Genomic DNA, 57,671 nt, shown 5'->3' on the forward strand with positions numbered 1-57,671 from the left:
AGACAAGTTCTTAAGGATATTAATATCGAAGTTAAGGCAGGAGAGGTTGTTGGCTTAGCCGGACTGATGGGTGCAGGTCGTACAGAATTTGCAATGAGTGTATTTGGTCACAGCTATGGACAGAAAATCTCAGGTACTGTAAAAATAAACGGCAAGGAAGTTCATCTTAATACAGTAAAGGATGCCATAAATAATAAGCTTGCATATGTTACAGAAGATAGAAAGACAAACGGACTTATCTTAATCGGTGACATTAAAGAAAACATGGCTTTGGCAGCGCGACCTAAGTTCTTCTCAAAGCATGGCATTATCAACGGCAATGATGAGATAGTAGCTGCTGAAGAATACAAAAAGAGAATTAACGTAAAAGCGAATTCCATTAACCAGGTTGTTGGATCACTTTCAGGTGGTAATCAGCAAAAGGTTGTACTTGCAAAATGGATGCTTACCCAGCCAGACGTACTTATTTTGGATGAGCCAACAAGAGGTATCGACGTTGGTGCAAAATACGAAATATATTGCGTCATAAATGATCTTGCGAGAGCAGGAAAGGCTGTAATTGTAATTTCTTCAGAAATGCCTGAAATCATTGGTACATGTGACCGTATATACGTTATCAATGAAGGTGAAATTGCTGGTGAGCTTTCAAGTGAGGAAGTATCACAGGAAAGAATTATGCAGTGCGTAATGGCACACAACAGAAAGGATGATGGAAATGAATAATAAAAGAGCTAATTTAGACATGAAACAATACGGCATGTTTATTGCCCTTATTGTAATTTATTTAATCTTTGCAATACTTACAGGTGGTAAAAACCTTACACCTATGAACATTAACAACCTTGTAATGCAGAACGGTTACGTAGTAATCCTTGCAATAGGTATGTTACTTTGCGTACTTACTGGTAACGTCGACCTGGGCGTTGGTTCAGTAGTAGCTTTATGTGGTGCCACAGCTGGTATCATGATGATGGACTACAAGATGAATATGTGGGTTGCTATTTTTGCAGCACTTGCAATTGGTCTCTTAGTAGGTATGTTTGCAGGCTTCTTCATCGCCTACTTAAGCATTCCTCCATTCGTTGTTACACTGGCTACAATGCTTATGGGTCGAGGCCTTACATACACACTTTTACAGGCACAGACAAAAGGTCCTCTTCCTACAAACTACAACTTCATTGGAGCAGGCTTCCTTCCTACATACAAAATATTCTTTGGCGATGGAATCTTAGACTTAGTATCAATCGCAGTTGCAATTATTGCATCAGCTGCATTAATCTGGTCAGAGCTTAAGAGCATCAAGACAAAGAAGAAATACAACTTTGCATTAGCTCCAACATGGCAGACAATTCTCAAGCTTGGAATTATGCTTTTCATCATTTGGTTCTTCTTCTATAAATTAGCACGTTACAATGGACTTCCATTTGTATTACTTATCATGGTAATCCTCATTGGAATCTATGCATTTATCACAACAAAGACAGTTGCAGGACGTCAAATCTACGCATTAGGTGGAAACAGAAAAGCAGCTAACCTTTCAGGTATCGATACAAACAAAGTATTCTTCTGGGTATACACAAACATGGGTGTACTTGCAGCAATCGCAGGTATCGTACTTTCAGCTCGTAACGGATCATCTACACCAAAAGCTGGTGATGGTTTCGAAATGGATGCCATCGCATCTTGCTACATCGGTGGTGCAGCCGTTGCCGGTGGTTCAGGTACAATCCTTGGAGCAGTTGTCGGAGCCTTCGTAATGGGTATCCTCAACAACGGTATGTCCCTATTTGGATGGTCAACAGATATCCAAAAAATCGTAAAGGGTGCCGTACTCCTTGGTGCCGTTACAGTAGACGTACTTTCAAAGCGCAAGAAAAACTAAAACTCATCCCTGGGGCCACAGGCACCCAGGGATTTTTTATGCCCGCCGCCCCGTGTTTGCCCGCTTCCCGCTATGCCAAGGCTTTTTGCGCCCACCGATTTATATTTGCTGCCGGCCTCTTGCCCTAGTGCTTGCCGCGCCCACGCTATAGCTACACAATCACAAAATTTTGATTTTCTAAATACTGCATGTCGCGTTCTTTATTAGCAGGTGTTCTTTCGATTCTTTGCAATTCGTGGGTAAGTGTTTGTGCTGTGCTGACACGCACAGCTTTTATTAATTACTACCAAAGCAGATTTGCAGTATAATTGCATGATTTTGAAATGAACTTAGTAAAATAAGAAACAGGTTTTATAAAGTTTATATACGGGGTGCCATGGACGGCACCCCGAGCCTGATAGTGAAACGGACTGAACTTGAAGGCGGTATATAAACTTATAAAACCTGTTTCTTTAATTTTACTTAGTGAATGGAGTATGAATGCAATTATACTGCGAATCTGTTTGGTAGTAATGTTTGTACTTCATAGTGTCAGCACCGCAACAAACACTTACCCACGAATGGCAAAACCAACGAAAGTACACCTGCAGAAAGCTCCATTTGCAGTATTAAGAAAATCTAAAATTTTGCTCAAATGATGTAGCTATAGCGTTGGCGCGGCAAGCCACAGGGCAAGAGGCCGGCAGCCTCCAGGTTATGGTGGGCGCAAAAAAGTCTTGGGGTAGCGGGAAGAAGCGGGCATGAAGCTATGGGCGGTGGATTGGGAAACAAGGGGCGGGTGCCTGTGGCACATTGAGGGGTCTTGTGCTAAGATATTCGTAACGGTTTTTTTAGGGAGAGGTTTTTATGTATAATGTTATGCTTGTAGACGACGAGGAGGAAGTACGCGTCGCCATTGAAAAGAAGATTAATTGGCAGGAGCTGGGATTTCAGGTTATTGCTACGGCTGAGAATGGTCAGGATGCACTGGAGGTTGCGCTGGAGAAGCAGCCGGATGTTGTGATGACGGATATTAATATGCCGTTTATGAATGGGCTGGAGTTTTGTAAGCAGCTTAAGGCACAGCAGCCTGCTACAAAGGTGGTTATATTTTCTGGCTATGATGAGTTTGAGTATGCTAAGGAGGCCATAGAGCTTTCTGCTGAAGAATATATTTTAAAGCCAATCGATGCTGATGAGCTTTATAAGGTTTTTGCTCGTATCAAAGTGAGTTTGGATGATGAGCTGGATAAGATGAGGAATATTCAGAATCTGGAGAAGTATTACCAGGAGAGTTTTCCTTTTTTTAGAGAGCAGTTCCTTATTGGTTTGATAGAGGGCCATATAGAGCTTGATCGTATTTCTGAGATTACGTCTGATTATGGTGAAGGCATCGAGGGGAATTTCTATGCTGTCGGCATTATAAAATTATCCTTTGATAAGAGTGAAAAAGTTAATAACGTGGATAGAAAGCTGCTTTCAGTTTCTTTGAATCAGCTAGCGAAGAAGAGCTTGGAAGGCTTTAATAATTATCATTGCATAAATTATCTGGGCAATGTTATTGTCCTTGGATGCTTTGAGAAGGAAGAGGAGTATCAGGGTTTTGTGGGTGAGCTCGATAAGATTTGTAAGATGTCGGCAAAGCTTATTGAGGTGCCAACAACTGCTGGTGCAGGTAATGTAGTTACAAGTCTAAAGGATTTGTTTAGTTCCTTTAAGTCGGCGAGAGATGCAGTGTCTTATCGTATTTTGTTTGATGAGAACCAGGCTATCTCTATTAATGATGTAGAGCCTCATCAGGCATCGGTGAATCTTTTCGAAAACGATAATGTTAATAATATTTTAAAGCAGATTAAGATTGGCTCTGAGGAAGATTTGAATCAGGCGATTCATGAGTTTTTTGAGGGGCTTTCACATAAGGGCATTGCAATTTATCAGTTGAAGCTTTCTATACTGGAAGCTTATTTTGAGGTGATAAAGCTTGCAAAATCCTATGATATTTCAGATATTGATATGTCTAATAAGGATGGGGATGTGCTTGTTATTTTAGATGAGTTCGATTCCTTTGATACCATTGAAAAATGGTTCATTGATAAATGCTTCGCTATTCGCAAAGAGATTAATAAAACACGTTTGGATTCTACCAGTTTGCTGATAGATAAAGCTAAAGAGTTTATAGGGGAGCATTTTAGTGAGTCGGATTTGTCTGTTGATAGGCTTTGTTCACACTTAAATGTTAGTGCTAATTATTTTTCGGCGCTGTTTAAAAAGAGCACAGGGGATAGCTTTGTAACATATCTTACAAATATACGTATGAAAAAGGCGGTAGAGCTATTGGAGACTACAGATGAAAAGGCTTATATCATAGCGGGAATGATTGGATATGATGAGCCAAATTACTTTAGCTATGTATTTAAGAAGGCATATGGAATTTCACCTTCTAAATATCGTCAGCAAAGGGAGAGTTAATGAAAAAATCCATTTTAAAGACGCAGATTTTAAGGGTCAAGAGGGCGTCAAAAAGGAGAAGTATACAGCTTATTATTTCTTTTTCTTTTACTATTGTCGCAATCATAAGCATGACTTTTATGGCCCTTGCTTTTTATAAAAACTTTATAAATGCTACCAGGCAAAATGCTATAGATAATAATAAGCAGATTGTTGCGCAGATGGGGTTAAATGTTAATTCGTATTTACGTAATATGATGGGCATATCTAACAGTATGTACTATAGCGTAATTAAGAATATGGATTTGACTAGCGATACCATGACAAAAGAGATGGATATTTTGTATGAGGCTAATAAGGATGATTTGATTAGTATCGCCTGCGTATCTCAAGATGGTGCGCTTATTTCAGCTGCACCCATTGCCACTAGAAAAGCTGGAGTAGATTTTACAGATCAGGACTGGTTTACAAGCAGTGAAGAGAAGTTTGAAAACTTCCATTTTTCTAAGCCACATGTCCAAAACATGTTTGAAAGTAGTAATTATAGATACTACTGGGTTGTATCTCTGAGTCGAAGTGTTGACCTTAATTTTATGGGGTACACCCGTCGCGGTACACTTCTTGTTGATATGAATTATTCTGCAATTGAGCAGATGTTTTCAAGAGTAAATGAAACAGGTACAGGTTATGTATATCTCATAGATTCTGATGGAGAGATTATTTATCATCCAGCACAGAAAGCAATTTATGCAGGGCTTGTTAACGAGAATAATCTTGTGGCTGCCACATATGATGATGGCGATTACATAGAAGAGTTCGAGGGAGAAGAAAGAGCTGTTGTTGTAAAGACTGTGGGCTACACCGGATGGAAGATAGTTTCAGTTGTTCCTATAAATCAGCTGGGAGAACGATTCAATCAGCTTCGTGCATTCATGCTCATTATTATCACTGTTACAATCTTTTTGATTTTATTCGGTAATATTTTTATTTCAAAAATTGTGACAGACCCAATTCGAAAGCTTGAAGATTCCCTTAATACAATCGATGCTGGTGAATTGAATGAAGAGAGAATCTTTATTGGTGGATCTCATGAAATTAGGCATCTTGGAAGGACTATAAAATCTTTGGTTGTTCAGATGCGTACCATGATGGACGAGAGAGTTGCTGAGCAAAAGGAAAAACGTAAATCCGAATTGAATGCACTGCAGGCTCAAATTAATCCGCACTTTTTGTACAACACTTTGGATTCGATTGTATGGATGATAGAGGCTGAAAAATACCCAGAGGCGATTTCCATGATTACAAGCCTTGCGTCACTATTTAGAATCAGTCTGAGTAAGGGAAATAACATCATCACTATTAAGGATGAAGTTACCCACGCCAAGAACTATTTGGCTATTCAAAAGGTGCGTTACAAGAATAAGTTTGATGCCACAATAGATATTGATCCAGCAATTGAAAACTGCATCACAATCAAGCTCATTATCCAGCCGTTAATTGAAAATGCCATTTATCATGCCGTTGGAGATTTGTATGATGAGGGCTTGATAGAGATTAAAGGCTATGAAAAAGACGGTGATATCTATATTGAGGTTAAGGATAATGGTATGGGTATTCCAGAAGATAAGCTCAAAGATTTGCTGGTGGAAAAGACTCATTCCAGCAAGAAAGGTTCAGGTATAGGACTATGGAATATCAATCAGCGAATCAATCTTTATTTCAAGGAGGACTACGGTCTTAAACTGGAGAGCGAATTAGATGAAGGTACCACTGCAATTATTCATCTTCCTAAAATCACATACGAGGAATACATAGGAGGTGAAGAGAATGCGAAATAACAAATTGTTGACAGCTTCATTCATAGCTCTTTTGGTTCTCATTATTATTGAATTATTCGTATATGCGAATTACAACAAGCTGACAGAGGATGAGGTATCAATATCATTCGTGGTTACCGGTGATAATCTGGATGCCTGGGAGAATATGAAATCTGGTGCTCAAACAGCAGCGTTAGATAGAAACTGTCAGGTCACATTTTTGAATAGCCCTATTGCTGCTGGAGCAGATGGAGAAATAGAGATGATTGAAAGACAGCTGGCAGATGGAGCTGATTATGTGGTAATAGCATCAGGCTTTTACGATGAAGTTAAGGAATATGTGGAAGATGAAAAGCTTCAGTCTAAAGTATATTTCGCTAAGAATGGCCCTTATGGCTTGAAGAATGGTGTAATAGCTGATGATTATAGCCTGGGCAAGGATTATGCAGCATTCATTATGGATAATTCTAATGATAAAAATCTTTTGGTGCTATACACAGCAGAAAATATCAACAACGACAAGATAATCGAGGGATTAAGCGATGGATTTGAGAATACTGATGTGACAATTGAGGTTCAAAAGCTTACGGCTGATGATTCTACAATCACGTTTTTTATCACCAAAGCCATAGCAGAAAAGAGATATGATGGAGCGATTATTCTCGACTCCGCAGTCCTAGATGATGCTGTTAATGTTGAGGGGCTTATCGACAGTTCATTTAATATATACGGCGTGGATGACAGACAGGCTGCCGTATATTACTTAGACAGCGATTTGATAAAAGCCCTTGCCTGCAAGGATGATTACACCATAGGCTTTATGGCAATAAATCAGGTGCTGTCAAAAGGTAAGAAGGAGCTGCCAAAGGTTCATTTATATTACATTGTTGAAAGAGAGGATATATATTCAGAGCAATATGAAAAGGTTTTGTTCCCATTTGCTAAATAAATATTTAACTGTCGTTAAGAATCCGATTCTTAGAATAATACCTTTAATCCTTATAGCTTTTATAATTGCCGGATGTGCCATTTATCAGCAGGAAGAGTTAGAGCAGACAAAAGTTATAAGGATTGGAATTACCATGTACAATGAGTTCGATCCATTCACAGAGGAGATAAGGCACAACATCGAGGACAATCTTATAAAATATGGGGAAGAGCAAGGGGTTGAAGTGAATTGCACTGTTGTATACGCAAGTAAGAATCAGCTTGTTCAAAATGATCAGGTAGAGGATTTCATCTCAAACGATTACGATGTAATCTGCGTAAACCTTGTGGATCGAACTGATCCAAATGTAATCATAGAAATGGCAAAGTCGGCAGACATACCAATTGTCTTTTTCAATCGCGAGCTTGTACAGGACGACCTTAATCGATTTGACAAGCTTTACTATGTTGGTGCAAAGCCAGAAGCCAGTGGTGAGATTCAAGGACAGATTGTCTTAAATGCTTTGGCAACTCGATTTGAAGACATAGACATAAACCAGGATGGGGTTATCCAATATGTGTTGCTGGAAGGCGAAGCGGGGCATCAGGATGCCATTATAAGAAGCCGTGTTTCCGTAGAAACCATACTAAAAAACGGATACGAAATGGAAATGCTGGGAGATGAAATAGCAAACTGGGACAGAAATCAGGCTCAGACAAAAATGCTTTCGCTTTTGGCTGGCTACCCTAGACAAATAGAACTTGTACTTGCCAATGACGACAATATGGCTTTAGGAGCACTTGATGCCCTTAAAAGCTTTGGCGTTCAAAAAATGCCAATGATTGTTGGCGTCAACGGACAGGACGAAGCCCTGGAATGCATAGACAAGGGCCTAATAGAAGGCACAGCCCTGAACAATGCTCAAGAAAAAGGGCGCATAATTGCAAAGCTTGCACTTGGCCTCGGCAAAGACGGTCAAGTTCCGTCTGACATATACCTGGAGGACAACAAATACTACTACGTTCCCTACGAACTCATCGACCAAAGCAACGTAGACACGTATCTTAAATAATTGCCCTCTCTAGGGTTTTGGCCACCATTCACAGTTTGTTTTGTGCGTCCGCCCTCACCCCCCTAGCCGTGGCCTCCACTATACACCTTGCGCATTGCATGAATATTGCGTTTTTCTAATAGGCCATTTATGCATCTTTTATTTACATGTGTCTTTTGCAGGCCTGTACAATTTTGAAAAAGGTTTTTGGGTGGCGGACACACAACATAGAATAATATGTGCTTCTTAGACTGAGGGGAACTTGGTTGATTTTGGAGCGAGCTTAGTAACATAAAAGCAGGTTTTGCAATATATAAGCATGCGCTGCCACGGACGGCAGCGCAAGTGGTCACTTAAAACACGATGTTGAATGTGCCACGGTGATTATATATGCAAAACCTGCTTTGTCATGTTACTTAGCGAGCGGAATATGAAACCAAGTCCCCTCAGCCTGAGAAGTACATATAAAACATCAGTGTCCGCCACCTGAAAAACATTTTTCAAAATAGTTCATTCCGCAACAAGACACATGTGCGATGCATAAATTTGGCCCATAAGAAAAACAGCAATATTCGCAAAATCACGCAAGGTGTATAGTGGAGGCCACTGACAGGGGGTGAGGGCGTCATAAACTTATGGTGGCTGTGAATGGTGAGGAGAGGGGCAATTATTTAAGAAAATATGTTGCGAATCGGTGCTTTATAGGTTTATAATCTTTAAAGTCTATGACTTTGTCTTGGAGGTAATGCTTTGATAGATAAATTAGAAAAGAAATTTGGCAGATATGCTATTCATAATTTGATTATTTATATTTTGGGGGCCTATGCTATTGGGTACCTTTTGTATTTTGGACAGACTTTTACTGGTGTGCCTTTTTTATCTTATTTGACACTTGAGCCTTACTATATTTTACATGGTCAGGTTTGGCGTTTGTTTACTTGGGTTGTTATGCCGCCGCAGGGTAGCATAATCTGGGCAGCGTTTATGTTCCTTCTATATTATTCGTTGGGAACAACACTTGAGAATGCCTGGGGCGCATTTAGGTTTAATCTGTATATGTTTGGCGGTATGCTGTTTACAATTATCGGTGCTTTTATTGTGTATGCTATTTATGGGCCTACACTTTATATTGGTTCGGTGATTAGTACATATTATATAAACTTGTCTATCTTTTTGGCATTTTCTGTATGCTTTCCAGATATGCAGGTGCTTTTGTATTTCATCATTCCTATTAAGATGAAGTGGATGTCAATTTTCTATATGGTGATTATTGGCTATCAGATTATTAGTTATTTGAGAGTAGGTGCGTTGTATGCGGCGGTTCCTATTATTGCGTCCCTTCTCAATTTCTTGATATTCTTCTTGATGACAAGAAATATGTCAAGATTCAATCCTAAGGAAGTTCATCGAAGAGCGGAGTTTAGACGTGCAGCTACACCACCTAGAGCACAGTATCGTGATGGTTCACCTATAGCCAGACATAAGTGTGCAGTTTGTGGTCGCACCGAGCTTTCAAATCCAGAGCTGGAGTTCAGATTTTGTAGCAAGTGTAATGGCAATTATGAGTATTGCTCAGACCATTTGTTTACGCATACACATATACACTAGATTTAAGATTTTAAGAGGGGACACCCTCATCAGTCAGCTATGCTGACAGCTTCTCCCAGAGGGAGAAGCCTATAGAAACAGAAGGGACAGTATAAGAAATGAGTGAAGAAGCAGTTAGCAAAAATTTCATCGAGCTTGAAATTGACAAGGATTTAAAGGAGGGCGTTTACGACCATGTTTGCACACGTTTTCCTCCAGAGCCAAATGGTTACTTACATATTGGCCATGCAAAGTCAATCATCTTAAACTATGGTCTTGCAAAGAAATATAACGGCGAGTTCCACATGAGATTTGATGATACAAACCCTACAAAGGAAAAGGTAGAGTTCGTAGATTCAATCAAGGCCGATATTCAGTGGCTTGGTGCTGATTGGGGCGAGCATCTTTATTTCGCATCAAACTACTTCGATAGAATGTACGAGGTTGCAGTTGATCTTATCAAGAAGGGGCTTGCTTATGTATCAGATCTTACAGCTGAGGAAATGAGAGAGTACCGTGGCGATTTCGAAAAGCCAGGTAAGGAAGATCCAAACAGAAATCGTTCAGTGGAAGAAAATCTTCAGATGTTTGAAGATATGAAAAACGGTAAGTATGAGGATGGAAGTCATACACTTAGAGCTAAGATTGATATGGCATCGCCTAATATCAACATGCGTGATCCAATCCTTTACAGAGTTGCACACATGACACATCACAACACAGGTGATAAGTGGTGCATCTATCCAATGTATGATTTTGCTCATCCACTTGAGGATGCTTTCGAAGGTATTACACATTCAATCTGTACACTTGAGTTTGAGGATCATAGACCTCTTTATGATTGGGTTGTTAAGTCTGCAGGATTTGCAAATCCACCACGTCAGATTGAGTTTGCAAAGATGTATCTTACAAATGTAGTTACAGGTAAGAGATATATTAAAAAGCTTGTTGAGGATGGAATTGTTGACGGCTGGGATGATCCACGTCTTGTTTCTATCGCAGCACTTCGTCGTCGTGGCTTTACACCAGAGTCACTTAGAAAGTTTGTTGAGCTTTCAGGTGTTTCAAAGGCTAATTCATCTTCTGATTATGCAATGCTTGAATATTGCATCAGAGAGGATCTTAAGACTAGCCGTAGCCGTGTGATGGCAGTACTTGATCCAGTTAAGCTTGTTATTGATAATTACGAGAGCGATGATGTTGAGTGGCTTGATGCACCTAACAATCTCGAAAATCCAGAGCTTGGAAGCCGTAAGGTTCCATTTGGTAAGGAGCTTTACATCGATAGAGAGGATTTCATGATTGAGCCTCCTAAGAAATACTTTAGATTGTATCCAGGCAATGAAGTTCGTCTTATGAATGCTTATTTCGTAACATGTACTTCATACGAAACAGATGAAGATGGAAAGGTAACATGCATCCATTGTACATACGACCCAGCAACAAAGGGTGGAGATTCTCCAGATGGCCGTAAGGTAAAGGGTACAATTCACTGGGTTGCTGCAAAGACTGCTCTTAATGCAGAGGTACGTCTCTATGAAAATATTGTAGACGAGGAAAAAGGAGTGTATAATGAAGATGGTAGCTTAAATCTTAATCCAAATTCACTTACAGTTCTTAAGAATTGCCTTGTAGAGCCATCTTTAAAGGATGCTAAGGCATATGATAGTTTCCAGTTTGTAAGACAAGGATTTTTCTGTGTAGATGCTAAGGATTCTAAGGAAGATGCCTTAGTATTTAATAGAATTGTTTCACTTAAGAGCTCATTTAAGTTGCCTACTAATAATTAATAATGTTGCCTAGAAAAGGATTTTAGCATGAATTTATTATCAGGAATGGAGAAATTTGGCTTTTCCATGGATGAAGAGCTAAATATCTTGGCTGACGATAAGCCAAAGAAGGAGGTTGCTCCTAAGAAGGCGGCAGCGCCTGTTGTTAAGCAGGAAAAGGATTTTGTTATTGATAAAAAAGCTCGCTGTCCAGTTTGTGATAAGGAATTTCTTATTAAGGCAGTTCTTACCACAAAGCTTAAGAGATTAGAGCCAGATTTTGATTTACGTCCTAATTATGAGCATGTTGATAAGTGTAAATACGATTTCATTTCTTGCCCAAGATGTGGCTATTCAGCACTTGATACCACTTTTTCCAAGATAGATACAGCTCGTGTTAAGCTTATCAAAGCAGAGTTTTGTCCAAGCTTTAAGCCACAGGCTAATGAAAAAATCGGTGATACATACACTTATGAATATTCCATCGAAAAGTTTAAGCTTGCACTTATCTGTACAATGAAAAAGCGTGCTAAAATGTCTGAAAAGGCTTATGTATGTTTAAAGATTGCATGGCTTAGAAGAGCTCAGCTTAAAGAATTCGAAAACGATGAAAAGGCTAATCCAAAGGTGGTTGAGATGGTCAAGAAAGAGTATGAAGGATTTTATGCTCAGGCTTATGAAGGCTTTATGAAAGCTGTCTCACAGGAGACGCCACCTTATTGTGGAATGGCAGCTGAGGCTGTTGAGTTCATGCTTGCCAACATGTCTGTACACTATAAAAAGTATGATGCGGCTATGAAGATTTTAGCTAGGTTGATTCAATCAGCCAGCACTTCCAGAAAGCTCAAAGATAAATGTATTGAGCTTAAGGATCAAATCGTAGCAGAGCAAGGTAAGTAGATTTTATGAACTGCCAATTGGTGGATTTTCCAATGTGGCAGTTCTTTTTTGAGGTTATTATGAATTGGATAAAATATTCTATTAATACAACTACAAATGCTGAAGATTTTGTTAGTGCAGCTCTTATTGAGCTTGGCATTATGTCTGTAGAAATTGAAAATAATGTGCCGGTAGATGCTGAAAAGCAGGGCGGAGTTTTCGAAGAACTTCAGCCTGATTTACCAGAGGATGATGGTCATTCTATCGTAAGCTTTTATCTTGGCGAGGAAGAGGATCATGAGAGTCTTTTGGCACAGGTAAAGGCTTCACTTGAAGAGCTCAAAGAAACTATGGATATTGGCGAAGGCACAATAGACACTAGTATCACAAAGCAGGAGGATTGGATTAATAACTGGAAGCAGTTTTTCAAATCCTTCTATATTGATGATATCCTTATCAAGCCTACCTGGGAGGATGTTTCAGCAGAAGATAAAGATAGAATTGTCATTGAAATTGATCCTGGAGTATCTTTTGGTACAGGAAAGCATGAGACAACACAGCTTTGCATAAGACAGCTTAAAAAGTATGCTAAGGCTGGAGATGAAATCTTAGACATTGGATGTGGTAGTGGTATTCTTTCTATTATCTCTAATAAGCTTTTAAATGGAGATTGCCATCTTGTTGGTACAGATATAGATGAGGATTGTATCGCATCTACTTACGAGAATTTTGAAGTTAACAACATTCCAAAAGAAGCAGGAGATTTCTATGTGGGAAATCTTACTACTGACAAAGATTTGCAGGATAAAGTAGGATATGGTAAATACGATATCGTTGTTGCAAATATCCTTGCAGATATTATTATTGGAATGGCTCCTGCTATTTATCCAACACTGAAAGACGGAGCATATTTCATCTCATCTGGAATTATTAATTTCAAAGAGGATGAAGTTAAGGATGCTCTTGAAAAAGCAGGACTTACTATTGTAGAGATTAATCATCAGGGAGAGTGGGTAAACATTACCGCTCGTAAATAATATTATGCAACAGATTTTTGTTAATGAAACTCCGGTTGATAACAAGTTCATAATTACAGGTGAGGACATGCACCATTTAGTAAGGGTGGTTCGCCTTAAGAGAGGTGAGGTGATTCGTGTTTCTGTTTCATCTACAGGTGACAATTACCTTTGCTCTGTTTCTGACATCACCGATAAGGAGCTTACAGTTGATGTTAATGAACAGGTGCCATCCACAGAATTGCCAAACCGCATTTATCTATTTCAGGCTATCCCAAAGGGGGATAGAATGGAAACTATTATTGAAAAATGCGTGGAGCTTGGTGTATATGAAATCATCCCTGTTCAGATGAAAAACTGTATTGTTAAGCTGGATGATAAAAAGAAAAAATCAAAGCTTGCTCGCTATAATACAGTTGCAGCTACAGCTGCCAAGCAGTCCAAGCGTTCAATTATTCCTGAGGTTCACGATTTTATGACCTTCAAGGAAGCATACAATTATGCCCTTGATTTGGATGTGCTTTTACTTCCATTTGAGAGTAAAAATGGAATGAAAGATACATTCGACGTTCTTGATTCTCTTGAGAAAGGCCAATCAATCGGCATTTTCATTGGACCTGAGGGCGGCTTTGATTCGTCTGAAATAGATTTAGTACAGGATACATGCAAGCTTATCTCTTTGGGTAAGCGAATACTTAGAACAGATACAGCAGCTATTTGTACACTTAGCATGCTGATGATTAAATGTGAGGAATTCATATAATGATATACTTAGATAATTCTGCTACCACCAGATGTTCCGATGGTGCTTTTGAGCTTATGAAGGAAGCTTTACTGGAAAACTACGGCAATCCTTCATCTCTTCATAAAATGGGATACAAAGGCAAGGACTATATAAAGGAGTCCAGAGAAATAATAGCAGGCATTTTAAAATGTCAGCCTAAGGAAATATATTTTACTTCAGGTGGAACAGAAGGAAATAATTTAGCGATAAAGGGTGGTGTTCAGGCTAAAAAGCGCCTGGGCAATCATATTATTACCACTAAGATAGAGCACGCCAGTGTTTTAAATCCTATTAAAGCTCTTGAAAAAGAAGGCTTCGAGGTTACATATCTTGGAACTGATGAATATGGCGTAATAGATTTGGAAGAGCTTAAGGCTGCAATTAAGCCAGAGACTATTTTCGTTTCTATAATGATGGTAAACAATGAAATTGGAGCCCTTCAGCCTATTGAGGAAGCATGTAAAATTGTTAAGAAGGCAAATCCTGATATCATTTTCCACACAGATTGTATTCAGGCTTTTGGTAAGATGTCACTTGTGCCAAAAAAGCTTGGAATAGATATTCTTACAGTTAGCGGTCATAAAATTCATGGACCAAAGGGGTCTGGATTTATTTATATAAAAGACAAAGTTAGAGTGGTTCCACAGATACTTGGTGGAGGCCACGAAAATGGAATGCGTTCAGGAACAGAAAATGTTCCAGCAATAGCCGGTTTGGGTGTTGCTGCACAGGAAGCATACAGTAAGCTTGACGAAAACAGAAAGCATATGTATGCTATGAGGGCAAGATTGATAGAAGGAGTTTCTGCAATCGATGGTGTTTCAGTTAATGGTCACCTTGATGAAAACAGCGCTCCACATATCGTCAGCGTTTCAATAAAGGGCAATCGTACAAGAGCGCAGGTTATGCTTAATGCGCTTCAGGATAATTACGGTGTGCTTGTTTCGGCAGGTTCGGCATGTTCTTCTAACAAGCCAGCTATTAGCGAGACACTTAAATCCATTGGACTTGAAAAGGATTTGCTAGAACGAACAATTCGTTTTAGCTTCTGTCCAGAGAATACAATGGAAGAAATAGAAGAGGCGATTTCGGCCCTTACAGATTTAGTTCCTAAAATGGTTTTGTAAAAGGAAGGTAGAAATGACATATCAAGCATTTTTGATTAAGTATTCAGAGATAGGTGTTAAGGGAAAGAACCGTTACGTGTTCGAGGATGCCCTTGTTCGCCAGATTAAAAGAGCTTTAGACACAGTTGAAGGCAAGTTTATTGTTAAAAAGCAGAGCGGTCGTATTTTTATTTCTGTAGAAGGAGAATACGATTACGATGAGGCTGTAGATGCATTACAGCATGTTTTTGGCATTAGTGCCATCTGCCCAACAGTTGTTGTGGAAGATGAAGGCTTCGACAAAATGGCAGAAGCTGTTGTTAAATACGTAGACGAGGAATTCGAAGATAAGAATTTCTCATTCAAGGTAATGGGAAGACGTGCAAATAAGCAATATCCAATGACATCTATGGAAGTGGCTGCTGAAATTGGTGCAAGACTTCTTGATGCATTCCCTGAGATGCATGTTGATGTACATAATCCAGATAGAATTATCAACGTTGAGGTTAGAGAGAACATAGCTATTTACTCAACTGAAATCCCTGGACCTCACGGTATGCCAGTAGGCACTGCAGGAAAAGCTATGCTTCTTCTTTCAGGCGGTATTGATTCACCTGTTGCAGGTTATATGATTTCAAAGCGTGGTGTTACACTTTCTGCAACATATTTCCATGCGCCACCATACACATCTGAGCAGGCAAAACAAAAGGTTGTTGATCTTGCTAAGCTTGTTGCAAAGTATTCAGGTCCAATCGATTTACATATTGTAAACTTTACAGATATTCAGCTTTACATCTATCAGCAGTGTTCTCATGAAGAGCTTACAATCATCATGAGAAGATACATGATGAGAATAGCAGAGCATTTTGCAAAGGAGAACGATTGCTTAGGCCTTGTTACTGGAGAGTCTATCGGACAGGTTGCCAGCCAGACAATGCAGTCATTAAACTGCACTAATGCTGTATGTTCACTTCCTGTATATCGTCCACTTATTGCATTCGACAAGCAGGATATTGTTGATATATCTGAAAAGATTGATACTTACGAAACATCGATTCTGCCATACGAGGATTGCTGTACTATTTTCGTTGCAAAGCATCCTGTTACAAAGCCAAAGCTTGAGGCAATCGAAAAGCACGAGCATCTTTTAGATGAGAAGATTGATGAACTTGTTAAAGAGGCTATTGATAGCGTAGAGATAGTTAAAGTAAGGTAAAAAATATGAGCTTTGCTTAATAGCAAAGCTCATAATATTTACTACATAAGGAAGGATTAAACAATATAATCCTTTAATGTTGCCATTACATCCTCAGCATCACCCTCAGCGTGAACAGTAAGGTCGATAGGCTTAGAAAGATCAAGGGAGAAAATACCCATGATAGACTTAGCATCGATAACGTAACGTCCGCTAACAAGATCGAAATCATAGTCAAACTGGCTAATAGTATTAACAAATGACTTAACCTTGTCAATTGAGTTAAGAGAAATTTGAACTGTTTTCATTCTGCTTGCCTCCTCTATAGATTTTATATAGACTTATACTAAATCAATGGGGTATAAAAGTCAATAAACACTGTGGGGATGTTATGAATTTTTCAACATTTTAGAAAGGTAGTTTTATTAATGAAAAAAGCTGCATTACACAACCTTGGTTGCAAGGTAAACGCATACGAAACAGAAGCTATGGAAGAGCTTTTGAAAAAAGATGGATTTGAAATAGTTGGCTTTGATGAAAAAGCTGATGTTTATGTTATAAATACTTGTTCAGTTACGAATATTGCTGATAGAAAATCTCGTCAGATGATTCATAGATGTAAGAAACTTAACCCGGAAGCATGTGTTGTTGCTGCCGGCTGTTATGTTCAAAATTTTGGTAAGGATATTGCTGATGAACTAGGAGCAGATATTATTCTTGGTAACAATAAAAAGAATGATTTGGTGGAAAAGGTTCACGAGTATTACCAAAACTTAGATTCAAGCGATGGACCACTGCTTGACTGCGTGGATATTAATGATGGCAATGTATCATACGAAAACATGCGTATCGAAAAGGATTCTGAGCACACAAGAGCATTTGTAAAAGTGCAGGATGGATGTAATCAGTTTTGTACATATTGCATCATTCCATTTGCCAGAGGCCGTATCAGAAGTAGAGATATAGATGATGTGGTTGAAGAGGTGACAGGTCTTGCAAAAGCTGGTTATAAAGAGGTGGTAATCACAGGTATTCACCTGAGCTCTTATGGCAGTGGCACTGACTATGATTTAGCTGATTTGCTTGAGGCTATTCAAAAGATTGATGGTGTAGAGCGAATCAGAATGGGCTCCCTTGAGCCTCAAATTGTAACAGAGGAATTTGGCAAGAGAGTATCTGCACTTTCGAAAATGTGCCCTCATTTTCATTTATCCCTTCAATCAGGCTGTGATACAGTCTTAGAGAGAATGAATAGAAAATACAACTCTGAGGAATACTATAAAGGCGTAGAAATACTTAGAAAATACTTTGATAACCCGGCTATTACAACAGATATAATTGTTGGTTTCCCTGGAGAGACAGAAGAAGAATACGAAACTACTCTTGATTTTGTAAAAAAGGTCAAGTTTGCAGAGCTTCATGTATTCGCTTATTCAAAACGTGCTGGTACAAGGGCTGCGAAGATGCCGGGCCAGATTACTAATGCAGTAAAGAAGGAGCGAAGCAGTAAGCTTATTGCCCTTGGAAATGAAAAGACATTAGAGTATAAGCATTCTCACATAGGAAGAACTCTTGATATTCTTTTTGAAGAGAAAACTACTATCAATAACGAAGAATACTTTATTGGTTTTTCAAAAGAGTACATTAAATGTGCAATAAAAGCGGGTGACAAAGATTATGCAAATACAATTCTAAAAGTGAAAGCCACAGAATTTACACCAGATAATGAGTACTTGCTTGTTGAAATTTAGCAATTTGTATATTAATATTATGGTATTAGAAGCGTAGTGTGGGATTATTATATAAGGACGAGGTAGATATGGCAGATTTAAGTAACACACAATATTTCAAAGTTCAGAAGGAAAACCCTGTTGGAGTAAAGCAGGTTATCGAACAGGTTTATAGTGCTCTTTCTGAGAAAGGCTATAATCCAGTTAATCAAATTGTTGGGTACATTATGTCTGGTGATCCAACATACATTACCAGCCATAATAATGCCAGAAGTCTTATTATGAAAGTCGAAAGAGACGAGCTCGTAGAAGAGTTACTCAAGGAATACATTGAGAGCGAGAGCTGGAATAAATAATGAGTGGCAGAATTTTAGGACTTGATTATGGTACAAAAACAGTAGGGGTCGCAATTAGTGACCCTTTACTTTTGACTGCACAAGAACTTGAAACTATTACCAGAGAGCGTGCCAGCGCCCTTAGGCACACTTTGGTCAGAATTAAAGAAATCTGTGAAGAATATCAGGTGACTCAAATTGTCCTTGGCTATCCCCGCAATATGGATGATAGCGAAGGCTTTCGTTGCGAGGACACAATTAAGTTTAAAGAGCTTTTAGAAAAAAGAGTAGATATTCCCATTACATTAATTGACGAGCGACTTACTACCGTATATGCGGATGAGATTTTGGAAGAATCGGGTGTTGCAAAAAAGGATCGAAAGAAATATATCGATCAGATTGCTGCAGCCATTATTTTACAGGAGTTTTTAGATAATAGGAGTTAGAATGGAACCAATTTATTTACCAGATGAAGATGGCAATCAAATAAAGCTTTTTGTATTAGAGGAGACACAGCTTTCCGGTATCAAATATTTGCTTGTTTGCGATAGTGAAGATGAAAACGAAGATGCGAATGCTTCTATTTTAAAAGAAATAACCACAGAAGGAGACGATGTTGTCTACGAGTTTGTCGAAGATGATGTTGAATTCGATGCAGTGGCAAAATTATTTGAAGAGTTAGTTGGCGACGATGCCGACATTGATTACGAAAATTAGAATTAGGAGGTTTATTTTTGAAAAAGAAAACTGAAAATACAGCTGAAAAGCTGAAGATTATTCCACTTGGAGGTCTTGAGCAAATCGGCATGAATATTACTGCTTTCGAATATGGAAACAGTATTATTGTGGTGGATTGCGGACTTTCATTTCCTGAGGACGATATGTTGGGCGTAGATCTGGTAATTCCAGATGTATCATATCTGAAGGATAACCAGGACAAGCTTAAAGGCTTTTTTATCACCCATGGTCACGAGGATCATATCGGTGCTATTCCTTATATTTTTAAGGATCTTAATGTTTGTCCTATCTATTCAACCAAGCTTACAAACGGTTTGATTGAGCATAAGCTTGAAGAGCATAAGATGCTCACCAAGGTTAAGCGTAAGGTTGTAAAATACGGAACTAATATTAATGCTGGAGATTTCAGAGTTGAGTTTATCCGTACTAATCACAGTATTCAGGATGCTGCAGCTCTTGCTATCTATTCGCCAGCAGGTATCGTAGTTCATACAGGAGATTTCAAGGTTGATTACACACCAGTTTATGGTGATCCAATCGATTTACAGAGATTAGGTGAAATCGGTAAGAAGGGTGTTCTTGCACTAATGTGCGACTCTACTAATGCAGAGCGTCCTGGCTTTACTGCATCTGAAAAGACAGTTGGTAAGACTATCGATTCAATTTTTGCAGACAATGATAGAAGCCGTATTATTATTGCGACATTCGCATCTAACGTTGATCGTGTTCAGCAGATTATTAACTCCGCTGATAAATATGGACGTAAGGTTTGTGTGGAAGGCCGTTCAATGGTTAACACTATTGAGACAGCATCAAAGCTTGGCTACTTACAGATTCCAGACAACACACTTATCGAAATCGAAAACTTAAAGGCTTATCCAGATGAGAAGATTGTACTTGTTACAACTGGTTCTCAGGGTGAGTCAATGGCAGCTTTATCTCGTATGGCAAATGGTACTCACAAAAAGGTACAGATTAAGCCAGGTGATATGATTGTATTTTCTTCTCACCCAATTCCAGGAAATGAGAAGGCTGTCTCAAATGTAATTAACGATTTAACAATGCGTGGTGCAGAAATCGTTATGCAGGATGTTCACGTTTCAGGACATGCCTGTGCTGAGGAAATCAAGCTTATTTATTCACTTGTTCGTCCTCAGTTTGCTATTCCAGTTCATGGAGAGTACAAGCACCTTATGGCTCAGGCCAGAATTGCAGAGTCTCTTGGATGGGATCATGATCATATTAAGATAATCCGCTCAGGTGATATTCTTGAGCTTGGAGATAATTACTCAAAGATTTCAGGACATGTACATACTGGTGCAATCATGGTAGATGGTATCGGTGTTGGTGATGTTGGTAACATCGTTCTTCGCGACAGACAAAAGCTTGCCGAAGATGGAATCATTATCGTAGTTCTTACACTTGATAGTGCATCCGGTACAGTTTTAGCTGGTCCAGATATCGTGTCTCGTGGATTTGTTTACGTTCGCGATTCTGAGGATTTAATGGAAAGTGCAAGAGCAGTCCTTTCTGATACTGTTGCAGCACTTGAGGAGAAGAGTATCACAGATTGGAATAAGATTAAATCAGACATAAGAGATAATCTTTCTGATTTTGTATGGCGTGAGACTGGCCGTCGCCCAATGATTATTCCAATTATCATGGAAGTATAAAATGATTGTAGACGAGAGATATACCACATATTTAAACAGTCTTTATCCAGAGCTTAGTCCGGTGCTATGCGATATCCGAAAGGAAGCCCTTGAAACATACGTGCCAATCATTAGAACTGAAACAGTCAACCTTCTACAGACGCTTATCAGGATGAATAATCCTAAAAGGATTTTGGAGGTTGGAGCTGCAGTAGGCTTTTCGGCATGTTTGATGGCTGAGACAGCTGGATGCGATGTGAAAATTACCACTATCGAAAATTACCCTCCAAGAATACCTATCGCAAATGCGAATATTCTAAGAGCAGGTAAAGAAGACCAAATCACTCTTATTGAAGGTGATGCAATTGAAATTCTACCTACACTTGAGGGTGAATTTGATTTTGTATTTATGGATGCGGCAAAGGGCCAGTACATCAATTTCTGGCCACAGATAAAGCGCCTTACAAGAGATGGTGGTGTGGTTGTTACAGATAATGTTTTGCAGGATGGAGACATAATCGAATCCCGCTATGCAATCACAAGACGTAACCGTACAATTCACAAGCGAATGCGTGATTATTTGTACGAGTTAACTCATGATGAAGATTTTTCTACTACGATATTGCCATTGGGGGATGGAGTTAGTATTAGTGTGAAAGGAAAGAAATGAGAGAAACAGAGTTACTAGTTCCAGCCAGCAGCCTGGAAGTGCTTAAGGTTGCAGTTATTTTTGGAGCAGATGCAGTTTATATTGGTGGAGAGGTTTACGGCCTTAGAGCAAAGGCTAAGAACTTTTCTAAAGAAGACATGATTGAAGGCATTGCCTTCGCTCATGAGCATGGTGTAAAAGTTTATGTTACAGCTAATATCCTTGCTCACAACGGTGATTTGGAAGGTGTAAGAGAGTACTTTGAAGAGCTTAAGGAGATTAAGCCAGATGCTCTCATTATTGCAGATCCAGCTGTATTTATGCTAGCTAAGGAAATCTGTCCTGAAATCGAGCGTCATGTCAGCACACAGGCTAATAATACCAACTATGGCACATATAAGTTTTGGTATGATTTAGGAGCTACACGAGTAGTTTCAGCTCGTGAGCTTTCACTTAAAGAAATCAAAGAAATCAGAGAAAACATTCCAGATGATCTTGAAATCGAGACATTCATTCATGGTGCAATGTGTATTTCATATTCTGGTAGATGTTTGCTTTCAAATTATTTCACTGGTAGAGATGCTAACCAGGGAGCATGTACTCATCCATGCAGATGGAAATATGCAGTGGTTGAGGAACAGCGTCCAGGTGAGTATTTGCCAGTATATGAAAATGAGAGAGGCACTTACATTTTCAATTCAAAAGATTTGTGCATGATTGAGCATATTCCAGATTTACTTGAATCAGGCATCGACAGCTTTAAGATTGAGGGCCGTATGAAGACAGCTCTTTATGTTGCTACAGTTGCTCGTACTTATCGCAAAGCTATTGATGATTGCAAGGAATCAGAAGAAAAGTATAATGCAAATCTCGACTGGTACAAGGAGCAGATAGCTGCATGTACATATCGTCAGTTTACAACTGGATTCTTCTACGGAAAGCCTTCTGAAGAATCTCAGATATACGATAACAACACATACAACATTGGCTATACTTACCTTGGCATTGTTGGTTCAATCGATGATAATGGCTATTTTGAGATTGAGCAGCGTAATAAATTTTCAGTAGGTGAAACTATTGAAATTATGAAGCCAAACGGTGATAATATAGAAGTAAAAGTTCTTGGAATTAAGAACGAAGCTGGTGAGGATATGGAATCATGCCCACATCCAAAACAGAAGCTTTTCATCAAGCTTGATGTTACACCAGATGAGTTTGATATTTTAAGACGCAAGGAAGCTTAAGATTAATTACGAGGAGAATAAGATGGCAGATAGTAAATATGTGGCTTATGTTGGTACTTATACTCACGAGACCAGCGTTGGAATTTATGTCTATGATGTAGACCCTGATACAGGTGTCCTCAAGGAGCAGAGTGTAGCACCAATCAATAACCCTTCTGATATTATTAATTCTAAGGACAACAAGTTCCTTTATTCTATTGCTGATGAAGGTGTTGCTTCATTCAAGATTCTTGAAAATGGTGATCTTGAGAAGATTAATCAGGAATGGATTGGTGGTATGAGAGGATGTAACCTTTGTGTAGACTCTCAGAATAGATACCTTTTCGTTGCTGGATATCATGATGGCCGAGTTACAATGATGAAACTTAACGAGGATGGAAGCATCGGTGGTATTGCTGATGGTATTTTCCATCAGGGTATTGGTAAGTCAGTAGCTGAAAGACCTTTATATCCACATTGTACTTGTGTAACTCTTACTCCTGATGAAAAATATCTTTGTGCAGTAGAGAATGGTTTACATCAGATTAAGATTTATGAGATCGATTACGAGAATGGTAAGCTTCGTCAGGTAGATATCGTTAGATGTACAATGGGTTCAGCACCACTTAAGATGAAGTTCTCTAACGATGGTAAATATGCATATGTAATCACTGAAATGTCTAACGAGATTTTAGTTTATGATTATCATATTATCGGTGACACTCCTGATTTCGAGAACATCCAGACAGTATCACTTTTGGTTGGTGAGGATGAGGAAATCAGTACTGGTACTAATATTAAATTTGGTGAAGATGATAAGTTCATTTACGCCAGTGTAGATGGTTTAAATGCTGTCTGCATGTATGAAAGAGATCCTAAGTCTGGAAAGATTAAGTATTTCTCTCATAGCTTTATTAGTGGAGATTATCCAAAGAGCTTTGCAGTATTACCAAAGGATAAGTACTTCGTTTCTCTTAACCATGATACAAACGAGATTCGTAGTTTTATCATTGACAAGAAGACAGGACATTCTCTTATGCAGAATCCACCTATTGCAATTGCTAAACCAAATAGCATTATTGTAGTAAAGTTAAAATAGCACGTTACAAGGGCTGTTGAAACAGCCCTTGTTTACATTTTATAAGGAATTGGAGGTTATTATGGCAGGCTCAACATTTGGAAATTCCATTTCAATTACTACGTGGGGTGAATCACACGGCGCAGCTTTAGGTGTTGTTATTGACGGTTTCCCAGCTGGACTCAAGCTTTCAGAGGAAGATATTCAGTTATACCTCGACAGAAGAAAACCAGGTCAATCTAAGTTTACAACAGCTCGAGCAGAGGGCGATAAAGTCAGGATTCTATCCGGAGTATTTGAGGGTGTTACTACAGGCACTCCAATTTCCCTTATGGTTGAAAATACTGATCAGCATTCAAAAGACTATGGCAATATAGCTACTGCTTTTAGACCAGGTCATGCTGATTATGGATTTATAGAAAAATATGGTCTCAGAGATTACAGAGGTGGCGGACGTTCATCAGGTCGTGAGACTATCGGCAGAGTTGCTGCAGGCGCTATCTGTGCAAAGCTTTTACAGGAGCTTGGTGTCACTGTCTGTGCCTACACTAAATCAATCGGCGATGTTAAAATCTATGATTTTGATTTATCAGAGCGTGATAATAATCCTCTTTGCATGCCAGACCCGACAGCAGCCAAAAAGGCTGAAGAATATCTTGAGGCATGCATGTTAAATAATGACAGCGCAGGTGGTGTGGTTGAGTGCCTTATTACAGGTGTTCCTGCCGGCGTTGGAGAGCCTGTTTTTGACAAGCTTGATGCAAAGCTTGCCCAAGCACTTGTATCTATTGGCGCAGTTAAAGGCGTTGAAATCGGTGATGGTTTTGCTGTTTCAAAGACAGTAGGAAGCATCAATAACGATAAGTTTAGGATGGAAGATGGTAAGGTTACAAAACTTACCAATCATAGCGGTGGTATTTTAGGAGGTATATCTGACGGAGATGATATCATTGTCAGATGTGCTATCAAGCCTACTCCATCTATTGCACAGCCACAGCAGACAGTTAATGAAAAGCACGAAGATATCGATATCGAAATACGTGGTCGCCATGATCCTGTTATCGTACCTCGTGCTGTTGTCGTAGTGGAAGCGATGTGCGCTATTGCAATTTGCGATGCAATGCTTAGTCATATGACTGACAGAGTTGATTATATTAAGGAGTTTTATAAAAAGTGAAATACGAATTGTTAAAAACAGAGGGGAGAGCAAAACGCGGACGTTTTCATACAGTTCATGGTGTCATTGAAACACCTGTATTTATGAATGTTGGAACTGTAGCCGCTATCAAGGGAGCTGTTTCCACTGATGATTTGCGTCAGATTAAGACACAGGTTGAGCTTTCAAACACTTATCATCTTCATGTACGTACTGGGGATAAGCTAATCAAAGAACTTGGCGGTCTTCATAAATTTATGGCTTGGGATAAGCCAATCCTCACTGATTCAGGCGGATTTCAGGTGTTCTCATTAGCTGGCATCAGAAAGATTAAAGAAGAAGGTGTAACCTTTAACTCTCACATAGATGGTAGAAAAATCTTTATGGGTCCAGAGGAATCAATGCAGATTCAGTCAAATCTCGGTTCTACAATTGCTATGGCATTTGATGAGTGCCCACCAGCTCTTGCAGAAAGAAAATATGTAGAGGATTCTGTGGCTCGTACTACAAGATGGCTACATAGATGTAAGGCAGAGATGGCTCGCCTTAATTCATTAGATGATACAATCAACAAAGAACAGCTTTTATTTGGTATCAATCAGGGTGCGATATTTAACGATATAAGAATCGAGCATGCCAATATTATTTCAGAGCTTGATTTACCAGGCTATGCTGTTGGCGGTCTTGCTGTAGGTGAGAGCCACGAGCAGATGTATGACGTGCTTGATCACGTTGTTCCATATCTTCCACAGAACAAGCCTACTTACCTTATGGGTGTTGGAACACCTGCCAATATTTTAGAGGCTGTAGATAGAGGTATAGATTTCTTTGATTGCGTTTATCCTAGTAGAAATGGTCGTCATGGTCATGTATATACCAACCATGGAAAGCTTAATCTATTCAATCAGAAGTTTGAGAAGGATATGCGTCCTATCGAGGAAGGCTGTGGCTGCCCAACTTGTCGTACATATTCAAGAGCTTATGTACGTCATTTGCTTAAGGCTAAGGAAATGCTTGGCATGAGACTTTGTGTTCTTCACAATCTGTATTTCTACAATACAATGATGGAAGAAATTAGAGATGCCCTTGACGAAGGACGTTTTGCCCAGTACAAGAAAGATAAGCTGGCGTCAATGGAAGCAGGAGAATAGCAGAATAAGTAATTATTAAAAAAATATAAATTTAACTATTTTCCTTGCGTGTATCTATTTCTTTAGGTAAAATGATTTTCAGTGACTGGTCTATTGGCCAAGTGTTAGGAGGAATAATTTAATGAATAGTTCAATTAGCTTAGTAATTTGGGTTGTGGTTCTTTTCGCATTCATGTATTTCTTCATGATTCGTCCACAGCAGAAAGAGCAGAGAGAAAAGACAGCAATGATGTCAGCACTTGCAATTGGTGACACAATTCTTACTACATCAGGATTTTACGGTGTAATTATAGCAATTCAGGATGACACAGTTATCGTTGAGTTTGGTAGCAATAAGAACTGCCGTATCCCTATGGACAAGGCTGCAATCGCTCGTGTAGAAAAGCCAGAAGATGCTGTTAAGGCAGAAGAAAAGAGCAAGTAATTAAATTAACTATTAAAAATGCCTAGTTGGTTAAATCCAACTAGGCGCTTTTTTTATGTAGTCTTATGCACTTTTATTTTTCCTATCTCGAAGATATTGAGAACCCTTATTTAGTAGAGCCTTTGTGGAAGCAACAGGGTGTGTAAACTTACGTATATGCTTGAATTGCCAACGTTCTGGCCATGATGCATTTTTGAACCATTCCTTAATAGCTTCCGTAGAAATCTGATCTTTGAAGCCTTCAAGATTTTCAACTCGCTCAGCCATCTGAGCATTTATTCTTTCGTTTATACGTTCAAAATCCTTGGCAAAGCTTGTAATAGCTGAAACGGTAAGGGCCATATCCATGCCGAATAAAAACATAAAAATTAAAGAAAGCAACTCAATGACAAGCTGAGGAATCATCATTACAGCTGTCATTATTGGAGGAGCTACAAATCTAGAAACCAAAATACCAGCGAATCCAAAGCAAAAGGTAAACATTATGCAAACACGTCCATTAATATTTAATGGAAATTCTGAATAATCCCACCAACGCGCATTGAATCTTTTCTCTAGAACATAAGATGTCCCGTACTCTAAAATGAAAGAACCGATGGCGCACACAATAAAAATAATTGGATAAGATGCATTATGCAAAGGAGCATAGGGAATCTCAATAAACAATATTTGAGTTATCGTAGCTCCAACACCATAAAGCGGTATACACGGACCATACAAAAATCCTCTATTCTGCCAGGTCTTATCATGTATTGTGCAGTAGCAAGTCTCGTAAATCCACCCAATAAAACTATAAATTATAAAATACACAAAGTATCTACTAATCATAAATTTTCTCCCAAACAATAATACAATAAGTATAAACTTCTTTCCCCCAGATTAAAAGACTGACATCGTTACCATTCACAGTTGTCAAATTTTACCTACGCCCTCACCCTTGCTGGGGCCTCCACTTATACTCAGGGCGCATTGCAAGAATATTGCTTTTTTCTAATGGGCCATTTATGCATCTTTATTTACATGTGTCTTTTGCAGGCCTGTACAATTTTGAAAAAGGTTTTTGGTTGGCGGACACAAAACATAGAATAAGTTGTACTTCTTAGACTGAGGGGAACTTGGTTGATTTTGGAGCGAGCTTAGTAACATAAAAGCAGGTTTTGCAATATATAAGCATGCGCTGCCACGGACGGCAGCGCAAGTGGTCACTTAAAACACGATGTTGAATGTGCCACGGTGATTAGATATGCAAAACCTGCTTTGTCATGTTACTTAGCAAGCGTAATATGAAACCAAGTCCCCTCAGCCTGAGAAGTACATATAAAACATCAGTGTCCGCCACCTAAAAAACATTTTTCAAAATGGTTCATTCCGCAACAAGACACATGCGCGATGCATAAATTTGGCCCATAAGAAAAACTGCAATATTCGCAAAATCACGCCCTGAGTATAGTGGAGGCCTCAGCAATGGTGAGGGCGTCCATCCAAAACAAACTGTGAATGGTAACGATAGAAACGGAGGCGGTCACAGTTTATACGTATTATGGTGGTATTATAGACTTAGTGTAGTGTACGGATTATGAGGTAGTGGTATGCTAGGTGTAAATTCTATTGGGGCAGGGTATGCTGCCTATGGTAATTTGAATAGTGTTTATACTAATCCGGGAACTGAGAAGGTGGCTGAGGCGATAAAGGCTGAGGGCGGAAATGAGACTAAGGCCGCGGGATTTACCTCGGAGAAGGCGGCAAAAAGAGCTGGGGTTATTGAGTGTGAGACTTGTGCGAGCCGTAAGTATCAGGATGGCAGTGACGAAGAGGTTTCGTTTAAGTCGGCACAGCATGTGTCTCCGCAGGCGGCGGCAGCACGAGTGCGAGGTCATGAGCAGGAGCATGTTTCTAATGCATATGATAAGGCTAAAGAGGCAGGTGGTAAGGTATTAAATGCTTCGGTGGCTATTCATACATCGATTTGTCCTGAATGTGGTAGGACATATGTGTCTGGAGGAACAACCACTACACAGATAAAGTATCCTAATGAGGATAATCCTTATCAGAAAAATAGAAAGGCAGCGGATGCCGGAGCTCTTGCAGGAATGAATTTTAATGTAGGTGTCTAATAGCTATTTTGGGGTTGCAATAGTTTGCTATGTATGTTACACTTCAAATGTTGCGAAACCCGTAACTAAAAACTAATTTAGCCTAAATATGGGAGGCATTATGCAAGCATTAAAAATAGTTCTTATTGTGTTATTAATAGTTATTTGTGTGGCACTTACAGTTATTATTCTTTTCCAGGAAGGAAAGCAGAACGGTTTAGGTTCTTTATCAGGTCAGCAGTTTGATTCATACTGGAGCCGTAATAAGGGACGTTCAAAGGAAGGATTACTTGTTAAGCTTACTAGCGTGTGTGTAATCTTATTCTTTATTCTTTCTGCAGTTCTTAATATCGGAAGATTTAATTAAAGGTCATTTGTGCCACCCTTATGGGTGGCATTATTTACTTTAACTGGAGTTTTGCGACGCAAAACTCTATTTTTTTAGGAGGTTTATGAAAGAGTTCGAAAAACAAAAACACTTCTTAATGGATGTGTTTAAAAGCCAAGCCTACATTCCTATGAAGAAAAAGGATTTGGAGATTCTGCTTGATGTAGAAAAGGATAAAAAGGCAGAATTTGCGGAGGTTCTTCAGGAGCTTGTAGACGAAGGGCAGATAGAAATTACAAAGAGGGGCAAGTACCAAATTGCTGAGAATCGTCCTAAGTTTGTTAAGCTTAAAGATCATCGATCTAAAAAGCCTACAAAGGCTGAGGCTGCACTTAAAAAGCAGTCGCTGAATGAAGTGGCAAAAAAGGCGAATAAGCCAAAGAATGATAATGTGGAGCCAGATATAATCGGTCGATTTATTTCCCACAAGGATGGATATGGATTTATCGAGGTAGAGGGAAGCGACGAGGATTATTTCGTTGGGCGTGATAATACTGGTTTTGCTATGCAGGATGATACTGTAGCTGCTGTGCTTACTTTTGGTGCGCCTGGCAAGAGACAGGAAGCAAGGGTTATCAGAATAATCGCTCATGGTTTTTCTGATGTTGTTGGTACTTACGAAAAGAGTTCAGGCTTTGGATTTGTCGTTGCTGATAGTAATAAGTTAGAAAGAGATATATTTATACCTGCAGGCAAGGATATGGGTGCTGTTACTGGCCATAAAGTTGTTTGCCATATTGAGGATTATGGAGATGAAAGCCATAAGCCAGAGGGTGTTATCACTGAAATTATTGGTCATAAAAATGATCCTGGCGTAGATATTTTATCTATCGTTAAGGGATTTGGCATCGATACAGAATTCCCTGATAAGGTGTTAAAGCAGGCTACTAATGTAGCAAAGCCTGTATCTGAAGCTGATATGGCGGGAAGAAATGATTTGCGAAGCCTTCCTATCATCACTATAGATGGTGAAGATACAAAGGATATCGATGATGGTGTATCTCTTGTTAAAGATGGAGATAACTTTGTGCTTGGGGTGCATATTGCAGATGTTACCAATTATGTCCAGGAGTCTTCGGCACTTGATGTAGAAGCACTTAAGCGTGGCACATCTGTATATCTTGCAGATAGAGTTATTCCGATGCTTCCTCACACATTGTCCAATGGCATGTGTTCATTAAACGAGGGAGAAGATAGATTGGCACTTTCTTGTATCATGACATTCTCACCTAAGGGCGAGCTTGTTGATCATGAGATATGCGAATCAGTTATTCATAGTAGGCATCGCATGACATACACTAACGTATATGCGATAATGACAGGTGATGAGACAATCAGAAATGAATATTCTGATGTTTCGGATATGATAGATGAAATGTATAAGCTTTCTCAGATTCTTCGTGCAAAGCGTAAGAAGAGAGGTGCGATTGATTTCGATTTCCCTGAAACTCATATTTTGATTGATGAGAGTGGAAAGGTAGTTGGCCTTGCTCCATATGAGCGCAATGATGCTCATAAGCTTATTGAGGATTTTATGCTGGCTGCTAATGAAACTGTTGCGGAACATTTCTCACTAATGGAATCGCCTTTTGTATATCGTGTTCACGGTGCGCCTGATCCTGAGAAGATGCAGACATTATCAAGATTCTTAGGAGCATGTGGCTACACACTTAAGGGCAATAAAGAAAGCATTCATCCTAAGGAAATCCAAAAGATGTTAGAAAGCCTTAAAGGGCATGAGGATGAGGCTGTCATTACCAAGATGACACTTCGCAGTATGCAACAGGCTAGATATGATGTTGAATGTAAGGGACACTTTGGACTTGCGGCTCAATACTATTGCCATTTTACATCGCCTATACGTAGATACCCTGATTTGCAGATTCATAGAATCATAAAGGACCATTTGCGTGGTCGTATGAACGAGAGAAAAATCACTCATTATGAATCTATCTTGCCTCAAGTAGCTCTTGAAACCAGCAAGCTAGAACGTAGAGCAGAGGAATGCGAGCGTGAAGTTGATAAGCTAAAGATGGTTCAATATATGAGAGAGTTTATCGGTCAACAGTTTGAGGGCAGCATCTCGTCTGTTACAGGCTGGGGTATGTATGTTGAGCTTGAGAATACTGTTGAAGGTCTTGTGCATATATCTACACTCTATGATGATCACTATAATTTCGTAGAAGAGAATCTTACTTTGGTTGGTGAGCGAACAGGCCGTATCTTTAAACTGGGTCAGCTGGTTACAGTAATACTTGATTCAGTGGATGAACAGGCTCGCACCATCGACTTTATACTAGAAGAGTTTAAGCGATTCTAATTATATTTAAGCAACCAGGAGTTTGTGCAATGAATAAAGAAGGCAGAAAGTTAATTGCTAATAATAAAAAGGCATACCATGAGTATTTCATGGAAGAGGAGTATGAGGCTGGCATAGAGCTTCACGGTACAGAGGTGAAGTCTATGCGCATGGGCCAGTGCTCAATAAAAGAAGCTTTTGTAAGGATTGATAATGGCGAGATGTTTATTTATCAGATGCATGTTAATCCTTACGAAAAGGGTAATATTTTCAATCGTGATCCACTTCGTCCTAGAAAGCTTCTTCTTCATAAATCAGAGATTAATCGTTTGCTTAGCAAGATTAAAGAAAACGGATATACGATAGTTCCTCTTGAGGTATATCTCAATAATGGACTTGTTAAGATTAAAATCGCTCTTGCGAAAGGTAAAAAGCTGTACGATAAGCGTGCAGATATCCAGAAGAAGGATATGAAGCGCGAGGCAGAAAGAGATTTTAAAGTAAGGAATTTACGATAATGAAGATTATACTTGCATCTAATTCACCTAGAAGAAAAGAACTACTAGAGCAGGCAGGAATTGAATTTGAAGTTAAATCAGCTGACGTAGAAGAGGTTACCTCTAAGACATTACCACAGGATGTTGTTATGGATTTGAGCCTCCTTAAGGCAAAGGCTATAGCAGATGAAAATCCTGGCAGAAAGATTGTTGCTGCTGATACGGTGGTGGCTTATGACAATCAAATCTTAGGAAAGCCTAAGGATGAGGAAGACGCTTTTAATATGCTTAAGATGCTCTCAGGCAAAACACACCATGTGTATACAGGCGTCACCATAATTGACGAAACAGGCAAATGCAATTCGTTTTTTGAATGCACTGCGGTATCCATGTATGAGAACTCAGACGAGCTTATCAGAGAGTATATTTCAACAGGAGAACCTATGGATAAAGCTGGGGCTTATGGCATTCAGGGCAGAGGGGCAGTGCTGGTTAAAGATATCGCAGGGGATTACAACAATGTTGTAGGATTGCCACTTGCAAAGGTTTATCGAGTGCTTTATAATTTGTAAGGTGCGTTTAGAGGTACTTTACACTTTGGGCCTGTCATGGTTTCGACAGGGGTCATGCAGCGGAAGAAGCGAGTCCCACGGTAATGGGTTAAATGGCCAAACTTAAAATTAAACGCTGAAGATAATTTAGCATACGCAGCCTAGTTGCTGCAGTCTGACTTAGAGCACCTACACTTTAGGACCCAGACTTCGACTCTGTAGGAAACGACGCTATCAAAGCTTTGAGATAGTGGGCGTATCATGAAGCTACTAAAGCATGTATCTTGTTTGTAAGAGATATGTGGAGGGAATGTAAAACTACAAACTACACTCGTAGAAGGGCCGGGAATTGGCTTTTGGACACGGGTTCGACTCCCGTCAGGTCCACTTTTTTAAGAAAGCTTTAAAATCAACTTTTCTTAGTAGAATCGCTGGTTTTGGGGCTTTTTTTATTTGAATTCAAAGCCTTGACCATGATGATTCGTTATATTTAACAGAAATTTCGTTCTGAATTGAAGGACTACATTTATAATGTTAAAATTTTTGTTATGTAAGAGGAGAAATTCATTGTTATGAGTAGATATAGAAGAAATATGACTGACGAGGAGCGTAAAGCTTATCGTAAGAAAAAAAGACTGATTAGAAAAATTCAGGTATATACAGAAATTGGACTTATATCCTTAGCAATTATTATTGCTGCAGGTTTTGTTATATCCCACATCAAAGGGAAAGATGATTCTTTGGCTGTAGCTGCAGAGGAACAAGTAGCTTCCAAGGAAGCAGCCTCAGAAGAAGCTACCGAAGAAAAAAGCGAAGGACTTAAGCTTTCTGGAACAAAAGCTAAAGAAGAGACTCAAAAGGAAGCGGAAGAGGAAGAAGAAAAAACAACAGCTTCAAGCGGTAGCTATTCTGCAAAATCAACAGATGCTACTGTTTCTATAGGAGGGGATGTTGTTAGCACAAATGCAATTCTTATCAATAATGATACGAAGGAAATCATTGCTAGCAGAAACCCTAACGAAAAAATCGTACCAGCATCAATGACTAAGGTTATGACAGTCTTAACAGCTGCCAATCATTTGACAGAAGACCAACTCAACGAAGTGGTAGCTATGTCTCATGAAGCTGTAGACTACTCTTATGCAGGTGGTGGCTCCACCTCCGGCTTTGTAGAAGGCGAAGAAGTTACCGTCCGAGATTTATTCTACGGAACAATACTACCTTCAGGTGGAGATGCTGCAGCTCAGCTGGCAATCTACGTAGCAGGAGACATCGACAGCTTCGTAGCCATGATGAACGAAGAGGCTGACTCACTTGGACTTACCGGCACACACTTTGACAACCCCGTAGGTTTCTATGGCGACGACCACTACAGCACACCATACGACATCTCAATCATAATGATGGCGGCCTTAGACAATCCACTATGCAAAGAAGTCCTTACCACTAAGGTATACAATTCCACTGCCACAAACGTAAATCCCGAAGGAATTACAATATCAAACTGGTTCCTTCGTAAAATCGAAGACAAAGACCTTGGAGGAGAAATCGAAGGTGCCAAGACCGGCTTTGTAAACGAATCCGGCAACTGCGCCGTTAGTTCCATGATTTCGGCCTCAGGCACCGAATACATTTGCTGTACCACCAATTCCACATCCTCGTGGCGCTGCATCTACGACCACGTAGACATCTACAAAGCCTACGCTAAGTAGGCCCTTGCCACTTGTTAACACTAAGCGCCGCCTTGGAATGCTCTGTGGCCTCGGTAGGCTGGTGGAGCGCATGAATATTTTGTTTTTCTAACACGCAATGCAGCCTTCTTTATTGACATGTGTCTTTTGTATGTCTGTACAGATTGGAAAAGTGTCGTTCAGTTAAGCGGACAAACATGTACTGATCTTATTTCGAATATTTTTGTAGTTACTTGCGTGATTTTGAAATGAACTTAGAAAAAACAAAAACAGGTTTTGAAGAATTTAAGTATGGGCTGCCATGGACGGCAGCCCAAGGCTGATAGTGAAACGGACTGAACTTGAAGCCGGTACTTAAATCTACAAAACCTGTTTTTACTTTTTTCTTAGTGAATGTAATATGAACCAAGTAACTGCAAATATATTCGAAATACTAATAATCTTTATTGTCCGCTAATGAACGACACTTTTACAATCGGTTCATCCATCAAAAGACACATGTGTGAAGACTGCATTTTGCGTGTTGAAAAACTAAAAATATTCGCGCAATCCCACCAGCCTACCGAGGCCACAGAGCAGGCCAAGGCGGCGCTAATAATATATGTGTGGCAAGGGCCACTGAGCCATTAAGATACGATGTCTAAGAGCTTCGAGATGTGGTCGATGTAGGCCACGGGGGCGAACTGGGATAGTACGTCCATGTCGCGGAAGCCGTAGGTGCAGAGGACGTAGTCTATGCCGGCAGCTTCGGCGGTGGCAGCGTCTACTTCGGAGTCGCCGATGTAGAGGACGGAGGATTTGTCGGTGATGCCAAGCTTGTCTAAAGCGATTTGGACAGGCTCTGGGTCGGGCTTTCTCTTGTGGGTGCCGTCGTCACCGATTACGATATTGATATTTGGCTCAAAGAAGTCTTTGAGTAGAGATTCGCTGGCAGTTTGACCTTTGTTGGTTACGATTGCCATTTTTATTCCCATGGAAGAAAGCTTTTCTGTTGTTTCCATGATGCCATCGTAGGGCTTTGTCTTGATGAGATTGTGGGTGTTGTAGTAGGCAATGAAATCCTGTAGGAATTTGTCAAAGTGTTCGTATGATTCGCCATCAGGCAGGGCTCTGACAACAAGCATTCTAAGTCCGTTGCCTACGAAGCGGCGAACATCTTCAAGCGAGTGCGTCGGGAGATTGTATTTAGTAAGGGTGTGATTGATAGAATCGGTTAAGTCCTCAAGCGTGTATAAAAGTGTTCCATCTAAGTCGAAAAGTATAGTGGTGTATTTCATAAGTTTTCCTCGTTTTTAGTTATTTTCTACAAGTGTATTATACGATTTTATTTATGTTATTATTGAATAATAATTTGTGCTTTGATATGATTTTTTTATCACAGATTTATGAGGTGACATAAGATGAAATACACGATAAGAGATGCTGAAGTCTCTGATGCAAAGGCAATACATGATATTTACGGCTATTATGCCGAAAACACATATATTACATTTACTGAGGACAATCCCTCGGTGGAAGAGTACGCTGAAAGTATCGTAAATACGAAGAAGGATTATCCATATATCGTTGCTTGTGATGATTCAGGCAAGGTTATCGGTATGGCTTATGGCGGAAGAATCAGACATCATGATGCCTATAGATTTTCTGTAGAAACTACTATCTATTTGGCGAATGATATTCCAAAGCATACCGGAATTGGAAAGGCATTGTATGATGAGCTTGAGGCAAGGCTTCAGGCTATGGGATATAAGTTTATGTATGGTGTTATTACAGATGATAACGAGACCAGCATTAATTTTCATAAGGCCCTTGGATTTGATGAGGTTGGGCATTTCACTGACATAGGTTATAAGTTTGGAAAATGGAAAGGAATAGTGTGGTATAGAAAGCAGATAGGTTCGCTTACTGATATGCCACAATAATAATATGAGAAGAGCTTTTAGATATTTTATGACATCGATTTTGTCGATTTTTTTCACGCTGCTTGCGGTAGGCGTGATTTATATAGTGGCTGATACCCATAGTAGGATTCAGACTCAGGACGACAAAAAAACGGGGCTTACTTCATCTTCTTATTCGAGTGAGGATGTGGAAGCATTAGTTGATCAGGCTGAGGCCCAGGGAAGAAATAATGTTCTTACAACTATAAAAGAATCCCTTGAAAACGGAAATACGGTAATTTCTATTTTGAAATCATTATATCCGGAGTATATAGTTGTGGCTGCAAATTCTAAGTACAATTTTGTACCTATTGATGAGAGTTTGCCTAAGAATAACTATGATATAGATAATCTTACAGATGAAAACGGAATGTATGTCTACACAAAGGATGGACAGGTTACTTCCAAGTTTGGTATTGATGTTTCCTCTCATCAGGGAGATATCGACTGGGAGGCAGTCGCAGATGAAGGTGTAGAGTTTGCTTTTATTCGAGCTGTTTATAGAGGCTATGGCACTGGTAAGCTTGTGGTTGATGAGAAATGCCTTGAAAATATCGAAGGTGCTCAGGCAGCTGGCATTGATGTGGGTGTTTATGTATTTTCGCAGGCTATCAGCCAGGCAGAGGTTCTTGAGGAAGCTGGCACAGTAATCGATTTGCTGGATGGATACACATTACAGCTTCCAATCGTTTTTGATGTAGAAAAGGTTGGAGATAGTCAGGCCAGAACAAATAGTCTTACTGTGGAAGAGCGCACAAACCTTACAATCGCTTTCTTAGAGGCTGTTAAAAACGCAGGCTATGAGCCAATGGTTTATCACAACACAGAAATGGGAGCCATGTTAGTTGATCTAACACAGCTCACTGATTATCCTAAGTGGTTTGCAGGGTATAATAAAGAATTTTACTGGCCATATGAATACGACATCTGGCAGTATTCTGAGAATGGTTCAATCAATGGTATAAATGGAAAAGTAGACTTTGATATTTGGCTAACCCAATAAGAGGTTAGCCAATTTTGTATTATCTTCTGGATTCATAAAACAGAATCTAATGTAATTCTCACCAAGGTAAGGGAAGGTAGAACAATCACGAATCATTAGACCTTCTCTAATACACTTGTCAAAAAGCATTCCGCTTGTAATTCCATCTTCAAGAATCTGTAAAAGCATAAAGTTGCCTTCAGGCTTATATGGCTTGAAGCGAGAGCTCTCATTGAAGAGCTTATATAAACGGTCGCGCTCAGTTTTAATCAAATCGCGAGTCTCGTGGATGTAGTCTTCGTCGTTAAACATAAGAGTACCAGCAACAACGGCAATAGAATTGATTGTCCAAGGATCCTTGCGTCTGTTGATTGCCTGGATTAAATCATTGTTTGAGCAGATGGCATATCCCAGACGTAGGCCTGGTGCAGCAAAAAACTTAGATGTGCCTCTGAGAATAGCGATATTTGTATAAGTGCGAGTGAGGCTAACAGATGAAATCTTATTAACATCCTCGGCAAATTCAACGTAAGTCTCATCAACCATGACGAAGATATCGCATTCCTTGCATGCATCTAATATGTGTCGCATATCCTGATTCTTGATGGCTGTGCCAGTAGGATTGTTAGGATTGCAGATGATGAGCATATCAATATCTTCTGAAAGCTTGCTGATGAAATGCTCTGTATTTAAGATGAAATCGTTTTCTTCTTTGAGAGGATAATAGATAGTTTTGCCTCCGCCTAAAGCGATTTCACGTTCATATTCAGAATAAGTAGGGCCTAAAATCATGGCTTTTTTAGGCTGCTCAATTTGTACAAAAAGGGAAATGAGCTCGGTAGAACCGTTGCCCACAACTATGTTGTCGGTTTCGGTTGAGCAGTAATTGGCGATGCACTGTCTAAGCTGAACATAGTCTCTGTCAGGATATGTAGTGATGCAATCGATGTGCTCTGTGATTCCCTTTCTGAGCTTTGGTGAAATTCCAAGTGGGTTTACATTAGCTGAAAAGCTAATAATATCTTCCTTCTTGATTCCATATATCTTTTCAATTTTTTCCAAGTCGCTACCATGAAAATGGTCTTTGTGTTTAATCATATTCGTCACCTCGTATTTTACATACTATCATCTTGATAGGTAAATATCCACAGATTTGTAATATTAATCAGAAAATTAGGAATCTTATTTTTTGTTTGTTATTCGTTTGAAAACACAACATGTTGTGCTATAATTTGATTTGAATATGCTAGGAGTAGTAGGCATTGCTTTAGCTCCGGCTTGAATTGTAGAGGAAAATGTTTTGAGAAAAAGAATCTATCGAATATCAGAGGATAAATTCGATGACCTTAAACCAAATATAGAGTTTGATGCAGAGCAGATTGAAGAAAACTGCTTTGTTTCTGATGAATTTTCAGGTAGCTTTTATTTTAAGAGTACCAATGATGTGAAAATCAGGGGCGTAGTGTATTGTGATAGCCCTTACGTAGAAATTAAAGAACCTTGGTTTGATAAGGTTAACGTCCGTATTGATTACAAAGTCGCAGATAATAATTTTAAGGCAGGGGAAAGCCTTAAAGGTGAGTTTATTATCGTAGCTGTTGGAATTGAAAAGCATATCAAGTTTTGTATCAACTATATCAAAAAGCCACTTGTTGCATCATGTGGCGAGATACATAGTCTTGAAGAATATACAGAGCTGGCTCAGAATCATTTCAATGAGGCAGTTTCATTGTTCTACTCAGATCGATTTGCAGATTTTATTTCAGGTTTTGATAAGAGAACAAGGCTTCTTTACAGAGGCTTTAAGGCTGCACCAATTTCTGCAGTTAATGTGGATGAATTTTTGGTGGCAACTGGGCATAAGCCAAAAATGACTTTTGATGTCAAAGAGCGTCAGGACCGTTACTTTGAAGTTAATGAAAACATTCGAGGTGAGATAGAGGTTGTTCGTTCTACATGGGGATTTATCGATGTTAAGGTTTCTTGTGATGCGGATTTCGTATCAATAGAAAAAGAAAGCATTACATCCGATTTCTTCCTTGGCTCGATCTTTAATATGAGCTATTACGTCCACAAGGATAGGATGCATGAGGGAGTTAATTACGCCCGCATTTCATTTGATTATAGGGAAATCCATAAGGAAATCACTATTGTGGCATCCACAGCAAGAGAGGATGCTAAGCTTGAGACTCCTCAGTTTATAAAAGATAAAAAGATTCTTAAGGCTTGCCGCCTTTATGAAGATTTCAGACTTAGAAGAGTTACAACTGGGCAGTGGTGTCAGGAGACTCTTGGTATTGTAGATGAGATTAATGATTCTGAGGATGGAGACAATTTCCTTCTTCTGATGAAGGCTTTGCTTTTTGTTACAAATGGTCAAAAGCAGGAGGCTCTTTGGATTATCCAGGATTTGAAGCGCACAATCGAGGATAAGGCTAGTACAGAGTGGGCATTTTTGCTTTACATTTGTACTCTTATAGAGCGAGAAGAGGATTATGTTGATAGACTTACAGAAAATATAGAGGCTATTTTCAGGGAACACCCTGAAGATTTTCGTATTTTCTGGTTCCTTTTGTTTTTGCGTAAGGAATACATTAAGAATCCTACAGCAAAGCTTCGTGATATTGCAGAATGGATAAATGCAGGAGTGGATTCGCCACTTCTCTATATCGAGGCTTATTATATTTTTATCCAGGACCCATACTTAATTGCTACATTTGATGAAATGACAATCAAGATTTTAAACTGGGCCCGTAAGAAGAATGCTATTTCTAAGGATATAGCAATTCAAATGGTACACGTGCTGGAGACTGAGCGAAGCTTTAATCCTAAGGTGTTACCAATACTTGAAAGCTGCTACGAAATCTATCCGGATTTGCAGCTATTGCTTGCTATTGTTACATACCTTCTTAAGGCGACTTACGTTGATAAAAAGTTCCTTAAGTGGTTTAAGATGGCAATTGAAGCGAATCTTCATGTGTCAGGTATTTTCGAAGCTTACATGGAGGCGTTGCCTACTTATTCAGTAGACAGATTCCCTCAGCTTCTTACTATGTTCTTTAAGTACAATAACGATTTGTCTTACGATAAAAAGGCTCTCCTTTATGCAAACATTATTTTGCATAAGGACGAGGATAAGGATACTTATGAGCATTATCAGGAAGCTATCGAGACATTCGCACTTGAGCAGCTAAAGCTTGGAAGATTAGACGATAATCTTGCAGTTTGTTATCAGCGTTTGCTTGAGCTTGGCGTCTTTGATGAGCAGGTGGCTCGTCTTATGACAGAGCTTGCATTTAAAAAGAAGATTGCGGTTATTAATTCAAATGTTCGCAGAATCTTTTTATATCAGGAAGAGTTTAAGGCTCCAAATATCGCAAACGTTTCAGAACATAAGGCTTATCTGAATTACGTGGGTAGCAATGGTGTTATCTTTATGGAGGATAAGGATGGATACTTATTCGTAGATGATGATTCTTATCTTACAGAGGATGTTCTTGATGCATCTTTATACATGAATACACTTAAAGAGCTTACACCCCTTAGTATGGGCTTTGTGCTTATGGATTATTCCAATAATTTCGATTACGAAGATGCGAATAAATTTAATGTTGAGGAGATTAAGCTTTTACTTAATTCCAAGATTATATCTTTAGATTATCTTGGAAAGATGTACCCTAAGATTATCGAGGCTCTCAAATTCAATGAAGAGTATGCGCTTATTGAACGTCACTTTATGAATGAGGCAGATCTTAAATCACTCAGTGCCGAAGTCATTGCTGCAGTGCTTGAGGTATTTGTCTATCGAAGCAAATACGACGAAGCATATTACATGCTGAAAAATACTAATGGCACACTTCTTAAAAATGAGGTTGCCAATAAGCTTTGCAAGTATCTGATAAATCAGGCTCCGGATAAGTCTGATGATTTCTTGATTTTGATGTCAGCTAATCTTGTGAAGGCTGGTGTAGTAAATGGCGATTTAGTGAGATATCTGCTTAGATACTTTGTTGGACCTACAGATGTGATGCTTGAAATATATAACAATGCATTTGATAGAGGTGAGGATGTGATTGAGTTTGCAGAACGCATTCTTACACAGGTCCTTTATCGTGATTTCCTTTGCGATGGAATCATGGAAGTCTTCGATACTTACTTTGGCAGACGTAATAATAAAATGATCGTGGAAGCTTTCCTTACATTTGAGGCACACCAATATCTTTCTGTTCATGAAGAGATACCTCAGGAAATCTTCTCGTATATATACAACAGATATCAGAAGGGTCTTTCGGTAAACGAAAGTATGCGTATTGCGCTGCTTAAATATCTTTGCTTGCAGAAGGAGCTGGATGATGAGGAGATGAATATGCTAGATATGCTTTTGGCAGATGCAATCCTCAGAAATCAGTATTTTGGTTTCTTCACAAGCTGCAATGAAAAGCTTCGTATCAAGTATCATTTGTACGATAAGCATTTCGTTGAAATCAATGCAGACAAGCGTAAGGCTGTGTCTATCACATATTCAATAAATGGAGAGACTCCAGTTGAGGAAGACATGATAGAAATGTATGACGGCCTTTATGTTAAACAGTTTATTCTTTTCTATGGGGATGAACTGAGATACGAAATCTATTGTGATGAGGTTTCCGATGAGCCACTTAAGAAAGATACAATCGTAATGAGCCAGGAGCCAGATATTAAGGCAGGTAGATTTGCCCTTATGAATAATATCAGCCGCTACAATATGTACGGTGAGACTGGTGAACTAGCGGCAGCTCTCAAGAGCTATCAGGGGCTTGATACGGTCACTAGAGATTTATTTAACATTTTGTAAAGGATTTAGTTTTTATGAGTAATTCTTCAGGTGCTTACGTAGGCATAGATATTAGTTCTAGAAGCACAGTTCTTAGTATTTACAATTCAAATATGGAAGAGCCGGCGACAGTCAGCACAGTCCTTGGCGAGGAGAATTATTCCATCCCTACAGTTTTGGCAAAGAAGCTGGGAATGGGACAGTGGTTTTTTGGCGAGGAAGCATTACTAAAGAGCCGCACAAAGGAAGCAGTTTTAGTTGACGAATTGTACACCTTGGCTCTTAGGGATGAACAGGTGCTTGTAGATGGACAGAATTATTTTGCAAGAGATTTACTGGTAATCTATTTTAACAAGCTTTTTTCTATTCCTGGGCCAATGGCAGCTATGAGCGAAATAGAAAAGCTTGTTGTATGCACACCTCAGATTAGCATAGAGGTGATGGAGCTTATGAACTATGTTGTTGGAAAACTTGGCATCGATTCCAATAAGCTGACTATCATTGATAGAAATGAATGTTTCTATTTTTATGCTTTATCTGGCAAGCCGGAACTGTTTTTGTACAGTGTTGCATTGTTTGATTACAGTGGCAATAACATGGTTTCCTGCATAATGAATAGAAATCAGGCTACCCGCCCACAGCTCATCACTCTTGATGTGGTAAACCATGGGGACATCACTGAAAACAAAGACGAAATGTTTGATGCAATTATTGCAGAGACTTTTGGAAGTAAGCTGTTTTCAGCAGTTTATCTGGTGGGAGATGGCTTTGATGGCGAGTGGATGAAGCTCAGTCTTACAAGGCTTTGTAAGGGACGAAAGGTGTTCCTTGGCAAAAATCTTTATTCTAAGGGAGCTTGCTATGCAGGCTTCATCAAGGATGGAAAAAGAGATTGGCCATTTATTTTTATTGGAGATAATGATTTAAAGCTCAATCTTTCTATAAAAGTTTTAGAAAACAATAATCTTAGATTTTTGACTTTGATTGATGCAGGAGAAAGCTGGTACGATGCAAAAGGTGAGTGCGAGGTGATTCTTGATGGAGAGCCTGAGTTGGAGTTCTATTTGCAACGTCCGGAATCAAGGGAAGTTCATACTGAAATTCTCGAGCTGACAGATATACCAAAGAGAGAAAATCGTACTACACGACTTAGAATAGAAGCCAGCCCAATTTCCGATGTGGCGGTTTCTATCGTAATTACGGATTTAGGATTTGGTGAAATATCACCTTCTTCTGGCAAAAGCTGGGAACATACTATTTCACTTAAGGGGAATTAATGAGTACTTTAATTTATTGCGCAAATTCCATAGCGGCTACGCCGTACTATATTGATGAAGTTTCTTTAAATGTATATTCATTGGAGGAGCTTAGTTATTATATGCTCAACAACGTTTACTTGCTTTCATCTAAGCTAATGAACGCAGAGCTTTGTAATTGGATTGGACGTGAGCTGAAAATGCAGAAGCTTTCTAACGAGCTTCTCACAATGGTTCAAAATAATTCACCGCTTCATATTTTTGTTGGACATATTCTAAGTGCAAATGGCTATGCCTCTAATAAAGAGATAAGAGATGCACTTTCGATTATTGCTACCTTCGAAAATAAGTCAGAGGCGGAACGCAAAAAGCTCAGAGCTGATAGGCTTATGTCTAAGGGCAAACTTGTGGATGCCATATATGAATACGAGACATTGCTTTCTGATGAAATTGCAAAAACTATGCCACGTATAGTTGAGGGGGATGTTTATCACAATTTAGGTTGCGCCTTTGCAAAGCTTTTCTTTTTCGAGGAAGCGTGTCGTTGTTTTGACGAAGGCTATAAGCGTAATCAAAAGAAGCAGACTCTCTATCAATTGCTTTATTCAGCTAGATGCGCTAAGGATAAAATATCTTTTGAAGAATACGTTTCAAAATACCAGGTTCCAAGAACTGACGTAGAAGAAGTATTGCAGGTGGTTTCAAGGGCCACAGTCAAAGATGATATAGTTGGATTTGACAGTTCTATAAACGACATGCTATATGGCGAATCAAGTGAAGAATCCAAGGAAACTATTCGAAACGTTATAGATAATTGGAAGAAGGATTATATTAAACTCTGCAGAATTTAAAGAGTGACATGGGGAGATTGGTATGGGATTTTTTTCTAGAAGACAAAAGAAAAGAGAAATGAGAACGGCCAGAATCGACGACGCATTCAACCGTGTATATTCTCAGATAGAAGGCATCGACAATTGGGATGATCCAAAGAAGCTTGAGCGTTATATTCTAGATTCCTGTGAGCAGATTATCGCATCTACGAAGGCGATGGAACGTCAAAAGATGGAGTATAGAATCGTAACCAGATATCTTAATGACATCAAGGCTCTTGAAAATCTTCCTAAAGAGCAAGCTAAGGATTTGCGCACAACTGCAACACGTATATGTGAGTTGGAGCAGTCATTAATTGATGCCAGAGCTATCCAAAGAAACATCTCAGATGAACAGTACGAAGTGATTTCTGATGATGAATCTGATATGCCAGAGATAATTAATCGCTTTTCAGCTGATGAGCTTTACCAGGCAAAGCTTAAAAGAAATCTTGCTTATCTTGAAGGCGAAAAAAGCAGATGGGAAATAGAGCGTGAAGACCTACAGACCCAGGTAAAGCTTTTTAAAAAGATGGCTATCGCAATAATGGTTTCATTCATGACACTTATTATTCTTTTAATGGCCATGTACAATGTCTCCAAAACAGATATATCTATGTGGGGACTTGTTGTTCTTTTCGTATGCGCTGTCAGCGGATTTGTTGTTTTCCTTAGACAAAACACAATCGCAAGAGATAACAAGGTGGCAATCGTACATTTGAATCAAGCTATTAGTATGCTTAACGTGGAGCGAATGAAATATGTTAATGTTACGAATAGCGTTGAGTATTCTAAGGATAGATATTTTGTAAATAATGCTGCCGAGCTTCAATATGTATGGGAGCAGTATCAGGACAAGGTTAGAGATCAGCGTAGATATATTGAAAATAACGAAGACTTAGAATTCTATAGCAATAAGCTTGAAAAGATTCTTGGAAGCTTAGGACTGGCGGATGATAAGATCTGGCTAAATCAGGTAAATGCTCTTATAGATAGGCAGGATATGGCAGATTGCCGTCATAGACTTGTCTTACGAAGAAAGAAAATCAGAGATAGATTGGACGATCATAGAAAGATTGTTCAGGAAGAAAGAAATGAGATAGATAGGCTCATGAGTAGCCACGAGCACTATCTACCTGAAATTCAAGAGATTATTAAGTCTGTTGATAAGCTTTGCGGTACAGGTGCAAGCAATAAGCAGGATGCTTAATTTAGCGTAAAATCCATATAAATTGGATTATGATCGGAGTATGCAAAATCTGTATCCATTACGTTTGCGTAATCCACTGTAATGTTTGGCGAAACAATAAAACCATCAATGGTGAGAACAAAAGAATCCTTTGTATAAGGTTTGTTTGCATTTCTACAAGATGGAACAGGATGTTCTTTATCTATTGGGGCAACTAATATAAGACTGTCATCCAATAAATCCAGAGGAAATGGTTTTGCCCAGTCAGCATTGTTTTCTTCTGTATTAAAATATTTAGAAGAATCAATTAGAAAATCCTTATTCATGTCACCGCCTGCAACTACGTAGTTGCCGGCATTGTATTCAGCCAAAATATCATCGTTTAGCATAATGATTTGGTTTTCTGCTGTAGATGGGTCAGTGGTGTAGGCGGAAAGATGAATGTTAAAAATAACAAGCTGCTTACCATTGTCCACGTTGAAATAGTTTTTTGAATAACATCTGTCTAAATCAATAATTCGTGTTATCGCGTTTTCTACTGGAAGAGAACGACGTATGGCACTTTGAATCTCGACAGGAGTAACTGTAAGAACACCAGCCTCGGATTTACCATGAGGTTGAGTGATAGGGTATAGCAAAAACGGGCTATCATAATTAATTGCAAATGTGAAATTAACAGGCTTGTTTGGGGTGTTAATGCCCTCGACTAAAGCCTTCATTTCATTAATGTGGTAGCTTCGTGTGGAATTTAAATCCACTTCCTGAAAAATATAAAAATCAGGAGTGAGGCTATTTACAGAATCAATTGCGCCCTGAATATTCTTGTTTACATCATTTTCTGAAAATGCCCAGGATTCAGTGCCGCCATCCATGAAGAAAGAGTATTCTGGAGAGTAAGCGCCAAATCCTATGTTAAAAGAAGCTATTCTATATGAATAATTTGTTGTGATAAGTGGCTTATGGATTTTGTTTAGACTTTGTACATTTAGTTCGACGTTATCTGGAATGCGATGAAATGACAGCAGCACATAAATAGCGTAGCCTAAAAGTGCTACGAAAATAAGGGATATGAATACTATGATAGGTTTAAAAATCTTTTTGTTCATATCGTTCCTTTCATTGTACAACGCTAAGTTAAATATAGCACAAAAACTCGCTATTCTTAGATTTTTCATAATATCTTAACGAATTTATCAAAGGAGGATTCTCGTGATACAAAAATTAAAGGCTTCAGTGGAATTTAGATTGAATTTATCTTATGTGATAGCTCAGGGACTATATTGGATGATGGTATGCTGTACTGTTAGTCTGGGCTCTACATATCTTTCTAACCGTGGCTTCTCAACAGTTAGTATAGGAGCACTCTTTGCAGTGGCATATCTGCTTGCGACAATACTTCAACAGGTGTTTTCTACAATTACAGATAATTCTTCGAGGATAAATGTCTTAGATGTTTTGGTGGTCTTTGGAACACTTTTAGCACTGGTGCTACTGGTGGCTTGTGGTACAAATGGAAAGAGTATAGCAACCGGGGTTACTTTTTTGTTAGGGGCAATGCTTTCTACAATGCTTCAACCTTTCTTGAATGCTCTAAATTTTCATATCCAAAAATACAATATAAAAATGAATTTTGGCGTAGCGAGAGCTAGTGGTTCCTTTTTCTTTTTTGTTATGAGTCTGCTGGCTGGTAACCTTATTAAAGGTGTATCTGAAAAAGCGGCACCTGTTCTTGGATTTATAGTTACCGTAATCTTTATCGCTACTATAATTTGGATTTATCTAGAGCTTAAGAATACAGGAATAAAAATAGAAGAAATATATGATCCTTTTTCTTCTACATCGAAATCTCGTGGTTTACAGGTGGATACGATAAAAGAATTCATAGTCAAATACAAAATGTTCTTTGTATTTTTAATTGGCTTAGTTGGATTCTTATATGGTCATCTTTTGATTAATAATTTCTTATATCAGCTGGCAGTTAATGTAGGAGGAAATGAGGCTGATGTAGGAGGGCTTTTAGCTTGGCAAGCAATCGTTGAGCTTCCAGCTATGATTTTCTTTGCATGGTTAAAGGATAGATTTGGTTCTAAAAATCTTCTGATACTATCAGCTGTCTTTTATGTAATTAAAATATTTACGGCGAGCCTTGCTTCATCTGTAGGATTGTTATATTTATGCATGACCTTCCAGGCGTTATCATTTGCAGTGTATATTCCTGCATCGGTGCATTTTGTGGATGAAATCATGACTGATAATGATGCTGTGAAGGGCCAGGCATTTATCACAATCGCAATGACTATAGGCAATTTGCTATCAAGTTTGCTTGGAGGAATATTTATTAAAATAATTGGTGTAAGTGCATCACTTTGGGTTGGAACGGTTATTACATTAGTAGGCGCAATAGTAGCAATTTACAGTCTGTTATTAATCAATGATAAAAAATAAGTTAATATTAAAAAGCTGTGGATTTTTATAATGTAAATTGTTAAAATAATTATATACAAATATAAAAAAAGGATTAATATGGCTAAGTACAATATTGGTGGATACATTTTCGATGATGAGAATAAAGCTAAGAAAGCCGCCAAAGAGCTAAAAGCTGTGGAGTACATTTTAAGCCAGGTTAAGGATGCCGACGAAAAAGGCGTGCTTACCGTTTACAAGAAACTCCTTAATCAAAAGCTTTTTTCCACTGAAATTGGTATGAGCTTTTTACAACAGCTTAGGCAGAATTTGGTTGCTTCTGGAGCGTTTGCTGAGGAAGAGATTCCAGAGGTTTACACTCTAGATGAGCCAAAAAGTGACTCTGCAAGCACCGTTGTTGCAGAACCTAAGCCATCAAAAGAGCCAGTTGCTTCGCCAAAGCCTGAAAAGACTAAACCTAAAAAAGAAAAGACCGATAATAAAAATGTGACTAAAGCCAAATCGGATAGCTCAGAAATTCGAAGGCTTAAAATAGTCAACAAGGTTCTATTAATCCTTTGCATTACACTTTTGTTGTGCGTCATCGGAATGTTTTATGTAAGTACTACAATAAACAGTCCGACAATCCTCGATTACGAGGAAAAGCTTATAGATAAGTATTCATCTTGGGAGCAAGATTTAACAGAGAGGGAACAAGCTCTTAAGGAAAAGGAACTTAATCAACAATAATTTTCAAGGATGGGGTTGGTGTTATGTCGAGAAACAAAATTCTTGTGGCTGATGATGAAAGCCGTATGAGAAAGCTTATTAAGGATTATCTTGTTAGGGAGGATTACGAGGTAATCGAAGCCGAAAATGGGGAACAGGCTTTGGATATGTTCTATATGGATAGCGAAATTTCGCTCATCATATTAGACGTTATGATGCCAAAGGTTGATGGCTTCGCAGTTCTTAAGGAAATTAGAGAAACATCATCTATTCCAGTACTTATGCTTACAGCAAAGGGCGAGGAAAACGATGTGCTAAATGGTTTCGAGTTAGGTGCAGATGAGTACATTAATAAGCCATTTTCACCAAAGATTCTGATGGCTCGTGTTAATGCGGTTCTCCGCAGAAGCACAGATGATTCCATTGGCAAAAAGGTTGTTGAGGCAGGTGGCATTCAGCTTGATGTTGATGCTCATGTTGCAACAAACGATGGCAATCCAGTAGAACTTTCTGTTAAAGAGTTCGAGCTCCTTTATTACTTCATTAATAATGAGGGCATTGCTCTTTCAAGAGAGAAGATTCTTAATCACGTATGGGATTATGATTACTTTGGAGATGCCAGAACAATCGATACTCACGTAAAAAGGCTTCGTAGTAAGTTAGACGATAAGGGAAATTACATCAAGACTATCTGGGGCATGGGGTATAAATTTGAAGTCGACGCAAAGGTCTAATAAAATTAATCGCCAAATTGTAGGTTTGATAGTGGCCATAATTCTAGGGTCACTAGTCATTGTGAGCATACTATCATCCTGCTTTTTAGGCGATTATTATATTTTTGAGAAAAGACAGGATATGAAAGCATTATATGGAATCATATCCGAAAGATATAACAAGGATCAGTTGTATGGAAGCGAACACATGTCAGAAACAATTGCCTTGTTTGACAATTATTCAGTGTCTTGTGTTATCACAGGCGCTGACGGGGAGCCTCTAGTTTCATCCAATACGGATTCTTCGGTTTTGTTAAACCAACTCAATTATTCCATGTTTTCGAATGATGAATCAACTGAAGTAGTGAATGCCACGGAAGAGTATGAGATTTTTACTCAGGTATACCCTGGGGCAAATGATGAGTACCTGGTTTTGCTAGGTGTATTACCTGACGGTAATATTGTGTTCATCAGATCTCCTCTTGCACATATGGGGCATGCAACATCTATTACAAATAGATTCTTCTTTTGGATGGCAATTTTATCAATTATTATTACTGCATTACTTAGTAAGGTTGTTATTACAAGATTCATGCAGCCTCTGTTTGATATTATTGATATTACAAAGAGAATTTCAAATTTCGATTTTGATACCAGCTATAGGCCACAACGTTTTTACAACGAGATGGACGACTTAGGAGAACATGTCAACGAAATGGCTACCACTCTTAAAAGAGCTATCACTCAGCTTAGAGCTGCAAATGAAAGTTTAAAGCACGATTTGGAAGTGAGAGAAGAGACAGAAAACATGCGTAAAGAATTTGTCTCAAATGTTTCTCACGAACTGAAGACTCCAATCGCTCTGATTCAAGGATATGCAGAAGGCTTGCAGGAAGGTATCATGGAAGATGAGAACAGCAGACAAATCTACCTTGATATCATCATCGATGAAGCTAATAAAATGAACCGACTGGTTAGAGAGATGCTTATTCTTAATCAGCTTGAGGCTGGTCAGATGAACATGGATCTGGTTGATTTTGATGTTACTGAGATGATTGATAGTGTGGTTGATAGCAATCAAATCAACTTTGAGGCACAGGGAATTTCTTATTCTTTTATTAATAAGGAAGAGTGCCTGGTACATGCAGATGAGTTTTTGGTTGAGCAGGTTATCACCAATTTCATCAGCAATGCTATACATTATGTAATGAACGAAAATATTATTACCGTTCGATATGATTTTGTAAAAAAAGGAAAAGTTCGAATTAGTGTATTCAATTCAGGTAATAATATTGCAAAGAAAGATATTAAACACATTTGGGAGAAATTCTATAAGGCTGATAAAGCCAGAAGCCGCGAATATGGTGGAAGTGGTATTGGATTATCGGTTGTTAAGGCAACTATGGAGCTTCTACATGAGAAATTCGGAGTAGAAAATCTTGCAAATGGTGTTGAATTTTGGTGTGAATTATCATTGGCAAAAGACAAAAAAATCAACAAAAATTCATAGAATTTTCTGATTTTTTATGTTGAACAATACACATATTAATGCTAACATACCATTAATGATTAGTTTATTTGTCTAGGAGATAACATGAAAATTAAAAGATTTATCCTTTTAATTTCACTTTTGTGTTTTTCTCTACTCTTCACAGCATGTGGGGAACCACTATATGAAATGACTGATGAAGAGGAGGCAATTATTACATTATATGCCTCGAAGGCTGTTTCTAAATTTAATAAGAATCAGACTATTGGCATAGCAAATGCTCGTGTCAGGACGGGCGAATTGGATGAAAGCTATGAGCCTAATCAAGAGGAAATAGTTGATAATTCCGAGGGAGAAAATGCAGAGGTTGAGATTGATCCGGAAACGGGAGAACCAATCACATCTGTAGATAATCCTGAGGGAGAGGATTCCGGCGAATCATCTTCTGATGGAGGATATTCCTTTACCACAGCAGTAGACATATCTGGTGTTGAATTCACATGTTCAGAATTCGCTGTTTCAAATGAATTTAAGACACCTAACTATGTGCTTAGCCAGGTATCTGGAAAGCAGTATTTGGTACTTACAATCGATGCCGAAAATACATCTGGTTCCGCTGTTGATTTTTCCGATTATTCAAATAGAACTTATAGTCTTTCACTGAATGGTGGCGAGAAATCAAGTGTTCAATATACGCCGTTATCTAATGATTTAGCAAATTATGATGGCATACTGGCAGCTGGTGATACAAAAACATTTATTTTAGTATTTCTTTTCAGCAATTCGTCAGTAGAAAATATATCATCTCTTGAGCTATTTGTTACAAGTGATGGCACAACAAGAGGGACAACCATATAAATCAGTTTATGATTTAAATGAGAGGAGATTTGCATGGATACTAATATTTTATTGGAATCGGGCACTAACGAACTTGAGGTACTTGAATTCAAAGTTGGCAGCAATTTCTATGGAATTAACGTTGCCAAGATTAGGGAGATTTTGTTATACCAACCGGTTACGCCATTACCAAATGCACATCCTTCCATTGAAGGAATCTTCATGCCAAGAGATATTATGATTTCCGTTATCTCTCTTCGCAAATGTTTGAATATTACAGAAGAAGCCACCACAGATGGCCTATTCATTATTACAAACTTTAATAGTTTGAATACAGCCTTCCATGTAGACGAGGTTCTTGGCATCCATCGTGTATCATGGGAAGATATTATTAAACCAGATGCGACAATCAGCTCTGATGAATCTGGTGTTTCAACTGGTGTTATTAAGCTTGAGGATAGATTGGTTGTTATCCTTGACTTTGAGAAAATCGTTACAGATATCAATCCAGAGACTGGTCTTAAGGTATCTGAAATGGATGATTACGAGTCTCACGATAGAAGCAAATCGCCTATCATGCTTTGCGAAGATTCACCACTTCTTTCAAAGCTTATTGTTGAGTGCTTAAAGAAAGCTGGTTACACAAACCTAATTGTCAATATGAATGGACAGGAAGGTTGGGACAAGCTTGTTGAGATGCACAAAGCAGGAACTGTTCTTAATGATGTACATCTTATTATCACTGATATTGAGATGCCACTCATGGATGGTCATCGCCTATGCAAGCTTGTAAAGGAAAATGAGACTTTAAAGAACATACCTGTAATTATCTTCTCATCTTTGATTAACGATGAAATCAGAAGAAAGGGCGAGAGCCTTGGTGCCGATGCCCAGCTTACCAAGCCTGAAATTGGTAAACTTATCACTGTAGTTGATGAGCTTGTTGCTAAATATGAGGATGCTCGTCGAGGAAATTAAAAATTTAAATCAGAGGGGTATGCCACGCATGCCCCTTTATTTGATTAAGGTGGTTAATGATATTTAAAAGCCACACAGCGTAGATGATAAAACTGTAGACGAAAAGTTTATTGATAAAAATGCGCATTTAAACCTTGTGATAAAATGTAAGCATCAAGCTATTATAATTCTTAAGCGGAGCTTTCCATGCGAAGCGTAGAATTATAATGCTTGTAGCTGTAACATTTTATTTCATAAACTACAAGCATTTTTATTCCACAACCTAAAGTCAGTTTTATCTCACAAACTATAAGGGGGAGGGCAAAATGTCTCAGTCAGAGGACTACTTGGATGGACTATTAAATTCAATAAATAAGGCTAAGACTGATGCTATTCAGGTCCAGGAGAATGCCCAAAAGAAGCAACAGCAGGTTAAAGAGACTAGAAAGGCTGTGGCTCCAGACGAAGACTTTCTTACTGCGACAGGGATCAATTTAGAAGACGTTCAGACGAAGACCTCACATCCATACCTCAGGAAAGTTCTTTCTGAGGAGGATTTTTTGCGGGAATTTGAGGAGGAATTGGAGTCAGAGGACGTCGATTTATTTATATCTAATTTTGAACAGGAAATTGACGATGAGGAGCGATACTTCCAGGAGACAGGCAAGATGCCTGAGTCTGAGGGAGTGGTTGCATCCTTGATCGATAATATAAATAATGTTGTAAGCGATGAGCAAAAGAAGCTGGAAGATGAGCCTGAGGACGAACCGTTGGAGGAAGAGCCAGCAGATGAAGAGGCTGATGATTTGCTTGCAGATGTAATGTCAGATGAGCCAGAAGATGAGCCTGAACCAGCGCCAAATGAAGAGGCTATTGAAGAGGTGGCAGAAGATGATGAGCCGATTTCGTTACCTGATGATGACGATATTGATTTATCGGAGTTTATAGAAGAATCTGATGAAGAGGCTGAAGAGAAGCCATTGGCAGAAGAACCAGCTGAAGAATCAGAAGATGATGATTTAGGATTTTCTTTAGATGATGTCACATCAGATGTAGAAGAAGAGCCTCTTGATGATTCACTGAAAGAGTTTATGCCAGATGAGATGGATGCCATTGACGAGGCAGAGTTTGCTGATGGAGAAGAGCCAGATTTGTCTGGTGGCGGTGACCTTGATTTAGAAAACCTTCTTGATGGTGATGATGAAGATCTTCTTGATATACAGTCTATTTTGAACGGTGACGAAGAAGGTCCTAGTGGTGATATCGATCTTGAAGGTGAGGAAGCACCAGAGGCCTCAGAACCAGCTGAAGAAGAGGACGGCAAGGGCAAGAAAAAGAAGAAGAAGGGGAAAAAAGAAAAGGGCGAAAAGAAAGAAAAGAAACCTAATCCTATCTTACAAAAACTTGCTTTGATATTCTTTGGACCTCCTGATGAAGATGAGCTTGCAGAGATGGAGGCAGCAAAGAAAGGTCCTGTTGAGATAACCTATGATGAGGAAGGAAATCCAATAGTTCCCGAGGAAGAGGAAGATCCAAAGGCTAAAAAGAAGAGAGAAAAAGAAGAGAAGAAGGCTGCAAAAGAGGCAGCTAAAAAGGAAAAAGAGGCAGCCAAGAAGGAGAAGGCAAAAGAGAAAAAAGAAAAGCCAGAGAAGCCTCCGAAGCCTAAAAAAGAGAAAAAACCAAAAGAACCAGATAATTCTCCCAAAATTCCTATTTCCATTATTCTCACATTTTTGGTATTATCTATATCAATAATTGGTGTAGTAATGGTTGGAATGACATTTACTGGTATAAAACGCCACATGGCACAAGCTAATGAGTATTTTGAGGCTGGAAATTATATTGCTGCCTACGAAAAGCTTAATGGCTTTGATTTATCAGATGAAAATGTTGCTCTACTGAGAAACCAGGCAAGAACTCTTGCTGATTTGCAGTTATGTCAGCAACAGTATGAAGCTTTCATGGGCTACGAGAAATACAATTTCGCTCTTGATGCACTTATCATTGGAGTAGGTCGATATGAGAAATACAAAGATGATGCTGAAGAGTATGGTATTTCTGACAAATACGAAGAGTATGGCTCAACAATTATCTCAGAGCTTCAGGAGAGTTTTGGATTGACAGAAGAGCAGGCGCTGGAAATCTATAATCAGCCAAACAGACATTACTATACAATAGAACTTAGAAAGGTGCTGAGAGGGCTAGGGTTACCAGACGTATGATTGCAATACTAGATTATGATGCAGGAAATATTAAAAGTGTAGAAAAAGCATTTAAAATCCTTGGTGAGGATACTGTCCTCACCAGGGATTTTAGTGTAATTAAAAGAGCCGACAGGGTAGTGTTACCAGGTGTCGGTTCTTTTGCTGCGGCTATGGAAAATCTCAAGAAGTATGAGCTTGACAAGGCGATTCATGAATTCGTTGAAAGTGGAAAGCCATTTCTTGGAATTTGTTTAGGCTTACAGCTATTATTTGAATCAAGTGAAGAATCTATTGGTGTCGAAGGACTTGGAATACTGGATGGAAAAGTTATTCGTATTCCAGATGGTCCAGGAATAAAGGTACCTCATATAGGATGGAATTCACTGGATTTCCCTAATAAGGGAAGATTATTTGAAGGAATTGATGAAGGCTCATTTGTATATTTTGTTCATTCATATTATTTAGAGGCCGCTGATCCATCAATTGTTACAGCAACAACAGAATACGGTGCGCATATACATGCATCTGTTGAAAAGGACAATGTTTTTGCATGTCAGTTCCATCCAGAAAAATCTTCAACAGTAGGACTTAAGATACTAGAAAACTTTGCTAAACTATGAGGATAAGCCTTCTTTTAGGCTGGATGAATTATATAGGAGAATAATATGCATACAAAACGAATCATTCCCTGCCTGGATGTAAAAGATGGCAGAGTAGTTAAAGGTGTAAATTTTGTAGATTTGAGAGACGCAGGAGACCCTGTAGAAATAGCGGCAGCCTATGATAAGGCTGGCGCAGATGAAGTGGTATTTTTGGATATCACTGCATCTTCAGATGGACGTGACACAGTGGTTGATATGGTGCGCCGTGTAGCAGAACAGGTTTTTATTCCATTTACAGTTGGTGGCGGTATCCGCACAGTAGATGATTTCAAAGCGCTTCTTAGAGAAGGAGCAGATAAGATATCGGTAAATTCTGCAGCAATTGATAATCCTAAGCTTATTTCAGATGCAGCTGATAAGTTTGGAAGACAATGTGTTGTGGTGGCTATTGACGCTAAAAAGCGTGCTGATGGCAGTGGATTTAATATCTTCAAGCATGGCGGCAGGCTTGACTGTGGCATTGATGCAGTTGAATGGGCTATCAAATGCGAGAAGCTTGGTGCTGGAGAGATTCTACTCACATCTATGGACCAGGATGGAACAAAAGCTGGTTTTGACATCGAGCTGACATCAGCCATTTCTTCCGCAGTATCGATTCCTGTTATTGCTTCAGGCGGTGCCGGCAAAATGGAACACTTCAAAGATGCATTAACTGTTGGCGGCGCTGATGCAGCACTAGCGGCCTCACTTTTCCATTATAAGGAGCTTGAAATAGTGGATTTAAAGAAGTATTTACGAAAAGAAGGAATATCAGTCAGACTTTAATTGTACAAGGCCAGTTCACAGAATTAACAAAATAATTATGTAATATAATTATAAGTATAACTGTAAGTTTGTGACGACATAAGGAACAAGGATGTTCGGGTTTTAAATTCAAAGGAGTGATGTTTATGTCTTTGACGATTAATTCTTTTGGTAATAATTCAATCTATTCATTGTTTGGTGGTAGTTCATCAGGCGTGAATTCTATGTTTGGAGGCTTGGAAGGCTCCCTTTCAAATTTAGCCCAGATTAAATCAGGTTCATATGGAAAGCTCGTTAAGTCATATTATTCTAAGTATGATACTGACGGCAATTTGAAGGACGGCTCTAAGGTGAAGTCTAAAGCTGAGACATCTAATTTGAGTGAGGTTAGAAATGACACTTCTGATTTAAGCAAGGCTACGGATAAGCTTTTGGCTAAAGGAAAGAATTCTCTTTGGGAGCAGGTCGAGACTACAGATGACGAGGGCAATACTACTAAGGACTATGATAAGGATTCTATCTACAATGCAATCAATGATTTTACGAAATCTTATAATGAGCTTGTAGACAGTGGACAGAAGTCTTCAAATACTGGAGTGCTTACACAGGTTGCTGCAATGGTAACCACATCTGCTAAATCAGCCCAGACATTAGGAAAGGCTGGTATTACAATTGACAAGGATAACCATTTACACGTAGATGAAGATTTTCTTAAAAATAAGGCAAACATGACCTACGTCAAAGACTTGTTCAATGGAACAGGCAGCTACGCATATCAAGTAGCTACAAAATCATCAATGGCTAATTCCTACGCAAGCAACGAATTGTCAAATATCACTGGCCGTAAATCATATACAAGTACCGGTGACTACTCATTATCAGCAGATGATATGATTAGCAAATTTAATACTACCACATAAAGTAGCTGTTACCATTCACAGTTATTATAAAGGGGAAGCTCCTCACCCATAAAGGCCGCCCGCCTTGCTCACACAGCGTGATTTTGCGAATATTACTGTTTTTCTTATGGGCCGAATTTATGCATCGCACATGTGTCTTGTTGCGGAATGAACCATTTTGAAAAATGTTTTTTAGGTGGCGGACACTTAAGTTTTTTATGTACTTCTAAGACTGAGGGGACTTGGTTTCATATTACGCTTGCTAAGTAACATGACAAAGCAGGTTTTGCATATCTAGGTACCGTGGCACATTCAACATCGTGTTTTAAGTGACCACTTGCGCTGCCGTCCATGGCAGCGCATACCTATATATTGCAAAACCTGCTTTTATGTTACTAAGCTCGCTCCAAAATCAACCAAGTCCCCTACAGTCTAAGAAGTACACTTTACACTAGGTTGTGTGTCCGCCACACAAAAACTTTTTTTCAAAATTGTACAGGTCTGCAAAAGACACATGTAAATAAAAGATGCATAAATGGCCTATTAGAAAAACGTAATATTCATGCAATACGCTGTGTGAGCAAGGCGGGCGGCCTGTATGGGTGAGGAGCTTCAAGATAAGACTTACTGTGAATGGTAACGAGTGGATAAATTTGGGGTAGACATAGCTCATGGGTTCAGTTATAATTTGTGGCGGAAACAAAAGACACTATAGGAGGAACCCATGGTAGTAAAATCTTTAGCAAAAGAATTAGCAGAAACTACGTACCCAGGCAGAGGCATTGTCATTGGCCGTTCAGAAGACGGAACCAAGGCTGTCTCTGCTTATTTTATTATGGGGCGTTCTGAGAATTCTAGAAACAGAGTATTCGTAGAGGAAGGTGAGGGC

52 protein-coding genes and 1 other RNA gene (2 of these 53 cut by a window edge) are annotated in these 57,671 nt (G+C 39.0%); 48 read left to right on the forward strand and 5 right to left on the reverse strand.

Going from position 1 to position 57,671, the window contains the following annotated elements:
- The 13 genes from mmsA to thiI form a co-directional block, all read left to right on the forward strand.
- A protein-coding gene (gene mmsA / locus T498_RS0111575; RefSeq protein ID WP_028236042.1) for a multiple monosaccharide ABC transporter ATP-binding protein crosses the window boundary here: on the forward strand, window positions 1-723 show its end. Its footprint begins 837 nt before the window's first position; only the last 723 of its 1,560 coding nucleotides appear in the window; its start codon lies off the left edge, out of view; it ends in the stop codon at window positions 721-723.
- A complete protein-coding gene (gene mmsB, locus T498_RS0111580) occupies window positions 716-1,882 on the forward strand; it encodes a multiple monosaccharide ABC transporter permease (RefSeq protein ID WP_028236043.1) in 1,167 nt (388 codons plus the stop codon). Before mmsA ends, mmsB begins: the two co-directional genes overlap by 8 nt.
- Before the next feature lie 846 nt (window positions 1,883-2,728).
- The gene (locus T498_RS0111590) at window positions 2,729-4,330 is read left to right on the forward strand and encodes a response regulator transcription factor (RefSeq protein WP_028236044.1); all 1,602 of its coding nucleotides are present in this window, start codon (window positions 2,729-2,731) and stop codon (window positions 4,328-4,330) included.
- Window positions 4,330-6,147, forward strand: coding sequence for a sensor histidine kinase (locus tag T498_RS0111595; protein ID WP_028236045.1), 1,818 nt, complete (start codon window positions 4,330-4,332; stop codon window positions 6,145-6,147). The genes T498_RS0111590 and T498_RS0111595 overlap by 1 nt, the downstream gene beginning before the upstream one ends.
- Window positions 6,137-7,075, forward strand: a complete 939-nt coding sequence (locus T498_RS0111600; protein ID WP_028236046.1) for a substrate-binding domain-containing protein — start codon at window positions 6,137-6,139, stop codon at window positions 7,073-7,075. The genes T498_RS0111595 and T498_RS0111600 overlap by 11 nt, the downstream gene beginning before the upstream one ends.
- The gene (locus T498_RS0111605; protein WP_207638278.1) at window positions 7,065-8,126 is read left to right on the forward strand and encodes a galactose ABC transporter substrate-binding protein; all 1,062 of its coding nucleotides are present in this window, start codon (window positions 7,065-7,067) and stop codon (window positions 8,124-8,126) included. The genes T498_RS0111600 and T498_RS0111605 overlap by 11 nt, the downstream gene beginning before the upstream one ends.
- A gap of 729 nt (window positions 8,127-8,855) precedes the next feature.
- Complete coding sequence (locus T498_RS0111610) at window positions 8,856-9,713, forward strand: hypothetical protein (protein ID WP_028236048.1); 858 nt, start codon at window positions 8,856-8,858, stop codon at window positions 9,711-9,713.
- 98 nt (window positions 9,714-9,811) lie between these two features.
- Window positions 9,812-11,482 (forward strand): glutamine--tRNA ligase/YqeY domain fusion protein, encoded by a 1,671-nt coding sequence (locus T498_RS0111615; RefSeq protein ID WP_028236049.1) that lies wholly within the window; start codon window positions 9,812-9,814, stop codon window positions 11,480-11,482.
- Window positions 11,483-11,509: 27 nt separating this feature from the next.
- Window positions 11,510-12,361, forward strand: a complete 852-nt coding sequence (locus tag T498_RS0111620) for a DUF2225 domain-containing protein (RefSeq protein WP_028236050.1) — start codon at window positions 11,510-11,512, stop codon at window positions 12,359-12,361.
- A 59-nt stretch (window positions 12,362-12,420) separates the two neighbouring features.
- Window positions 12,421-13,377, forward strand: coding sequence for a 50S ribosomal protein L11 methyltransferase (prmA, locus tag T498_RS0111625; RefSeq protein ID WP_028236051.1), 957 nt, complete (start codon window positions 12,421-12,423; stop codon window positions 13,375-13,377).
- A 4-nt stretch (window positions 13,378-13,381) separates the two neighbouring features.
- A complete protein-coding gene (locus T498_RS0111630) occupies window positions 13,382-14,119 on the forward strand; it encodes an RsmE family RNA methyltransferase (protein WP_028236052.1) in 738 nt (245 codons plus the stop codon).
- On the forward strand, window positions 14,116-15,267 hold the full coding sequence (locus T498_RS0111635) for a cysteine desulfurase family protein (RefSeq protein WP_028236053.1): 1,152 nt from the start codon (window positions 14,116-14,118) through the stop codon (window positions 15,265-15,267). The genes T498_RS0111630 and T498_RS0111635 overlap by 4 nt, the downstream gene beginning before the upstream one ends.
- A 13-nt stretch (window positions 15,268-15,280) precedes the next feature.
- Window positions 15,281-16,462: a tRNA uracil 4-sulfurtransferase ThiI gene (thiI, locus tag T498_RS0111640; RefSeq protein WP_028236054.1), complete on the forward strand. Its 1,182-nt coding sequence runs from the start codon at window positions 15,281-15,283 to the stop codon at window positions 16,460-16,462.
- 56 nt (window positions 16,463-16,518) lie between these two features.
- Here the strand turns inward: thiI and T498_RS0111645 are convergent, their stop codons facing one another.
- Window positions 16,519-16,749 (reverse strand): HPr family phosphocarrier protein, encoded by a 231-nt coding sequence (locus T498_RS0111645; protein ID WP_028236055.1) that lies wholly within the window; start codon window positions 16,747-16,749, stop codon window positions 16,519-16,521.
- A gap of 120 nt (window positions 16,750-16,869) precedes the next feature.
- On the opposite strand from T498_RS0111645, the gene mtaB reads away from it, so the two are divergent.
- The 11 genes from mtaB (at window position 16,870) to yajC (ending at window position 26,577) form a co-directional block, all read left to right on the forward strand.
- On the forward strand, window positions 16,870-18,192 hold the full coding sequence (gene mtaB, locus T498_RS0111650) for a tRNA (N(6)-L-threonylcarbamoyladenosine(37)-C(2))-methylthiotransferase MtaB (protein WP_028236056.1): 1,323 nt from the start codon (window positions 16,870-16,872) through the stop codon (window positions 18,190-18,192).
- A 68-nt stretch (window positions 18,193-18,260) separates the two neighbouring features.
- Window positions 18,261-18,527, forward strand: coding sequence for an IreB family regulatory phosphoprotein (locus tag T498_RS0111655; protein WP_028236057.1), 267 nt, complete (start codon window positions 18,261-18,263; stop codon window positions 18,525-18,527).
- Window positions 18,527-18,952 (forward strand): Holliday junction resolvase RuvX, encoded by a 426-nt coding sequence (ruvX, locus tag T498_RS0111660; protein ID WP_036978499.1) that lies wholly within the window; start codon window positions 18,527-18,529, stop codon window positions 18,950-18,952. Before T498_RS0111655 ends, ruvX begins: the two co-directional genes overlap by 1 nt.
- Window position 18,953: 1 nt before the next feature.
- On the forward strand, window positions 18,954-19,223 hold the full coding sequence (locus T498_RS0111665; RefSeq protein WP_028236059.1) for a DUF1292 domain-containing protein: 270 nt from the start codon (window positions 18,954-18,956) through the stop codon (window positions 19,221-19,223).
- A 17-nt stretch (window positions 19,224-19,240) separates the two neighbouring features.
- Window positions 19,241-20,917 carry a ribonuclease J gene (locus T498_RS0111670; RefSeq protein WP_028236060.1) on the forward strand — a complete coding sequence of 559 codons (1,677 nt, stop codon included), beginning with the start codon at window positions 19,241-19,243 and terminating at the stop codon, window positions 20,915-20,917.
- A gap of 1 nt (window position 20,918) precedes the next feature.
- Window positions 20,919-21,566: an O-methyltransferase gene (locus T498_RS0111675; RefSeq protein WP_028236061.1), complete on the forward strand. Its 648-nt coding sequence runs from the start codon at window positions 20,919-20,921 to the stop codon at window positions 21,564-21,566.
- The gene (locus T498_RS0111680; protein WP_028236062.1) at window positions 21,563-22,789 is read left to right on the forward strand and encodes a peptidase U32 family protein; all 1,227 of its coding nucleotides are present in this window, start codon (window positions 21,563-21,565) and stop codon (window positions 22,787-22,789) included. The genes T498_RS0111675 and T498_RS0111680 overlap by 4 nt, the downstream gene beginning before the upstream one ends.
- A gap of 22 nt (window positions 22,790-22,811) precedes the next feature.
- Window positions 22,812-23,867, forward strand: coding sequence for a lactonase family protein (locus T498_RS0111685; protein ID WP_028236063.1), 1,056 nt, complete (start codon window positions 22,812-22,814; stop codon window positions 23,865-23,867).
- A 61-nt stretch (window positions 23,868-23,928) separates the two neighbouring features.
- Window positions 23,929-25,023 (forward strand): chorismate synthase, encoded by a 1,095-nt coding sequence (aroC, locus tag T498_RS0111690; protein WP_028236064.1) that lies wholly within the window; start codon window positions 23,929-23,931, stop codon window positions 25,021-25,023.
- Window positions 25,020-26,153, forward strand: coding sequence for a tRNA guanosine(34) transglycosylase Tgt (gene tgt, locus T498_RS0111695; protein WP_028236065.1), 1,134 nt, complete (start codon window positions 25,020-25,022; stop codon window positions 26,151-26,153). The genes aroC and tgt overlap by 4 nt, the downstream gene beginning before the upstream one ends.
- Before the next feature lie 121 nt (window positions 26,154-26,274).
- Window positions 26,275-26,577 carry a preprotein translocase subunit YajC gene (gene yajC / locus T498_RS0111700; protein ID WP_028236066.1) on the forward strand — a complete coding sequence of 101 codons (303 nt, stop codon included), beginning with the start codon at window positions 26,275-26,277 and terminating at the stop codon, window positions 26,575-26,577.
- A gap of 63 nt (window positions 26,578-26,640) precedes the next feature.
- Here the strand turns inward: yajC and T498_RS15715 are convergent, their stop codons facing one another.
- Window positions 26,641-27,405 carry a putative ABC transporter permease gene (locus T498_RS15715; protein WP_051524739.1) on the reverse strand — a complete coding sequence of 255 codons (765 nt, stop codon included), beginning with the start codon at window positions 27,403-27,405 and terminating at the stop codon, window positions 26,641-26,643.
- A gap of 761 nt (window positions 27,406-28,166) precedes the next feature.
- Between T498_RS15715 and T498_RS0111710 the strand changes: the two genes are divergently transcribed.
- From T498_RS0111710 to T498_RS16345, 7 genes are all read left to right on the forward strand, one after another.
- On the forward strand, window positions 28,167-28,691 hold the full coding sequence (locus T498_RS0111710; protein ID WP_028236067.1) for a hypothetical protein: 525 nt from the start codon (window positions 28,167-28,169) through the stop codon (window positions 28,689-28,691).
- Window positions 28,692-28,791: 100 nt separating this feature from the next.
- Window positions 28,792-29,037 carry a preprotein translocase subunit SecG gene (gene secG / locus T498_RS0111715; protein ID WP_028236068.1) on the forward strand — a complete coding sequence of 82 codons (246 nt, stop codon included), beginning with the start codon at window positions 28,792-28,794 and terminating at the stop codon, window positions 29,035-29,037.
- 85 nt (window positions 29,038-29,122) lie between these two features.
- Window positions 29,123-31,378, forward strand: coding sequence for a ribonuclease R (gene rnr, locus T498_RS0111720; protein WP_028236069.1), 2,256 nt, complete (start codon window positions 29,123-29,125; stop codon window positions 31,376-31,378).
- Between the two features lie 29 nt (window positions 31,379-31,407).
- On the forward strand, window positions 31,408-31,875 hold the full coding sequence (gene smpB, locus T498_RS0111725; protein WP_028236070.1) for an SsrA-binding protein SmpB: 468 nt from the start codon (window positions 31,408-31,410) through the stop codon (window positions 31,873-31,875).
- A complete protein-coding gene (locus T498_RS0111730) occupies window positions 31,872-32,426 on the forward strand; it encodes a Maf family protein (protein WP_028236071.1) in 555 nt (184 codons plus the stop codon). Before smpB ends, T498_RS0111730 begins: the two co-directional genes overlap by 4 nt.
- A 27-nt stretch (window positions 32,427-32,453) precedes the next feature.
- Window positions 32,454-32,795: a transfer-messenger RNA gene (gene ssrA / locus T498_RS16610) on the forward strand.
- A 182-nt stretch (window positions 32,796-32,977) separates the two neighbouring features.
- Window positions 32,978-34,117, forward strand: coding sequence for a D-alanyl-D-alanine carboxypeptidase family protein (locus T498_RS16345; RefSeq protein ID WP_051524743.1), 1,140 nt, complete (start codon window positions 32,978-32,980; stop codon window positions 34,115-34,117).
- A 605-nt stretch (window positions 34,118-34,722) separates the two neighbouring features.
- Here T498_RS16345 and T498_RS0111740 read toward each other — a convergent pair.
- Window positions 34,723-35,373, reverse strand: coding sequence for an HAD family hydrolase (locus tag T498_RS0111740; RefSeq protein ID WP_028236073.1), 651 nt, complete (start codon window positions 35,371-35,373; stop codon window positions 34,723-34,725).
- A 123-nt stretch (window positions 35,374-35,496) separates the two neighbouring features.
- On the opposite strand from T498_RS0111740, the gene T498_RS0111745 reads away from it, so the two are divergent.
- Window positions 35,497-36,018 (forward strand): GNAT family N-acetyltransferase, encoded by a 522-nt coding sequence (locus T498_RS0111745; RefSeq protein ID WP_028236074.1) that lies wholly within the window; start codon window positions 35,497-35,499, stop codon window positions 36,016-36,018.
- Between the two features lie 28 nt (window positions 36,019-36,046).
- The gene (locus tag T498_RS15725) at window positions 36,047-37,039 is read left to right on the forward strand and encodes a glycoside hydrolase family 25 protein (RefSeq protein ID WP_197019963.1); all 993 of its coding nucleotides are present in this window, start codon (window positions 36,047-36,049) and stop codon (window positions 37,037-37,039) included.
- On the opposite strand, the gene T498_RS0111755 is transcribed toward T498_RS15725, so the two are convergent.
- Window positions 37,028-38,116: a pyridoxal phosphate-dependent aminotransferase gene (locus T498_RS0111755; RefSeq protein ID WP_028236075.1), complete on the reverse strand. Its 1,089-nt coding sequence runs from the start codon at window positions 38,114-38,116 to the stop codon at window positions 37,028-37,030. The genes T498_RS15725 and T498_RS0111755 overlap by 12 nt on opposite strands.
- A 202-nt stretch (window positions 38,117-38,318) precedes the next feature.
- Between T498_RS0111755 and T498_RS0111760 the strand changes: the two genes are divergently transcribed.
- From T498_RS0111760 to T498_RS0111775, 4 genes are read left to right on the forward strand one after another with little or no spacing between them, the layout of a single operon-like run.
- Window positions 38,319-41,852: a DUF5717 family protein gene (locus T498_RS0111760; RefSeq protein ID WP_028236076.1), complete on the forward strand. Its 3,534-nt coding sequence runs from the start codon at window positions 38,319-38,321 to the stop codon at window positions 41,850-41,852.
- 14 nt (window positions 41,853-41,866) lie between these two features.
- Complete coding sequence (locus tag T498_RS0111765; protein ID WP_028236077.1) at window positions 41,867-43,108, forward strand: DUF5716 family protein; 1,242 nt, start codon at window positions 41,867-41,869, stop codon at window positions 43,106-43,108.
- Window positions 43,108-43,938 carry a hypothetical protein gene (locus T498_RS0111770; RefSeq protein ID WP_028236078.1) on the forward strand — a complete coding sequence of 277 codons (831 nt, stop codon included), beginning with the start codon at window positions 43,108-43,110 and terminating at the stop codon, window positions 43,936-43,938. The genes T498_RS0111765 and T498_RS0111770 overlap by 1 nt, the downstream gene beginning before the upstream one ends.
- 22 nt (window positions 43,939-43,960) lie before the next feature.
- The gene (locus T498_RS0111775) at window positions 43,961-45,166 is read left to right on the forward strand and encodes a hypothetical protein (RefSeq protein ID WP_028236079.1); all 1,206 of its coding nucleotides are present in this window, start codon (window positions 43,961-43,963) and stop codon (window positions 45,164-45,166) included.
- Here the strand turns inward: T498_RS0111775 and T498_RS0111780 are convergent.
- The gene (locus T498_RS0111780; RefSeq protein WP_028236080.1) at window positions 45,163-46,251 is read right to left on the reverse strand and encodes an endonuclease/exonuclease/phosphatase family protein; all 1,089 of its coding nucleotides are present in this window, start codon (window positions 46,249-46,251) and stop codon (window positions 45,163-45,165) included. The two genes, T498_RS0111775 and T498_RS0111780, sit on opposite strands and share 4 nt — an antisense overlap.
- A 103-nt stretch (window positions 46,252-46,354) precedes the next feature.
- On the opposite strand from T498_RS0111780, the gene T498_RS0111785 reads away from it, so the two are divergent.
- From T498_RS0111785 to T498_RS0111835, 11 genes are all read left to right on the forward strand, one after another.
- The gene (locus tag T498_RS0111785) at window positions 46,355-47,590 is read left to right on the forward strand and encodes an MFS transporter (protein WP_028236081.1); all 1,236 of its coding nucleotides are present in this window, start codon (window positions 46,355-46,357) and stop codon (window positions 47,588-47,590) included.
- Window positions 47,591-47,668: 78 nt separating this feature from the next.
- Window positions 47,669-48,298, forward strand: coding sequence for a hypothetical protein (locus T498_RS0111790; protein ID WP_028236082.1), 630 nt, complete (start codon window positions 47,669-47,671; stop codon window positions 48,296-48,298).
- A gap of 23 nt (window positions 48,299-48,321) precedes the next feature.
- Window positions 48,322-49,011 carry a response regulator transcription factor gene (locus tag T498_RS0111795; RefSeq protein WP_028236083.1) on the forward strand — a complete coding sequence of 230 codons (690 nt, stop codon included), beginning with the start codon at window positions 48,322-48,324 and terminating at the stop codon, window positions 49,009-49,011.
- 121 nt (window positions 49,012-49,132) lie between these two features.
- Window positions 49,133-50,500, forward strand: a complete 1,368-nt coding sequence (locus T498_RS0111800) for a sensor histidine kinase (RefSeq protein WP_051524749.1) — start codon at window positions 49,133-49,135, stop codon at window positions 50,498-50,500.
- A gap of 84 nt (window positions 50,501-50,584) precedes the next feature.
- Window positions 50,585-51,337: a hypothetical protein gene (locus T498_RS0111805; RefSeq protein WP_028236085.1), complete on the forward strand. Its 753-nt coding sequence runs from the start codon at window positions 50,585-50,587 to the stop codon at window positions 51,335-51,337.
- Between the two features lie 33 nt (window positions 51,338-51,370).
- Complete coding sequence (locus tag T498_RS0111810) at window positions 51,371-52,294, forward strand: chemotaxis protein (protein WP_028236086.1); 924 nt, start codon at window positions 51,371-51,373, stop codon at window positions 52,292-52,294.
- A gap of 305 nt (window positions 52,295-52,599) precedes the next feature.
- Complete coding sequence (locus T498_RS16350; protein WP_028236087.1) at window positions 52,600-54,495, forward strand: hypothetical protein; 1,896 nt, start codon at window positions 52,600-52,602, stop codon at window positions 54,493-54,495.
- Entirely contained in the window at window positions 54,492-55,097 is a 606-nt protein-coding gene (gene hisH / locus T498_RS0111820) for an imidazole glycerol phosphate synthase subunit HisH (protein ID WP_028236088.1), read from the forward strand. The genes T498_RS16350 and hisH overlap by 4 nt, the downstream gene beginning before the upstream one ends.
- Window positions 55,098-55,142: 45 nt before the next feature.
- Window positions 55,143-55,904, forward strand: coding sequence for an imidazole glycerol phosphate synthase subunit HisF (gene hisF, locus T498_RS0111825; RefSeq protein WP_028236089.1), 762 nt, complete (start codon window positions 55,143-55,145; stop codon window positions 55,902-55,904).
- Window positions 55,905-56,029: 125 nt separating this feature from the next.
- The gene (locus tag T498_RS0111830; protein WP_028236090.1) at window positions 56,030-56,803 is read left to right on the forward strand and encodes a hypothetical protein; all 774 of its coding nucleotides are present in this window, start codon (window positions 56,030-56,032) and stop codon (window positions 56,801-56,803) included.
- Between the two features lie 703 nt (window positions 56,804-57,506).
- Window positions 57,507-57,671, forward strand: partial view of an IMP cyclohydrolase gene (locus T498_RS0111835; protein ID WP_028236091.1) — the 5' end (the start) only. Its footprint extends 552 nt past the window's final position; the window shows 165 of its 717 coding nt (coding positions 1-165); it begins with the start codon at window positions 57,507-57,509; its stop codon lies off the right edge, out of view.

Origin of the sequence: Pseudobutyrivibrio sp. MD2005, assembly GCF_000621865.1 — a bacterium.
In the GTDB taxonomy this organism is placed as follows: domain Bacteria; phylum Bacillota; class Clostridia; order Lachnospirales; family Lachnospiraceae; genus Pseudobutyrivibrio.

What these genes read in the sequence shown, in the direction of transcription:
- mmsB (WP_028236043.1), top strand. Translation starts at nt 716, where the DNA reads ATGAATAATAAAAGAGCTAATTTAGACATGAAACAATACGGCATGTTT.
- T498_RS0111590 (WP_028236044.1), top strand. Translation starts at nt 2,729, where the DNA reads ATGTATAATGTTATGCTTGTAGACGACGAGGAGGAAGTACGCGTCGCC.
- T498_RS0111595 (WP_028236045.1), top strand. Translation starts at nt 4,330, where the DNA reads ATGAAAAAATCCATTTTAAAGACGCAGATTTTAAGGGTCAAGAGGGCG.
- T498_RS0111600 (WP_028236046.1), top strand. Translation starts at nt 6,137, where the DNA reads ATGCGAAATAACAAATTGTTGACAGCTTCATTCATAGCTCTTTTGGTT.
- T498_RS0111615 (WP_028236049.1), top strand. Translation starts at nt 9,812, where the DNA reads ATGAGTGAAGAAGCAGTTAGCAAAAATTTCATCGAGCTTGAAATTGAC.
- T498_RS0111620 (WP_028236050.1), top strand. Translation starts at nt 11,510, where the DNA reads ATGAATTTATTATCAGGAATGGAGAAATTTGGCTTTTCCATGGATGAA.
- prmA (WP_028236051.1), top strand. Translation starts at nt 12,421, where the DNA reads ATGAATTGGATAAAATATTCTATTAATACAACTACAAATGCTGAAGAT.
- T498_RS0111630 (WP_028236052.1), top strand. Translation starts at nt 13,382, where the DNA reads ATGCAACAGATTTTTGTTAATGAAACTCCGGTTGATAACAAGTTCATA.
- thiI (WP_028236054.1), top strand. Translation starts at nt 15,281, where the DNA reads ATGACATATCAAGCATTTTTGATTAAGTATTCAGAGATAGGTGTTAAG.
- T498_RS0111645 (WP_028236055.1), bottom strand. Translation starts at nt 16,749, where the DNA reads ATGAAAACAGTTCAAATTTCTCTTAACTCAATTGACAAGGTTAAGTCA.
- mtaB (WP_028236056.1), top strand. Translation starts at nt 16,870, where the DNA reads ATGAAAAAAGCTGCATTACACAACCTTGGTTGCAAGGTAAACGCATAC.
- T498_RS0111655 (WP_028236057.1), top strand. Translation starts at nt 18,261, where the DNA reads ATGGCAGATTTAAGTAACACACAATATTTCAAAGTTCAGAAGGAAAAC.
- ruvX (WP_036978499.1), top strand. Translation starts at nt 18,527, where the DNA reads ATGAGTGGCAGAATTTTAGGACTTGATTATGGTACAAAAACAGTAGGG.
- T498_RS0111665 (WP_028236059.1), top strand. Translation starts at nt 18,954, where the DNA reads ATGGAACCAATTTATTTACCAGATGAAGATGGCAATCAAATAAAGCTT.
- T498_RS0111675 (WP_028236061.1), top strand. Translation starts at nt 20,919, where the DNA reads ATGATTGTAGACGAGAGATATACCACATATTTAAACAGTCTTTATCCA.
- T498_RS0111680 (WP_028236062.1), top strand. Translation starts at nt 21,563, where the DNA reads ATGAGAGAAACAGAGTTACTAGTTCCAGCCAGCAGCCTGGAAGTGCTT.
- T498_RS0111685 (WP_028236063.1), top strand. Translation starts at nt 22,812, where the DNA reads ATGGCAGATAGTAAATATGTGGCTTATGTTGGTACTTATACTCACGAG.
- aroC (WP_028236064.1), top strand. Translation starts at nt 23,929, where the DNA reads ATGGCAGGCTCAACATTTGGAAATTCCATTTCAATTACTACGTGGGGT.
- yajC (WP_028236066.1), top strand. Translation starts at nt 26,275, where the DNA reads ATGAATAGTTCAATTAGCTTAGTAATTTGGGTTGTGGTTCTTTTCGCA.
- T498_RS15715 (WP_051524739.1), bottom strand. Translation starts at nt 27,405, where the DNA reads ATGATTAGTAGATACTTTGTGTATTTTATAATTTATAGTTTTATTGGG.
- T498_RS0111710 (WP_028236067.1), top strand. Translation starts at nt 28,167, where the DNA reads ATGCTAGGTGTAAATTCTATTGGGGCAGGGTATGCTGCCTATGGTAAT.
- secG (WP_028236068.1), top strand. Translation starts at nt 28,792, where the DNA reads ATGCAAGCATTAAAAATAGTTCTTATTGTGTTATTAATAGTTATTTGT.
- rnr (WP_028236069.1), top strand. Translation starts at nt 29,123, where the DNA reads ATGAAAGAGTTCGAAAAACAAAAACACTTCTTAATGGATGTGTTTAAA.
- smpB (WP_028236070.1), top strand. Translation starts at nt 31,408, where the DNA reads ATGAATAAAGAAGGCAGAAAGTTAATTGCTAATAATAAAAAGGCATAC.
- T498_RS16345 (WP_051524743.1), top strand. Translation starts at nt 32,978, where the DNA reads ATGAGTAGATATAGAAGAAATATGACTGACGAGGAGCGTAAAGCTTAT.
- T498_RS0111740 (WP_028236073.1), bottom strand. Translation starts at nt 35,373, where the DNA reads ATGAAATACACCACTATACTTTTCGACTTAGATGGAACACTTTTATAC.
- T498_RS0111745 (WP_028236074.1), top strand. Translation starts at nt 35,497, where the DNA reads ATGAAATACACGATAAGAGATGCTGAAGTCTCTGATGCAAAGGCAATA.
- T498_RS15725 (WP_197019963.1), top strand. Translation starts at nt 36,047, where the DNA reads ATGACATCGATTTTGTCGATTTTTTTCACGCTGCTTGCGGTAGGCGTG.
- T498_RS0111755 (WP_028236075.1), bottom strand. Translation starts at nt 38,116, where the DNA reads ATGATTAAACACAAAGACCATTTTCATGGTAGCGACTTGGAAAAAATT.
- T498_RS0111765 (WP_028236077.1), top strand. Translation starts at nt 41,867, where the DNA reads ATGAGTAATTCTTCAGGTGCTTACGTAGGCATAGATATTAGTTCTAGA.
- T498_RS0111770 (WP_028236078.1), top strand. Translation starts at nt 43,108, where the DNA reads ATGAGTACTTTAATTTATTGCGCAAATTCCATAGCGGCTACGCCGTAC.
- T498_RS0111775 (WP_028236079.1), top strand. Translation starts at nt 43,961, where the DNA reads ATGGGATTTTTTTCTAGAAGACAAAAGAAAAGAGAAATGAGAACGGCC.
- T498_RS0111780 (WP_028236080.1), bottom strand. Translation starts at nt 46,251, where the DNA reads ATGAACAAAAAGATTTTTAAACCTATCATAGTATTCATATCCCTTATT.
- T498_RS0111790 (WP_028236082.1), top strand. Translation starts at nt 47,669, where the DNA reads ATGGCTAAGTACAATATTGGTGGATACATTTTCGATGATGAGAATAAA.
- T498_RS0111795 (WP_028236083.1), top strand. Translation starts at nt 48,322, where the DNA reads ATGTCGAGAAACAAAATTCTTGTGGCTGATGATGAAAGCCGTATGAGA.
- T498_RS0111800 (WP_051524749.1), top strand. Translation starts at nt 49,133, where the DNA reads ATGAAAGCATTATATGGAATCATATCCGAAAGATATAACAAGGATCAG.
- T498_RS0111805 (WP_028236085.1), top strand. Translation starts at nt 50,585, where the DNA reads ATGAAAATTAAAAGATTTATCCTTTTAATTTCACTTTTGTGTTTTTCT.
- T498_RS0111810 (WP_028236086.1), top strand. Translation starts at nt 51,371, where the DNA reads ATGGATACTAATATTTTATTGGAATCGGGCACTAACGAACTTGAGGTA.
- T498_RS16350 (WP_028236087.1), top strand. Translation starts at nt 52,600, where the DNA reads ATGTCTCAGTCAGAGGACTACTTGGATGGACTATTAAATTCAATAAAT.
- hisH (WP_028236088.1), top strand. Translation starts at nt 54,492, where the DNA reads ATGATTGCAATACTAGATTATGATGCAGGAAATATTAAAAGTGTAGAA.
- hisF (WP_028236089.1), top strand. Translation starts at nt 55,143, where the DNA reads ATGCATACAAAACGAATCATTCCCTGCCTGGATGTAAAAGATGGCAGA.
- T498_RS0111830 (WP_028236090.1), top strand. Translation starts at nt 56,030, where the DNA reads ATGTCTTTGACGATTAATTCTTTTGGTAATAATTCAATCTATTCATTG.